Genomic DNA, 56,057 nt, shown 5'->3' with positions numbered 1-56,057 from the left:
AGACCTGCCTGCACTACCTGCTGCTCGACGAGGACGACCTGGTGCGGATCGGCAATGTCGCGCGCTGCGGCCCGCCGCTGCGACCGGCGCCGATACTGGCGGCGCTGTGGGAGCATGTGCTGGCCGGCGGGATCGACATGGTCGCCTCGGATCACTGCCCCTATCCGCCGGAGGACAAGGCCGCCGGCCTGCCGGTCTGGCAGGCGGGGATGGGTCTCACGGGCATCGAGACCAATGTGCCGCTGCTGATGAGCGAAGGGGTGCTAGGCCGCGGGATGCCGCTGGAGCAGTTCGCGCGGATGACCGCGGAGGCGCCTGCGCGGCGCTTCGGGCTCTGGCCGCGGAAGGGCGCGATCCGGGCGGGCGCCGACGCCGATCTCACGCTCTGGGATCCGTCGGGCGAGACGGTGGTTGCCGGCGCAGCGTTCCGCGGACGGGCAAAGTTCTCGGCCTTCGAGGGGCGGAAGATGCGCGGCCGGCTTGTCGCCACGCTGTCACGCGGCGACCAGGTGTTCCGCGAGGGGCGCGACCTCGGCGCGCCTGGCCGCGGACGGTTCCAGCGGCGCGCCGGGGCCTGAGCCCCGGCGAGGTCAGTCCCGGAGCAGCTGTCCGGGATCGAGCGCGGCGGGATGCGCCGCGCCCATCCAGGCGGTCATCGCGTAGAGATTGTCGAGAAGCCCGTTCAGCCAGGCCTCGACCGCCGCCTCTCCGCCCGCTGCCAGCGCGCAGAGCACGGGCCGGGTCGCGACGCAGGCGGCAGCGCCGAGGAGGCTGGCAGCGATCACGTCGGCGCCGTGGCGAACCCCGCCATCGAGTAGCAGGGGAAGGCCAGCGGGCCGGGCCGCAGCCAGCGCCGGAAGCTGGTCGAGCGCCAGCGCCCAGCGGCTGCTCTGGCGCAGCCCGACATTCGAGGCGACCGCCCCTGCGACTCCGCAATCCGCGAGCGGCGCCAGGTCGGCCGGATTCAGCACGCCCTTGACCATCAGCGGCAGGCCGAGGCTGCGGGCCAGCGCCGCGATCCGGCCGAGCCGGGCCGCGTCCCAGCGCGGGAAGGCCTCGAGCGGCGCGACGCCCGGACGGTGCGATCCGTCGAGCTGGGTGCCGATGGTGCTCCAGCCGCGGGAGACGAGTTCGGCGCCGATGTCGAAGCCGCCGGGACGCTGGCCGGGGCGGGGATGCGACGGCGCCATCAGCGTCAGCACGATGCCGGCTGCACCTGCCCCGGCGGCGGCGGAGACGATGCGGGCGATGCGGTCCTCGCTGCCTGCGGCGCGCAGCTGCAGCCAGGTGCCGGGATGCGCCGCCGTCACCTCGGCCAGCGGCGTCACGGTTTCCTCCGACAGCACGAGGTCCAGCCCCAGCCGCGCGGCCACCCGCGCGACCGGCAGGATGCCCTCGGCGTGGAACACCCGGTCGCCGGCGAAGGCGCCGATCATCACCGGTGCGGCCATCCGGCGGCCTGCCAGCTCCGTCGCTAGGTCCGGCGGCCCGGCCTCGGAGAAAAGCCGGGGGATGAGGCGGAGCCGGGCGAAAGCCGCGGCATTGGCATCTTCGCCGGGGGCCGCGTGGCTGTCGCCCGCGCGGCCTTGCATGTAGTCGAAAAGCGCTGGCCCGAGCGCGGCGCGTGCCTCGGCGGCAAAGGGAAGGGACATGCTCAGCGCTCCGTTGCGGGCAGGGGCAGGGGATCGGGCAGGCGCTGCGGCAGGGGCGGCTCATGCGCCTCTTCCGCTTCCTGCCGCAGATAGGCGGCAAAGGTCTCGGTCTTCGGATTGTCGAGGATCGCGGGCGGGCCCTCTTCGACCAGCACTCCGTCCTTGAGGAACACGATGCGGTCGGCGACGGTCCGCGCGAAACCGACATCATGGGTTGAGATCACCATGGTTAACCCGGTCTGGGCCAAGTCGCGGATCGTACCGTTGACCTCGCGCACCAGTTCCGGGTCGAGCGCCGAGGTCGGCTCGTCGAACAGCAGGAGCTGCGGCCGGCAGGCCAGCGCCCGGGCGATGGCGACGCGCTGCTGCTGGCCGCCCGACATCTCGTGCGGCAGGCGGTTGAGATAGGGACCGAGCCCGACCTGCGCCAGAGCGGCGCGGGCGGCGGCGCGGGCTTCCGTCTTCGGGCGGCGCTGGACCACGGTCTGGACCGCCATGACGTTTTCCTCCGCCGTGAGATGGTCGAAGAGCGCGAAGTTCTGGAACACTATGCCGATCCGTGCGGCAATGCGGTTGGCGGGCAGCGCGCGGGGCAGCAGCGGGCGACCGGTCGGCCCCTGTCCCATCACCACGCCGCCGACGCGGATGTTCCCGGCGCTCGACGGGATCAGCGCCAGGATCGCCTTGAGCAGCGTCGACTTGCCCGAGCCGGAACGGCCGAGCAGCACGACGACCTCGGAGCGCTTCACCACCAGCGTCAGCTTCTTCAGCACTGGCGTGCCGTTGTAGCCGACCTTCAGATCGCGGATCTCCAGCATCCGGTCGGATTGCGGCGAGGGCGGATCGGCCGCCACGAGCGGCGTTCCGGCGGGGATCTCGGGGATCTTGCGGCGGCCCGCGCGGGCGGCGCGCGGCTCGAGATTCACCCGGTTCTCCAGCCACCACTGGCCCGCGGCCAGCACGGTGGACATGATCACGTAGATGCCGCCCGAGGCCAGCAGCACCGGCAGGAACTGGAAGTTCTGCGACACGATCGTCTGGCCGCGCATGGTCAGCTCGGCGACGCCGACGACCGAGGCCAGCGAGGTGGATTTCAGCAGGCCCACGCTTTCATTGCCCAGGGTGGGCAGGATCGCGCGCAGCGCCTGCGGGATGACGACGAAGCGCATCTCCTGGGAGCGGGTATAGCCGAAGGCCTGCGCCGCGGTGCGCTGGTCGCGGCTGGCGGAGATGATGCCGCCGCGGATGATCTCGGCGCAATAGGCGGTCTCGTTGATGGTCAGAGCCAGCAGCGCCGAGACGAAGGGGCTGAGCACCAGGCCGAATTGCGGCAGCACGTTGTAGAGGATGATCAGCTGCAAGAGGACCGGCGTGCCGCGCAGGAGGTAGATATAGGTCTTGACCGGCAGGCGCACGTACCAGGCCTTCGACAGGCTGGCGAGCGACAGGAAGAAGCCGATGACGATGCCGCCGGTCAGCGCGCCGATCAGAAGCTGCACGGCGATGACGGCGCCTTCCCAGAGATAGGGGAAGGTCAGGTAGTGGAGAAACGTGTCCATGGGGGCCCCGGGCAGGAGGACCGGCGCCGCGCGGGGGCGGCGCCGGAAGGGTCAGGGGATCAGTCGAACAGCTCGACCGGACGCTGGGCTTCGCCGCCCTGGCCCCACTTGTCCATGATCAGCTTCTGCACGCCGGTCTCCTGGATCACCTTGATGCCGTCGAGCACCGCGTTCTGCAGCATCGTGTTGTCCTTGGCGATCGGATAGCCGCTGCGGATCGGCAGGTCGACATAGAAGGCCTGCTCCAGCCGGTCGTCGGCATTGGCGAGCCCCGCCGCGACCGCGCCCGAGGTCAGGTGGATGTCTGCGCGGCCCGACTGCACGGCCATGATGGCGTTGTCGGTGTTCTGCACCAGCAGCACGTCGACCGCGGGCTTGCCGGCGGCCAGGCATTTCTCGGTCTGTTCGGGAGCGATGGTCGTCGCCTCGTAGGTGCCGGCCGCGGCCGAGATGGTCATGCCGCAGAGATCGTCGACCGATTGCAGGTTCTTCGGGTTGCCATTCGGCACGACCGAGCCGTCGACCACCTGGTAGGAGGAGACGAAGGCGACCTGCTCGGAGCGGGCCGGGGTGACGTAGATCGACGGGCCGATGTCGAGACGGCCGGACATGACCGAGGTCACCAGGACGTTGAAAGCGCCGAGCTGGAATTCGTAGTCGAAGCCGAGACAGGCGCCGAGACGGTCGAGCATGTCGGGGTCAAGCCCTTCGAGGTCGTCGGGATTGCCGTCCACCGGCTGCTGGAAGCCCATGTTGTAGCCGCCGAGCCCGACATTGAGCGTCTTGCCCGCGAGATCGGGATATTTGGCGCGGAGGCCTTGGCAGGCTTCCATCTCGGCGAAATCCGCCGGGGCGGGCTTTAGTTCCTCGGAGGCGCGGGCGGAGGCGATGCCGGGCGCCATGACGGCGGCCAGAGCGGCGGCGCAGGCGATCATGGGGGTCGGAGAGGTCATTTTTGTCATCCTTGCGTTTCCCTGTCGGGCAGAAGGCGGGCATCGGGGAGGGGCCCGCGATTTGCGATTGTAGCATTGTATAACAATAATACTCTTGGCAAGGGGCTTGTTTGCCGCTACTCCATTTACCGTGAGGCGGCAGTGCCTCTCCCCGCGGCTTCCGCGGGCGGCCAGATCGAGGACAGGACATGTGCGCCATCTCCACCCGCAAGGAAGACTGGCAGGCTCCGCGGCCGCGTACGCTGGTGGACCATGCCATCGACGCGATCATCGCGGCGGCGGCCCGCGGCGTGATCCTTCCTGGCGAGCGGCTGACCGAGAAGGATCTGGGCGAGATGCTCGGGCTTTCCCGGGTGCCGATCCGCGAGGCGCTGCGCGCGCTGGAAAGCCTCGGCGTGGTGGATTCCGCGCCCTACAAGGGCACGCGGCTGATGGATGTCTCGAAGGACCGGCTGGAGCAGATCCTCGATGTCCGCGTGGCGCTGGAGACTCTGGCCGTCACCCGTGCGCATGAGGCGGGAGCGCTGACGCCGGAGCGGCTGGCGCCGCTCGGGGCGGAAATCCGCGAGATGCAGCTGATGTGCGACCGCCGCGATGCCTATGGGCTCGCCGAGGCGGACACGCGCTTCCACCAGCATCTGGTCCAGCTTTCGGGCAACCAGCCGCTGCTCGCCCTGTGGCAGACGCTGGCGCGGCAGCTGACCGTGATCATCGGCCTGACCGCGCTGGAAAAGGCGATGGACGACATCGTCGAGGAGCATGTCCGCCTGCTGGCGCTGCTTTCGGGCGGCGACCTCGCGGCGATGCGCAGCGAGCTCGAGGAACATATCCGCACCCAGATCCACGTGATCGACTTCGATCTGCTGATCGAGAAGCACCGGGCGCGGCGCGGCCGCTAGGCCCCCGCCCATCCCCGACCCCACCTGAAGATCCACGACCAGAAGACCGGCCCCGGCCGAAGGATGCCCCATGAAGATCACCGATGTCGAAACCTTCTACCTGAGCCTTCCCAAGGTGGAGGCCCGCACCGACAGCTCGCAGGACACGCTGCTGATCCGGATCTCGACCGATGCCGGGATCACCGGCTGGGGCGAGGTCGACTCTGCGCCGACCGTGGTGCAGGCGATCATCGAAGCGCCCTATTCGCACACCATGGTCAGCGGGCTGAAGCGGCTCCTGATCGGCGAGAACCCGCTGGAAACCGGGCGGCTCTGGCAGAAGATGTATGACGCCACGATCTTCTATGGCCGCGCCGGCGCGGTGCTGCAGGCGATGGCGGGGATCGACATCGCGCTCTGGGACATCAAGGGCAAGGCCCTCGGCCAGCCGATCGTCACGCTGCTGGGCGGCGCGCTGCGCGACCGGATGCGCGTCTATTCGTCGAACATGTTCCAGTTCTCGGTCGAGGACACGGTGGCGCGCGCGAAGGCGGCCGTGGATGAGGGCCATACCGGCGTGAAATTCGGCTGGGAGCCCTTCGGCCGCGACGAGAAGACCGACATCGCCTATGTCGAGGCGATCCGCAGCGCCATCGGCGACAAGGTCGACTTCATGCTGGATGCGGGCCATGCCTGGGACGCGCGGACGGCGATGCGGCGGGCGGAGCTTCTGGAGCCCTACAACCTGTTCTGGATCGAGGAACCGCTGCATCCGGAGGACATCGGCGGCTATGGCCGCCTGTCGCGGTCCATGTCCCAGCCGCTGGCGGCGGGCGAGCAGGACAGTTCCGTGGCGCAGTTCGAGCGGCTGATCGACGAGGGCGGGGTGGACATCGTGCAGATCGACCTGACGCGGGTCGGTTTCACCCAGGCGATCCGGGTCGCGGACTATGCCGCCTCGCGCGGCCGCAAAGTGTGCAACCACAACTTCACCACCGACATCAACACCGCCGCCTCGCTGCATTTCCTCTGCGCGATCCGCAATGCGCTGGTGATGGAATACTGCGTGGAGCCCAACGAGATCGCGCGCAAGCTGGCGCGGAACCCGGTGACCTTCGAGGACGGCCATGCGCTTCTGCCGTCGGAGCCGGGGCTGGGCGTCGAGCCCGATCCGGCGATCATCGAGAAATACCTGGTGCGCTGAGCCGCGATGGCGCGGGGGCTGCAGCCCCCCGCGCGAAGTTCAGTAGCCCGCCGCCGGATCGACCCGGGTCGGCATCGGCCGACCCGCGCGCCGGGCCTCAAGGTTCTGCAGGAAGATGTCGGTGCAGCGGTCGAGATAGCCCTTGTTATCGTCGACGCTGCAATGCGGCGTCACCACCACGCCCGGCACGTCCCAGGTCGGATCGTCGGCGGGCATCGGCTCCTGCGGGAAGACATCGAGCACCGCGCCGCCCAGATGGCCGGAGCGCAGCGCCTCGCAGAGCGCGCCATGGTCGAAGACCGCCGCGCGGCCGACGCTGACCACGCCCGCGCCCTGCGGCAGGAGCCCGAGCCGCCGCGGATCGACCATGCCGACGGTTTCTGGGGTCGCGGGCAGGGCGGAGACCAGCACCGAGGCACCGGGCAGCCATTTGTCGAAGCCGCCGAGCGTCACCGTGGCGGCTGCGCCTTCGGCCGGGCGGCCGGAGCGGTTGACCGCGATCACCTCCATGCCGCGCCCGGCCAGCAGGCGGATCGCCTCGCCGCCGATGGCACCCGATCCCAGCACCAGCGCGCGCTTGCCCCGCAGCGGGCGGACGAAATCCGGCGCCCAGTCATGGCGGCGCTGCTTCTCCTGGAATGCGGGGATGCGATAGTTCAGCAGCAGCACCGAGGCGAGGACGAATTCCGCCCCCTTCTCGGCATGGACGCCGGACGCATTGGTCAGATCCAGCCCTTCGGGCAGCGTCGGCAGCAGCGTCTCGACCCCCGCCGAGATGATCTGCACCCATTCCAGATGCGGCGCTGCCGCCGAAAGTGCGCCGAGATCGGTCTTGGTGTTGGTGTAGAGGATTCGGGCATCGCCGATGTCGTCCGCCAACGTGGCGAGATCGCGCGACACGGTGACCTCCAGCCCGCCTGCGGCCGCCAGCCGGTCCAGAAGGGCGGGCTCGTCGAAGGTCAGCGTGCCGGGGGCGTTCAGGACATGCAGCCGGGTCATGCGCCGCTTCCCGGTTGGTAGGCCGTGGCCTCGGCTTCGATCAGCAGGCTCGCGGGCTGGAGCGCCACGATCAGGGTGGAGCGGCAGGGATAGGGCTCGGAGAAATAGCTGCGGTAGATGTCGTTCAGCTCGGCGAAATCCTCGGCGCGGGTGAGGAAGACCGTGACCTTCATCACGTCCGACATCTCCATCCCGGCATTGGCCAGCAGCGCCCGGATGTTGCCGAAGGCCTGGTGCGCCTGCTCGGCGAAGCCCGGGCCCGCGATCTGCGCGGTGTCGGGATCGATGCCGACCTGGCCCGAAGTCATGACCCAGTCGCCGCGGCGCAGCGCCGGGGTCAGGGGGGCCGGTCCGAGCGGCCGGGAGTCCGGCGGGTGGCCGGGATAGTTGACGATCTGCACGGGGAACTCCAAGAATGTATACGATCATACAATATGGCATGGGTCCGCGAGCGCAACCGCCGATATGGGGGTCTTCGTGCCGGGATGCCCCGATCCGCCGACGGCCCTGCGCTGCCTGTCCGGACCCGCGTCGGCCGGACTGCGGCGCGGTGCCCGAGCAGGGCAAGGTTCGTGCCGTCTGAGCATTCCGTAGCTTGGGCGGGGCCTCGCCCAGGCTGTCCGAGGTGGCTTGGGAGCCCGCGGACAGAAGCGGCGCGGGGGCGGCAGAGGTGGAGCGCTTCATGCGGATGCCGGCGCCGCGGCCGGGACGTGCTCCGGCAGCGCCGGGCCCGGACGCCGGGTCCGGTGGCCTCCTGCCGATGGGGACGCCCAGCCGCGGGGAGTCCGCAGGGCGGAAGGCACGGGATCTGCAGGGCAGGGACAACCCGTTCGCCTTGGCTTGATCGGCGCCGGATGCCGAAACCCGCGAGATCCGCCTTGGGCAGCGGCGAACCTCATTGGCCGTCCTGCGCCCGGGGGCGTCACGGCCACGCGCAGCTTGCCGTGCCGCGCAGTGTCCGGCGCCGATGGTGCATCGAACGGCCCGGCGGTGCGGGTCCTCCCGGCCGGTGGTGCCTTGCGCCAGGCGCGGAGAAGGCACCGGAGGACGGGTCTGCATTCGCGTCGGACGCAGGGCGGGACCTGCCGGGGCCATTGGCGGCGGACAACTTCGGGGGAGGGCGCGACCACGAGGAAAGCCGCCCCCCCTGCTTCGCGCGGCGCAGGCGATGGCTCCGGCTCGAGGTCTACCCGCTTCCTCCGCCGTAGGACGGAGCGGGGGTGCCGCGAGAGCCGCGGGCTAGCGCAGCGCCGCCCCGGTGTCCGGATCGAAGAGCATCACCAGATGCGGCGCGATCTCCGCGGCGAGCGTGCCGCCCGGGACGACGGGACTGCGCCCGGCAAGGCAGATGGTCAGGGCCGGATCGGTGTCGGAGACGAGGAAGGACTGGCTTCCCGTGGCTTCGACCACGGCAATCGGCAGCTGCAGCGCGCCCGGCCGGTCCGGATCGCAGGGCTGGAGATGTTCGGGCCTGAGCCCGGCGATGACCGGCCTGTCAGGGGCCGCCCCGGCAACCGGCACGCAGGGCGTGCCGGGCAGGTCGAGCTGGACGGCGCTCCCATCCGCGGTAGTCCGGCCGGGCACGAAATTGGTCGCGGGCGAGCCGATGAACCCGGCCACGAAGCGGTTGGCGGGGCGGTCGTAGAGCTCCATCGGCGCGCCCTGCTGCTCGATCCGGCCCGCGCGCAGCACCACGACATGGTCGGCCATGGTCATTGCCTCGACCTGGTCATGGGTGACATAGACCGAGGTCGCCCCCAGCCGGTCATGCAGCCGCCGCACCTCGGCGCGCATCTGCACGCGCAGCGCTGCGTCGAGATTGGAGAGCGGCTCGTCGAAGAGAAAGGCCTTGGGGTTCCTGACGATGGCGCGGCCCATGGCGACGCGCTGGCGCTGCCCGCCCGAGAGCTCGCGCGGATAGCGCTCCAGAAGCTGCTCGAGCCCGGTGATCCGCGCGACCTCCTCCGCCTTGCGGTCCGCCTCGGCGCGGGACATGCGCTTCAGCCGCAGCGAATAGGTCAGGTTCTGGCGCACGGTCTTGTGCGGGTAGAGCGCATAGGACTGGAACACCATCGCCAGGTCGCGCTTCCTGGGCGGGGTGCCGGTCATGTTGGCGCCGGCGATGCGCATCTCGCCGCCGGTGATCTTCTCCAGCCCGGCGATGGTGCGCAGGAGCGTGGATTTCCCGCAGCCTGACGGTCCGACCAGCGCGACGAAGGTACCCTTCGGGATGGCGAGGTCGATCGCCTTCAGCGCATGATAGGCGCCGTAATGCTTGTCCACGCCGTCGAGTTCGATCTGAAGCTGGGTCATTTCAGGGCTCCGGAAGTCAGGCCGCTGACGATGCGGCGTTGCAGCAGGACGAAGATGGCGAGGACCGGCGTGACGTAGATGGCGGCATAGCTCATCACCCCCGACCAGTCCGACGAGTTCGGCCCCATGAAGGATTGCAGGCCGACGGTGGCGGGCTGCAGCTCGCGCGCGCCGATCATCGAGCGGGCATAGACGTATTCGCCGAAGGACTGCAGGAAGACGAGCACGCCGGTCACCAGGATGCCGTTGCGCGCCAGCGGCACCATGATCGACAGGAAGGCGCCGACGCGGGAATTGCCGTCGACCAGCGCGGCCTCCTCCAGCTCGGCGGGGACCTGCAGGAAGGCAGCCCGCACCAGCACGATGTACAGAGGCAGCATCTTCGCCGCCTGCGCCAGGATCACCGCGCCGCGCGGCCAGTCCATCAGGCCGATCTGGTTGAAGAAGACGAAGATCGGCGTGACCATCAGCGACGAGGGCAGCACCTGCATCATCAGAACGGCAAAGAGCGCGATGTCGATCCAGACCGATTTGACCCGCGACATGGCATAGGCGCAGCCGGTGCCGAAGAGCACGACCAGAGCCGTGGTGCCGCCGGCGATCAGCACCGAGTTCTTCAGGTAGCTCGCCATCTGCAGCCGCCCCCAGACCTCGCCGAAGATCGGCGTCGGATCCGCGGGCCAGAAGCTCGGCGGATAGGCCATGATCTCGGTGCCGCTCTTCAGCGCGGTGACGTACATCCAGTAGAGCGGAAAGAGGTAGATGGCGGCGAGGAGCGCCCCCGCCAGCATCAGTGCGTTTCCCTTGAGCCTGTCCATCAGTACACCTGTTCGTGGCGGGTGGAGCGGACATAGATCGCGGCGAGTCCGACGACGACGCCGATCATCAGCACCGAGATCACGCTGCCCAGCCCGATCTGGTATTCCTGGAAGCTGAGCTGCCACGACCAGTACTGCATCACGTTCGAGCTGTTCGAGGGCCCGCCCTGGGTAAGGCCGGCGAAAAGGTCGAACTGCTGCAGCGTGAAGATGGTGCCCAGCGAGATCACCGCGCCCAGCTGGGCGCGCATGAGCGGCAAAGTGATGGTGAAGAAGCGCTGCACCCGCGTGGCCCCGTCCATCTCGGCCGCCTCGTAGAGGTCCTCGGGGATGCCCGCCAGCCCGACCGAGAGCAGGATCAGGTTGAAGGGCACGCCGAGCCAGATGTTCGCGATGATCACCGACCACAGCGAGCGCGCCGGATCGGAGAGCCAGAAGATGTTCTCGTCGATGATCCCGAGGCTCTTCAGCGCGTAGTTCAGCACGCCGAAATCGCCCGCGAGGATCCAGGACCAGATCGCGCCGACGACCAGCGGCGGCATGATCCAGCCCGCCAGGAACAGCCCGCGCAGGAAGCTCGCGCCGGGAAAGCGCAGCTCGAAGAACAGGGCCAGCGCGAAGCCGATCGCAAGCTGCAGCGAAACCGAGGCGGCGACGAACACCGCCGTGTTGCGGAAGATCTGCGGCATCTCGGGGGCGCCCAGCACGTCGCGGTAGTTGCCGAGCCCGACGAAGGGCCGGTCGAAGGAGGCCAGCGAGAAGAGGTCGACCTCCTGCAGCGACATGATCAGGTTGTACACCAGCGGCCAAGCCGAGAAGACCGCGAGATAGCCGAGCGCGGTCATCACCAGGAGCGTGTCGAAGCCGCGCCCGTCTATGAGCCCGCCCAGGGTCAACCCCGGGCGGAAGCTGCGGGGCAGGGACAGGGCCGGCATGTCAGTCGAGGACACGGTCGATCTTCCCCTGCGCGGTGGCCAGCGCCTCTTCGGGCGTCGCCTGTCCAGTCAGCGCGGATTGCATCGCGCCCTGGATCGCCTTCGAGACCTGCGGCCACTCGGGCGAGGGGCCGCGGTTGCGGGCGTATTTCATCGACTCCTCGAAGACCCGGTAGATCGCCTCGTTCTCGGGGTTCTCCACCGCGACCTCTGCGGCGGGCAGGTAACCGAACTCGTTCCAGACCCGCGGCATCTGGGCATAGAGGAATTCGAGGAAGCGGAAGGCCTCCGCGGGATGGTTCGTCGAGGCGAGGATCACGTTGTCGCCCTCGCCTAGCGCCGAGGCACGGGTGGCCCCGGCCTCGGGCACGGGCAGCATCGCGGCGCGGTAGTCGAACGTCGCCTCCTTCGCCATCCGCGGCAGTTCCCACGGGCCCGAGATCGCCATGGCGGCATTGCCGGCATTGAAGGTCGCGGTGCTGTCCCACTGGCTGCGGATCAGCGTGTCGGGCGAGGCGAGCTTTGCATCGAGCAGCGATTTCCAGAAGGCCAGCGCCTCGGCGCCGCCTTCGGTGTCGACGTGGTCGTAGTCGCCCCCCGCCATCTGCAGCCAGGGCAGGAACTGGAAGGTCCCTTCCTCGGTGGCGATGGCCGAGAAGGCCAGGCCGTAGACATTGTCGTCGGGATCGCTCAGCGCCTCGGCCGCCGCCTTCAGCTCGGCCCAGGTCGCGGGCGGCGCGTCGGGATCGAGACCGGCGGCGCGGAACATGTCGGCATTGTAGTAGAGCGCGATGGTATTCGCCCCGCGCGGCAGGCCATAGATGCCGTCCTTCCAGGTCACCGACGAGAGCGGCCCGGGAAAGATGTCGTCGCGGTTCACGATGTCCGAGTCCTCGATCATCGGCGCGATGTCCAGAAGCAGCCCGCGCGCGGCCAGCAGCGCCACTTCGGGATTGTCGACATAGGTCACGTCCGGTGCGTCGCCCGCGGCGATGGCCCGGGCGAGGTCGTTGATCATGTCGCCGAACTGCACGGTGCGGACATTGATCTTGATGCCGGGGTTCGCCTCCTCGAACTCCTTTGCCAGCACATAGTGGTATTCGCCCGGATCGTCGATCGTCCAGAGATCGAGTACCGTCTGTTCGGCCGCTGCGGCCAGGGGCAGGAGCCCCGCCGACGTGGCCAGGAGCGCTGCCTTGGCAGTCTTGTTGAGTCCCATCCTGTCCTCCCTCAGGTGATGGCGGTCCGCGCCCCTCCCGGGCGCGGGGTCCGGAAGCGGGTTCAGGCCGTGGCGCGCAGCAGCGACGGGTCGCCGCCCTCATAGGCCACGCTTTCCTCGACGAAGCGCCCGCCGCGGGCCGTCTTCAGGTGTTCCAGCGCATGCAGCTGTCCGGTCATTTCCAGCGCGTCGCGATAGACCGGATCGTGCCAGCCCTCGATGTCGATGGACCCGGCATAGCCCGCCAGCCGCAGCTCGGTGACGATGTCGGTCCAGTTCGAGTCGCCGAAGCCCGGCGTGCGCATGAACACGTGCGGCAGCTTTCCGAAGATGCCGTGCTCGCGGATCACGTCCCAGCGGATCGTCGCGTCCTTGCCGTGGACATGGAAGATTTTCGGCCCCCATTTGCGGATCTGCGGCAGCGGGTCGATCAGATAGACCATCTGGTGGCAGGGTTCCCATTCGAGGCCGAAATGGTCCTCCGGCGTTTCGTTGAAGATCAGCTCCCAGGCGTCGGGGTTGTGCGCGATGTTCCAGTCGCCGGTCTGCCAGTTGCCGTCCATGGCGCAGTTCTCGAAGGCGATCTTCACCCCCTTGTCGGCCGCGCGCTTGCCGAGTTCCGACCAGATCTCGCGGTAGCGCGGCAGGCTCTCGGGCAGGGGCCGCCCGCGCAGCCGCCCGGTGAAGCCCGCCACGCAGGTCGCGCCGAAATGATGCGCGTTGTCGATGCAGTCCTTCCAGCCCTGCAGCGTGTCGAGGTCGAGCGGCTGCTCCTCAAGCGGGTTGCCGAACATGCCCAGCGTCGACATGGTGATGTCCCGCTCGCCGATCGCGTCGCGGCAGCGCTTGCCCAGCTCGGCCAGATCCTGGCCGTTGGTGGTCTGCCAGAAGAAGGGCTCGAAGCTCTCGAAGCCCATGTCGGCGATCTGGCCGATCCGCGCGGCGGCGGCGCCGCCCGAGGCCGAGATCATGGTGCCGATGCGCAATGCGTCCTTGCTCATGTGATGTCTCCTACACGTCGATGGTGACACGGGCGCGGCGTTCCGCGCTGTCGATGGCGGCCAGAACCATGGCGAGGCTCCGGATATTGTCCTCGGCGGCCGTCTCCGGGGCGCGCCCGGTCTCGATGGCCGACAGGAATTCGTCGATGACGCTGGCATGGCCGAGCGTGCGGCCGGGATCGGGCGGTTCGGGCACCTCGGCGGCCGAGACCGCGCGCAGGAGCCCCTCGGTGCCGGTGACCCGGCCGAGCCGCAGATCCTCGGCCCCGTCCCAGGTCGCGGTGCCCTCGGTGCCGGTCACCCGCCAGGCGCCCTCCCAGGAGGTGTTGGCGCCTTCCGCGCACCACGAGCCGCGATAGGTGAAGGTGACGTTCTCGGGGAATTCGAAGATCGCGCTGGCCGCCGCGCCATGGGAATACCAGGAGCCGGTCGGATTGGTTTCGTGGCAATAGACCGCCTGCGGTGCGGCGCCGATCAGGTAGCGCGCGGCGTCCAGCGTGTGGATCGACATGTCGAGCAGCAGCACATGGTCCATCTGCTCGCGGAAGCCGCCGAAATGCGCGCCGACGAAGAAGTCGCAATGCACCCCGGTCAGCCGGCCGATGCGGCGCTCCTCGATCAGCCGCCGCAGGCGGCGGATGCCGGGGACGAAGCGGCGGTTCTGAACCACGGCATGGATGCGCCCGGCCCGCCGCGCCGCCTCGATCAGCGCCGCTGCATCGGCCAGGCTCTCGGCCATCGGCTTCTCCGACAGCACGTGGCAGCCGCGGGCCAGCGCGGTTTCCGCCACGGTCCGCCGCGCGCCGGGGATCACGACGTCGAACACGATGTCCGGCCGCACGGCCTCCAGCATCGCGGCAAGATCGGTGCCGGTGGCGGCCCCCGGCGCGCCTGCCGCCTGCGCAAGTTGTCGGGCGCGGCCCGGGTCTAGATCGACGAAGCCCGCAAGCTCCAGCCGCTCCGCGGCGCGCGGAACCTGCGACAGCGCGCGCAGCCAGCCCTCGGACATGGCTCCGCACCCCGCCATGACGGCGCTCAGCATTCTGGATTTCCTCCCTGCGCTCCGGCCGACTCGTGCGGCCGTAAACGATTACGACCCTAGTCTTGCCGCTCCGAACGTGTCAACAAGGAACCGTAAACGTTTTTGGAGCGCAGCGGGCGGATGATCGGAATCAAGGATCTGGCACGGCATCTCGACATCTCGATCGGCACGGTGTCCCGGGCGCTGAACGGCCGTCCCGACGTCAATCCCGAGACGCGGGCCCGCGTCATGCAGGCCGCGCAGGAGCTGGGCTATGTTCCGAACCAGTCGGGGCGGTCGCTGAAGGCAGGCGCCACGAACACGGTCGGCTTCATGGTGATGACCAGCCAGGGCGGGACGACCGGCGCGTCGAGCTTCTTCATGGAGGTGGCGGCGGGCATCCAGGAGGAGCTGCGCGAGGAGGGGATGGATCTGGTCATCCTGCCCTGCAGCCGCGAGGAGGAGCCGGCCGCCTATCTGCAGAGGATGGTGGCGCGGCGCCTCGTGGACGGCATGATCATCACGGCCACGACGCGCGGCGATCCGCGGGTGGGCCTGCTGTCGCGGCTGCGGATTCCCTTCGTGACGCTCGGGCGCAGCGGCCCCGCAGATAGCCATGCCTATGTCGATCTGGATTTCGACCATGCTGCCCGGGACAGCGTTGCGCGCCTCTCGGCGGCCGGGCACCGCAGGATCGCCGCCTTCCTTCCGGCCGGAGAGGCCAATCTGGCCCATGTCTACCACGACGGCTACCGCGCGGCGCTGGAAACGGCCGGGATCGCCTATGACCCAGACTTGGTGCTGCGCGTGCCGCGGGACCCGGAGGGGGCGGTCACCGCGCTGGCGCAGTGGCAGTCCATGGCGGACAGGCCGGGCGCTACCGTCATGACCGACAGCCTTTGGGCCATCGGCTTCTACCATGCCCTCCGCGGGGCGGGGCTGGAACCGGGGCGCGACCTGGCGCTGATCGGATTCCTCGAAAGCCGGCAGACCCGGTTCCTTTCCCCGGCCCTTGCCTGCTACCGTTTCGACCATGCCGCCATCGGCCGGGCGCTGGCGCGGCGCCTGCTGGGCGAGCTGCCGCGCAGGGATCAGGCGGAGGCCCGGACGGTGCCCCAGCTGTTCCGCGGCAGCTTCGTCGCCGGAGCGAGCTCCGGCGGGGCGTGACGCCCGCCCGGCAACGCGGTCTTGGTGCCGGTACATGTTTTGATGTACGATACTCAAAATATTGACAAGGACAGGCATGGTGCGAAGCGACAGGGAAGACCGGGGGCGGGCAGCGGACGGGGTGCCGGGCCGCCCCACCGTGCGCGACGTGGCGCGAGAGGCGGGCGTCAGCCTCGCCACAGTGGACCGCGTCCTGAACGACCGCCCCGGCGTCCGCAAGGTCACGGCCCGGCGCGTGGCGGAGGCAATGGAGCGGCTGGGCTACCAGCGCGACATGGCCGCCGCCAACCTGTCGAAGCGCCGCCACTACCGGCTGGTTTTCCTGCTCGCCGATGGCACCAACAGCTTCATGCACATGCTGCGCGATGCGGTCCGCAACACGGCCTCCTTCACCAGCATGGACCGGATCGAACTGCAGACCGTGCTGGTGCCGCCCTTCGACGGCCCGGCCCTGGCGGCGGCGCTCGACGCGCTCGACCCAGAGGAAACGGATGGCGTCGCCGTGGTCGCGACGGACTCGCCGGAGGTGCGCGACGCCATTGCCCGGCTGGCCGCGCGCGGCGTCCGCGTCCTGACCCTGGTTTCCGATGCGCCGACCTCCGTCCGTGCAAGATTCGTAGGCATTGACAACGTTGTAGCGGGCCGCACGGCCGCCGGGCTGCTCGGCAGGTTCTGCGCGGCGCCGGGGCAGATCTGCATCGTCATGGGCTCGGCGCTCCTGCGCGACCATGTGGAGCGGCGCCTGGGATTCGAGACCGTGATCGCCCGCGAATATCCCCATTTGCGATGCCTGCCGCCGATCGAGGGCCGGGACGACGCGGATACGGTCGAGCAGCTCCTGTCCGCCCGGCTGGCAGCCGAGCCGGGGATCGTGGGTATCTACAGCCTCGGCGCCGGCAACCGTGGCATCGTGCGCGCCCTGGACCGGAGGAGGGGCGATCCGCGCATCCAGGTCGTCGTCCACGAGCTGACGCCCTATGCCCGCGGCGCGCTGATCTCGGGCGTGTTCGATGCCGTGATCAACCAGGACGCCGGGCACGAAATCCGCAGTGCGGTCCGGATCCTGAAGGCCCTCATTGACGGCCGCCCCACATTCGATGCGCAGGAAAGCATAAGCATCGACATCTTCATGCGCGACAACCTTCCCTGAGCCATCGGCAACAATCTGCGCAGCCTGCATTGATGGTTGCCAATTCTCGAATCTGATGTACGTTAGTCAAAAATAAGCAAGCCGGGGCATCCGGCGGTACATGGGAGGAGAGAATGAAGTCCATTGCAGGGGCGGCGGCGCTATGCGCTTTTGCCGCCGTGAGTGCGCATGCCGAAACTTCGGTCAAGGTGCTGCGCCCGGAATCCAACAGCCCCGCGCTGCAGCAGTTTTGGCAGGACGTGATCGCGGAATACGAGGCGGCGCATCCCGATGTGGATGTCGAGATCGAATATTTCGCTTCCGAGGCCTACAAGACCAAGCTGCCGACCATGCTGCAATCCGATGCGCGGCCGGATCTGATCTATAGCTGGGCCGGACTCACGCTCGTCGACCAGGTCAAGGCCGGGCTGGTGCAGGACATTTCCGGCGAGCTGGACCAGAACTATCTCGACAGTTTCTCGCCAGGCGCGCTTGCGGCCTTCAGCGACGGCGGCAAGGTCTACGGCCTGCCGATGACCGAGCGGCTCGTGGTGTTCTTCGCCAATACCGAACTGACGGACAAGGCGGGGATCGACCTGTCCGGGATCAAGACCTGGGACGATCTTCTCGGCGCCGTCGCCACGCTGAAGGAGGCCGGGATCACGCCGCTGGTCTCGGGCGGCAAGGACAAGTGGCCGCTGCATTTCTACTACAGCTATCTCGTGCTCCGCGAGGGCGGTGCCGAAGCGATCCGGGCCGCGATGGAAGGCGATGACGAAGGCTTCGAGTCGCCTGCCTTCATCGCCGCGGGACAGAAGATGGCGCAGCTCGCCGCGCTCGACCCGTTCCAGCCCGGCGTTCTCTCGGCCTCGGCCGAGCAGGGCAACACGATGTTCGGCGAAGGCAAGGCGGCCTTCCTGCTGATGGGCGACTGGGCCTACACCCAGACCATCGGCGTGTCCCAGGGCAGCCTGCTGGAAGGCAACCTGGAGATCCTGCCTTTCCCCTCGGTCGTGGGCGGCGCGGGCGATCCGGCGGCGACGCTTGGCGGCATCAACGGCTATGCGGTGACCACCGGCGCTCCGCCGGAGGCCATCGACTTCCTGAAGTTCCTGGTCAATGCCGAGCATCAGCGCGACGGCGCCCGCCGCGGGCTCTTCGTGCCGGTGATCCAGGGCACCGGCGACGCCATAGAAACGCCGTTCTCGCAGCAGATCAACGCAATGATCGAGGCCGCGCCCGAGCACCAGATCTTCCTCGACCAGTTCCTCGGAGCCTCGGTCGGCGGCACGATCAACGACATCTCCGCCGAACTCGTCTCCGGCGACGTGACGCCCGAGGACGCGGCCGCGCGCATCCAGGAGGCCTGGGACTTCCGCTAGGGCGCTCCTCCGTCCCGCGGAAGCGGGCTGCGCCGCTCTCCCGGCGGCGCAGCCGCAATGCGACATTCCCAAGGAAAGGCAAGCAGCATGGCTGCCGTCGAGATGACTGCGGAGAGCCCCTCCGCGACCGAGAAGCTGCGCCGCAGGATCACCAGCGGGCGGATGACGGCGGCCATCGTGCTGCTGCCGCCGGCGCTGATCCTCTTCACGCTCTTCGTGATCTATCCGCTGGCCGGGTCGGGGGTCTATGCCTTCTATGACTGGAATGGCTACAATACGCCCACCGATTTCGTGGGCTTCGGCAATTTCGAGCGCATGGCCGGGCATTCGGTGTTCCAGCAATCGGTGATGAACTCGCTGAAGGTCATCGCCGTGTCGCTGATCGTGCAGCTGCCGATGGCGCTGCTGCTGGCGCTGCTGATCTACCGCCGCACGCCCGAGAACACCGCCTTCCGGCTGATCTTCTTCCTGCCCTACATCCTCGCCGAGATCGCCGCAGGGCTGATCTGGAGCTTTATCGTCGACGGCAATTACGGGGTGGTCGGCGACCTGACCCGCGCGCTGGGGATGGAGCCCTATTTCATCACCTCCGACCGCAGCTGGGCCTTCACCGCCGTGATGGTCGTGATCGTCTGGAAATATTTCGGCTTCCACATGATGATCTACATCGCCGCGCTGCAGGGCGTGCCGAAGGACATGATCGAGGCCGCGCGGATCGAGGGGGCCAGCCGCTTCGGCGTCATCCGCCACGTCCAGATCCCGATGATCAGGCCCGCGATCATCGTCTCGGTGTTCTTCTCGGTGATCGGCGCGCTGCAGGTCTTCGACGTGGTCATCCCGCTGACCAATGGCGGCCCGTCGAACTCGTCCCACACCATCGTCACCTATCTCTACACCTTCGGCCTGGCGCGGCTGAAGATCGGCTACGGCTCGGCCATCGGGGTGACGCTGTTCATTGCCGCCGTGCTGGTCGCGGTCTTCTACCAGCGCCTGTTCATGAGGAAGCCCGCATGACCCGCGCCAACCTGATCCGCCAGATCCTCCGCATAGGCTTCCTGTGCATCGTCGCGAGCTTCGTTCTGGGGCCCTTGCTGGCCACCGTGCTGGGCGGGTTCAAGTCGAACGAGGAGATCCAGACCAGCGCGCTGAGCCTGCCGGCCGTCTGGCGCACCGACATCTATGCCGACATCCTCGCCGATCCGGGCTTCTGGCGCTACCTGGGCAACTCTCTGGTGATCTCCGTCGCCACCGTGGCGCTGACGCTGCTGATCGGCGCGGCCGCGGCCTATGTCTTCGCCCAGATCCGGTTCTTCGGCTCGCGGATGCTGTTCTCCTACCTGTCGCTGGGGCTGATGTTCCCCTTCGCCACCGCGATCCTGCCGCTCTTCGTGCAGGTCCGCGACCTCGGGCTCCTCGACACCTACTGGGCGGTGATCCTGCCGCAGACCGCTTTCGGGCTGTCGCTGGCGATCCTTCTCTTCCGCACCTTCTTCGGCGAGCTGCCGAAGGAGCTTTTCGAGGCCGCCTATGTCGAGGGTTGCGGCTATGTCCGGTTCTTCTGGCAGTTCACCCTGCCGCTCTCGACGCCGATCCTGGCCACGGTGGGGGTCTTCGTCTTCGTGCAGAGCTGGAACAATTTCCTGCTGCCGCTCGTCGTGCTGAACTCGCGCGAGGCCTTCACCTGGCCGCTCGGCATGATGCAGTACCGCGGCGAATATGCGGTGGAATGGAACCGCACCCTCGCCTTCGTCACCCTCACCATCCTGCCCGCCGTCGTCTTCTTCGTCGCCGCGCAGAAATACATCGTCGCCGGGCTGACCGGTGGCGCCGTCAAAGGCTGACCCATGACCGCAACCGCCACCATCCAGAACCCGATCCTGCGGGGCTTCAACCCCGACCCCTCGATCATCCGCGTGGGCGACGACTACTATATCGCCACCTCCACCTTCGAATGGTTCCCGGGGGTCCAGATCCACCATTCGCGCGACCTTGCGAACTGGCGGCTCGTCACCCGTCCGCTCGACCGCGCCAGCCAGCTCGACATGCGCGGCGCCGAGGAATCGGGCGGCGTCTGGGCGCCCTGCCTGACCCATGCCGACGGGAAATTCTGGCTGATCTACTCGGACCTGAAGCGTCGCACCGGCGCCTTCAAGGACAGCCGCAACTATCTCGTGACCGCCGAGACTATCGAAGGCCCGTGGTCCGATCCGGTCTATCTGAATTCCTCGGGCTTCGACCCCTCGCTCTTTCATGACGAGGACGGGCGGAAATACCTCTTGAACATGGTCTGGAACCACCGCAGCCAGGAAAAGGGCGGCAAGTTCGGCGGCATCCTGATCCAGGAATACTCGGTGGAAGAAAGGCGGCTGGTCGGCCCGGTCACCAATATCTACCGCGGCACCGACCTGAAGCTGACCGAGGGCCCGCATCTCTACCGCCGCGACGGCTGGTACTGGATGCTGACCGCGGAGGGCGGCACGGAATACAGCCACGCCGTCACCATGGCGCGCTCGCGGACCCTCCTCGGCCCTTACGAGACCGACCCGGCGAAGCACATGCTGACCTCGAAGGACGCGCCCGACGCCGCGCTCCAGCGCGCGGGCCATGCCGATATCGTCGAGACCCAGGCGGGCGAGCATTACATGGTGCATCTCTGTTCGCGGCCGCTGCCGGGGCTGCGCCGTTCGGTCTGCGGGCGCGAGACCGCGATCCAGAAGATCATCTGGGAGCCCGGCGAATTCCCGCGCCTCGCCCATGGCGGGGTGGTGCCCGCCGTCGAGGTCGCGGCGCCCGACCTTCCCGCGCAGCCCTGGAACGAGCCGCAGCGCGACTTCGGTTTCGCCCCCGGCCCGCTGCCCCAGCCGCTGCAGTGGCTGCGCACGCCGGAGGCGGACCGGATCTTCTCGCTCGATGCGCGCCCGGGCTGGCTCAGGATCTATGGCCGCGAGTCCCCCGGCAACCGCTTCGAGCATGCAGTCGTCATGCACCGCCAGACCGAATGGGCCTATGACGCGGAGACCGAGCTCGACTTCGCCCCCGCGGGCTATCTGCAGATGGCTGGGCTTCTCTGCTACTACAACGCCTATCTCTTCCACTATCTCGCCGTCACTGCGACCGAGGAGGGGGCGCGCGAGCTGATCGTCATGTCGGTCAAGGGCGACTACCCGACCGGCACGCTCGACTATCCGCTCGACCCGGTGCCGCTGCCCGCCGAAGGCACCATCCGGCTCGGCGTCTCGGTGGACCGCGAGAGCCTGCGCTTCCGCTACGCGCTGCCCGGCGGCGACTGGCAGGAGCTCCCCGTCACGCTCGACGCCTCGCTTCTGGCCGACGAGGCCGCGGGCAATGCCTGCGGCAGCCATACCGGCGCCTTCGTCGGCATGGCCGCCCATGACATCGCGGGCACCGCCACCCCCGCAGATTTTTCCCGTTTCACCTACGCGCCCCGCCCGGCGTGAACAGGAGGCCATCATGGCAGAGGTCCGGCTGGACGACATCACCAAGAGCTTCGGGGCGCTGACCGTCATCCCCGAGCTGAACCTGCTGGTCCCGGACGGGTCCTTCACCGTGCTGGTGGGGCCTTCGGGCTGCGGCAAGTCCACGCTCCTGCGCATCATCTCGGGGCTCGAAACGCCGAGCGCGGGCCGCGTCGTGATCGGCGGGCGCAACGTGACGGACGAGGAACCCTCGCGCCGCGAGATCTCGATGGTCTTCCAGTCCTACGCGCTCTTCCCGCATATGACGGTGGCGCAGAACATCGATTTCGGGCTGCGCCTGCAGAAGATGCCCAAGGCCGAGCGCGAGGAGCGCGTCGCCCGTGCCGCGAAGATCCTGGCGCTGGAAAGCTATCTCGACCGCAAGCCCTCGCAGCTCTCGGGCGGGCAGCGCCAGCGGGTCGCCATCGGCCGCTCGATTGTCCGCAATCCCAAGGTCTTCCTGCTCGACGAGCCGCTGTCGAACCTCGACGCGGCGCTCAGGGGCCAGATGCGGGTGGAGCTGGCGCAGCTCCACCTCTCGCTCGGCTCGACGATGATCTACGTCACCCATGACCAGGTCGAGGCGATGACACTGGCCGACCAGATCGTGGTGATGAACGCCGGGAAGATCGAGCAGGTCGGCGCGCCGATGGAGCTTTACGACCGGCCCGCCACCGAATTCGTCGCCGCCTTCATCGGCTCGCCGAAGATGAACCTGCTGCCGGGCCGCAGCATCGGGCGGCAGGACGTGGCGACCGCGGGCATCCGCCCCGAGCATATCCAGGTCGATGGCAGCGCGGGCACCTGGGCGGCCCGCGCCGAGGTGGTCGAGACGCTGGGCGCCGACACCATCGCCTACATGTCCGCCGAGGGCATCGACAGCATCACCGTCCGGCTGCCCGGACATATGCGGCTCAGGGCGGGGGACCGGCTGTTCCTGACGCCCGATGCCGCGAACCTGCATCTCTACGACCGGAAAGGACAGCGCATGGAGGCCCTCGCATGACCCCTCTGGGCATTGGCGTGATCGGCTGCGGCGTGATCAGCGATATCTACATGAAGAACTGCGCGGTCTTCCCGCAGATCCGGCTGGCCGCGGTCGCCGACCTGAACATCGAGGCCGCCGCCGCGAAGGGCGCGGAATACGGCGTCCCGGCGGTCACTGTCGCGGAGCTGCTTGCGCGCGAGGACGTCGATATCGTGTTGAACCTCACCATCCCGAAGGCGCATGTCGAGGTCGGGCTGATGGCGCTCGAGGTCGGCAAGCACGTCTATGCCGAGAAGCCGCTGGCAGGCTCGGTCGCCGATGGCCGCCGCCTGGTCGAGGCTGCCGCGGCGCGCGGTCTGCGCCTGGGCTCGGCGCCCGACACCTTCCTCGGCGGCGCGCACCAGACCGCGCGGGCGCTGGTCGATACCGGGCGCATCGGCCGTCCCACCGCAGGAACGGCCACCATGATGGTCGCCGGCCACGAGCGCTGGCATCCCAATCCGGATTTCTACTATGCGGGCGAGGGCGCCGGGCCGCTGATGGATATGGGCCCCTATTACGTGACCGCGATGGTCAACCTGCTTGGCCCGGTCTCGCGCGTGACCGGCATGGCCGCGAAGGGCCGCGACCGCCGCATCATCGCCACCGGGCCGCGCGCCGGGCAGGAGATCCCGGTCGCGACGCCCACCCATGTCACAGGCGTGATGGAATTCGCCTCCGGCGCGCTCGTCCAGATCGTCACCAGCTTCGACGTCAAGGCGCACCGGCACACTCCGCTGGAGCTTTACGGCACCGAAGGCGCGATGCTGATCCCCGACCCGAACCGCTTCGACGGCGAGGTGATGCTGTATGGCGAGGACTGGCAGGCCCAGCCGATGCGCCACGCCCATGGCGACGGCAACTACCGCGGGCTCGGGCTCGCCGACATGGCCGGCGCCATCGCCGCGGGCCGGGACCACCGCGCCTCGGGGCAGCTCGCGCTGCATGTGCTCGACGTGATGGAGTCGCTCCTGCGCTCGGCGGCTTCCGACCGGGCGGAGACCCTGTCCACAACCTGCGACCGTCCCGCGCCGCTGCCCGCGGGCACCGGGACGGGCCGCATCGAAGAACCGGAGATGGCCCAATGACCCGCAAGGCGCTGGTATTCTATGGCGGCTGGGACGGGCACGAACCCGGCCCGGCTTCGGAAATCGCGGCCGGCCTGCTCGCCGCCGAGGGCTTCGAGGTCACCCGCGAGGAAGGCACCGCCATTCTCGCCACGGCAGATCTGGCCGGCTTCGACCTGATCGTCCCGGTGATGACCATGGCCGAACCGGAAAAGGAAGAGGTCGCGGCGCTGACCGCGGCGGTCGAGGCCGGGACCGGGCTCGGCGGCTTCCATGGCGGCATGGGCGACACCTTCCGGAAGAACACCGACTACCAGTTCATGGTCGGCGGCCAGTTCGTCGCCCATCCGGGCAATGTCATCGACTACCGCGTCGAGATGGCGGCGCCGGGCGACCCTCTGCTCGCCGGGATCGGCGATTTCGACTACCGCTCGGAACAGTACTACATGCATGTCGATCCGCGCATCGAGGTGCTGGCCGCGACCGTTTTCTCGGGCGAGCACGCGCCCTGGGTCGCGGGCACGCGCATGCCAGTGGTGTGGAAGCACCGCCATGGCGAGGGCCGGGTGTTCTACTCGGCGCTCGGCCACAAGGCCGCGGAATTCGAGCATCCGCAAATGAAGGAAATCCTCCGCCGCGGCCTGCTCTGGGCCGCGCGCGACGCAGCATGAGGGAGGCCCCCAGATGGACGGCACCAGAGTTTCGCGCTTTTTCGAGGGCATCCCGCAGATCGCCTATGAAGGCCCCGGAGCGGAGGGCGAATTCGCCTACCGCCACTACAATCCCGACGAGGTCGTGCTGGGCAGGCGGCTGGAGGACCACCTGCGCCTGGCCGTCGCCTACTGGCACAGCCTCGCCTGGACCGGCACTGACCCGTTCGGCGGCCCGACGCTGGAGCGGCCCTGGTCGGGGGCGGGGATGGAGGCTGCACGGCTGAAGGCGGAAAGCGCCTTCGAGCTCTTCCGCATCCTCGGCACCCCCTATTTCTGCTTCCACGATGCCGATGTCCGCCCCGAGACCGGCAGCCTGCGGGAGAACATCGCCGGGCTCGACGAGATCGGCGACCTCTTCGCGCAGAAGATGGAGGAAACCGGGGTGAAGCTCCTCTGGGGCACGGCCAACCTGTTCACCGATCCGCGCTTCATGGCGGGCGCGGCGACCAACCCGGATCCGGAGGTCTTTGCCTGGTCGGCGGCCACGATCCGCTCCTGCATGGACGTCACCCACCGGCTCGGCGGCGAGAACTACGTGATGTGGGGCGGGCGCGAGGGCTACGAGACGCTCCTGAACACCGATCTGGGGCGCGAGGCCGACCAGGCGGCACGGATGCTCGGGCTCGTGATCGACTACAAGCACAAGATCGGCTTCAAGGGCACGCTGCTGATCGAGCCGAAGCCGCAGGAGCCGACCAAGCACCAGTACGACTACGATGTCGCCACGGTCCATGGCTTCCTGAAGCGCTACGGCTTCGAGGACGAGGTGAAGCTGAACATCGAGCAGGGCCATGCCATCCTCGCCGGGCACAGCTTCGAGCACGAGCTGGCGCTGGCGGGGTCGCTGGGGATGCTGGGCTCGATCGACATGAACCGCAACGACTACCAGTCGGGCTGGGATACCGACCAGTTCCCGAACAACGTGCCCGAGGTCGCGCTGGCCTATTACGAGGTGCTGAAGGCCGGCGGGCTCGGCACCGGCGGCACGAATTTCGACGCGCGGGTGCGCCGCCAGTCGATCGACGCGGCCGACCTGGTGCTTGGCCATGTCGGCGCCATCGATGTCTGCGCCAAGGGGCTGAAGATCGCGGCGGCGATGCTGGAAGACGGGCGGCTCGAGGCGCTCCGGACGGAGCGCTATGCCGGCTGGGACGCCCCGGAGGCGGACGGCCTGCTGGCCGGAGGGCTGGCCGATATCGGTGACCGCGCGGTGGCCGCCGACCTGCGCCCGGAGCCGCGCTCCGGTCGGCAGGAACGGCTGGAAAACCTTGTGAACCGCTACATGAGCTGAACCGCCCCCGGTGGCCGCGCAGGCGGCCGCCACGGGCACGGGAGGACAAGATGAAGACTTTGAAGGGCCCGGCGCTGTTCCTGGCGCAATTCGCCGGGGACGAGGCGCCGTTCAATTCCTGGCCGGCCATCACCCGCTGGGCGGCGGATTGCGGCTACCGGGGCGTGCAGGTGCCGAGCTGGGACACCCGGCTGATCGACCTCGCGAAAGCGGCGGACTCGAAGGACTACTGCGACGAGTTCAAGGGAATTGCGGCCGAGAGCGGCGTCGAGGTGACCGAGCTTTCCACGCATCTGCAGGGCCAGCTCGTCGCCGTGCATCCCGCCTATGACGAGATGTTCGACGGCTTCACCGTGCCCGAGATGCGCGGCAATCCGGCGGCGCGGCAGCACTGGGCGGTGGAGCAGGTGAATCTCTGCCTGACCGCCTCGCGCAACATGGGTCTGACGGCGATGCCGAGCTTTTCCGGCGCGCTGGCCTGGCCCTATGTCTATCCCTGGCCGCAGCGGCCGCCGGGACTGATCGAGCAGGCCTTCGACGAGCTCGCCGCGCGCTGGCGGCCGATCCTCGACCATGCGGACGAGATGGGGGTCGATGTCTGCTATGAAATCCATCCCGGCGAGGATCTGCATGACGGCGACAGCTACGAGATGTTCCTCGACCGCGTCGGCGGCCATGCCCGCGCGATGATGCTCTACGATCCCAGCCACTACGTGCTGCAGGCGCTCGATTATCTCGACAATCTCGACATCTACATGGAGCGGATCGGCGCCTTCCACGTGAAGGATGCCGAGCTGAACCCCACCGGACGCAAGGGCGTCTATGGCGGCTTCCAGAGCTGGAAGGACCGCGCCGGGCGGTTCCGCAGCCCCGGCGACGGCCAGGTCGATTTCGGCGCGGTCTTCTCCAAGCTTTCGGCGGCGGGCTTCGACGGATGGGCCGTCGTCGAATGGGAATGCGCGCTGAAGCATCCCGAGGACGGCGCGCGCGAGGGCGCGGCCTTCGTGAAGGACCACATCATCCGCGTCACCGAGCGCGCTTTCGACGATTTCGCGGACGGGGGCAGCGACGCAGCCGCCAACCGCCGCATCCTGGGGCTGGACCGATGACGCGATTTCAGGGACGGACGGGGCCGATCCGGCTGGGCATGGTCGGCGGCGGGCAGGGGGCCTTCATCGGCGCGGTGCACCGCATCGCGGCGCGGCTCGACGGCGCGTACGAGCTGGTCGCCGGCGCGCTCTCCTCGACCCCGGAAAAGGCGCAGGCATCCGGGCGCGAGCTGGGACTGGAGCCGGACCGCATCTATGACGATTTCGCCGCCATGGCCGCAGCGGAGGCCGCGCGGGACGACGGGATCGAGGCGGTGGCCATCGTCACCCCGAACCACATGCATGCCCCTGCGGCCCGGGCCTTCCTCGAGGCCGGCATCCACGTGATCTGCGACAAGCCGCTGACCGCGACGCTGGCAGATGCCGAGGCGCTGGCCGCGGCCGCGGCGGCCTCTGACATGCTCTTCATCCTGACCCACAACTATACCGGCTATCCGATGATCCGCCAGGCGCAGGCCATGGTCGCAGCGGGCGAGCTCGGCCGGATCCGCGTCGTGCAGGTCGAGTATCCGCAGGACTGGCTGGCCGAGGCGGCGGGGCCCGAGAACAAGCAGGCCGACTGGCGTACCGATCCGGCGCGCTCGGGCGCGGGCGGGGCGACCGGCGACATCGGCACCCATGCCGTGCATCTGGCGGGCTTCGTCACCGGGCTGAAGATCGAGAAGCTCGCCGCCGATCTCGACGCTTTCGTGCCGGGCCGGCAGGTGGACGACAACGGCCATGTGCTGCTGCGCTACGAGGGCGGCGCCAAGGGCATGCTCTGGTGCAGCCAGGTCGCTGTCGGCAACGAGAATGCGCTGCGGCTCCGGGTCTATGGCGAGACCGGCGGGATCGAGTGGTCGCAGGAGGAGCCGAACAGGCTCTGGTTCACGCCTTTCGGCGAACCGTCGCGGCTGCTGACCCGGAACGGAGCGGGGGCCACGGCGGCTTCGCAGCGGCTGTCGCGCACGCCGGGCGGCCATCCCGAGGGCTATCTGGAAGGCTTCGCCAATATCTATTCCGAGGCGGCCGCGGCGATCCGGGCGCATCGCGACGGCCGCGCGCCGGAGCCGGAGGTCAGCTTTCCGGGCATTGCCGACGGGCTGATGGGCGTGCGCTTCGTCGCCGCCTGCGTGCGCTCGTCGCGGGCCGATGCCGCCTGGACCGCGCTGGAATGATCGCCCCGGTCCTGTCCCTGCAGGCGGTGCGCCGCAGCTTCGGCGGGATCGAGGTGCTGCACGGGGCGGACCTGGAGCTGCGCGCCGGCGAGGTCCATGCCCTGATCGGCGAGAACGGGGCAGGCAAGTCCACCACAATGAAGATCCTCGGCGGCTACCTGCCGCCGAGTTCCGGCCAGGTGAAGCTGGACGGCGCGCCGGTCCGCTTCGCAGGGCACCGCGGCGCCGAGGCGGCGGGCGTCGTGATGATCCACCAGGAATTCAATCTCGCCGAGCCGCTCAGCGTCGAGGAAAACATCTTCCTCGGGCGCGAGCTGCGCCGCGGTCCCTTTCTCGACAAGCGCGCGATGCGCGCCGAGGCGCGGCGGCTGCTGGCCGAACTCGACTGCCCGCTCGACCCTTGCCGCCGCGTCGCGGATCTGTCGGTCTCCGACAAGCAGATGGTCGAGATTGCCAAGGCGCTCGGCCGCGAGGCGCGGGTGCTGATCATGGACGAGCCGACCGCGGTGCTGACCCGGCGCGAAACCGCCGTGCTGCTGGGGCTGGTCGCGCGGCTGCGCGACCGCGGCACGGCGATCCTCTTCACCTCGCACAAGCTCGACGAGGTGGCGCAGGTTGCCGACCGGGTCACCGTGCTGCGCGACGGGGCGGTCGTCGCAGCGGGACCCGCCGCCGACATGACCGAGGACGAGATGGCCCGCGCCATGGTGGGCCGCGAACTCAGCGACCTCTTCCCGCCGAAGCCGCCCGCGCCGGGCGCGGAAACCGTCCTGTCGGTCGAGGGGCTCGACGTGGAGGGGCTGGCCGGGCCCGCCTCCTTCTCGCTCTGCCGCGGCGAGGTTCTGGCGCTGGCCGGTCTGGTCGGGGCGGGCCGCACCGAGCTGATGGAGGGCATGATGGGGCTGCGCGCCGCAACCGGCCGCATCGAGGTCGCGGGACAGGCGCTGCCGCGGCTCTCGCCGGGCGCGGCGCGGGCGGCGGGGATCGCCTATCTGACCGAAGACCGCAAGGGGCGGGGACTGCTGCTGGAGAAGCCGCTGGCCGAGAACCTGACACTGCTGGCGCTCGGCCGCTTCGGCCGGCCCTTCCTCGACAAGGCAGCGGAGGCGCGGGCGCTGGACGAGGCCATCGGCCTCTACGACATCCGCCTGCGCGACCGCCGGATGGCGGCGGGCCAGCTATCGGGCGGCAACCAGCAGAAGCTCTTGCTCGCCAAGGTGATGCTGGCCGAGCCGCAGGTGGTGGTCATCGACGAGCCGACCCGCGGGATCGACATCGGCACCAAGCAGCAGATCTACGGGCTCATCGCGGTTCTGGCCGCCTCGGGCCGCTCGGTCATCGTGGTGTCTTCGGAACTGCCCGAGGTGATCGGCCTTGCGCACCGCGTCCTGGTGATGCGCCGCGGCGCCATCGCGGGCGCGCTGGAAGGCGGGGAAATCGGCGAGGAGGCGATCCTGCGCCTCGCCATGGGACTGGACGAGGGAGGCCGCGCCGCATGAGCGCAACTGCAGAAGGGCCGGCCCGTTCCGCGCCGCGCCGCAAGATCGATTTCCACGTGCTGGGCCCGATCCTGGCGCTTGCCGCGCTGATCGTGCTCGGCGCGCTGATCAACGGCAATTTCCTCAGCTACGGAAATCTCTCGAACGTGCTGTCGCGCTCGGCCTTCATCGGCATCATCGCGGTCGGCATGACCTTCGTGATCACCGCGGGCGGTCTTGACCTGTCGGTGGGTTCGATGGCCGCCTTCATTGCCGGGCTGATGATCCTCGTCATGAATGCCGCGATGCCCGCGACCGGGACGGGGCTGGCCACCGTGCTGATCGGCATGGCAGCGGCACTCGCCGCCGGGCTGGCGGCGGGGCTGCTCAACGGCTTGCTGGTCACCCGCGCCGGGATCGAGCCTTTCATCGTCACGCTGGGCACGATGGGCGTCTATCGCAGCCTCGTCACCTGGATGGCCGATGGCGGCACGCTGTCGCTCGATTTCGACCTGCGCAGCTTCTACGGGCCTGTCTATTACGGCACGGTGGCGGGGATCAGCTGGCCGATCCTGGTCTTCGCCGCCGTGGCCGTGGCCGGCGAGATCGCGATGCGGCGGATGCCCTTCGGCCGCCACTGCGCCGCCATCGGTGCCAGCGAGAAGGTCGCGCGCTATTCCGCGGTCGAGGTCGACCGCGTGCGGCTGGCCACCTATGCCGCGCTCGGTCTGCTCGTGGGCGTTGCGACGATCATGTACGTGCCGCGGCTGGGCTCGGCCTCGGCCTCGACCGGGCTTCTGTGGGAGCTCGAGGCGATCGCCGCGGTGATCATCGGCGGCACGGTGCTGAAGGGCGGGTCGGGGCGGATCTGGGGCACGGTTGTCGGCGTGCTGATCCTCAGCCTGATCGGCAACATCCTGAACCTGACCGATGTGGTCAGCCCCTATCTGAATGGCGCCATCCAGGGCGGGATCATCATCCTGGCGGTGCTGATGCAGCGCGGGTCAACCGCGCGCGAGTGAACCACAAAGGGAGGAAGACACGTGAACAAGCTGGCATATCTTGGACTGGCCGCGGCTCTGGCCGCCGGTCCGGTCCTGGCGCAGGACGACGACACGCAGGTGATCGGCGTCTCGATCCCCGCCGCGACCCACGGCTGGGCGGGCGGGCTCAATTTCCACGCGCAGCAGACCGTGGAACGGCTGGAGGAGACCTATCCGCAGCTCGATTTCGTGCTGGCCACGGCCTCGGGACCGGCGCAGCAGGTCAACGACATCGAGGACATGGTGGCGACCCGCAACATCGACGCGCTGGTGGTGCTGCCCTTCGAATCCGAGCCGCTGACCGGGCCGGTCGCCGCCGTGGCGGAGCGCGGCACCTGGGTCACCGTCGTCGACCGCGGCCTGTCGCAGGAGGGGATCGAGGATCTCTACGTGGCGGGCGACAATGCCGGCTTCGGCCGCGTTTCGGGGCAGTTTTTTGCCGGCCGCCTGCCCGAGGGCGGCAAGATCGTCGTGCTGCGCGGCATCCCGACCACGATCGACAACGAGCGGGTGGAGAATTTCCAGGCCGCCATCGAGGGCACCGGCATCGAGATCATCGGCATGGAGCACGGCAACTGGAACCGCGACGATGCCTTCACGGTGATGCAGGACTTCCTGTCGCGCCATCCGCAGATCGATGCTGTCTGGGCCTCGGATGACGACATGGCGGTCGGCGTGCTGGCAGCGATCCGGCAATCCGGCCGCGAGGACATCGGCTTCGTGCTGGGCGGGGCCGGGATGAAGGAGATGGTCAAGCGCGTGGCCGACGGCGACGCGATGGTTCCGGCCGACGTCACCTATCCGCCGGGAATGATCGCGACGGCCATCGAGATGACGGCGGTGGGGCTGGTTTCGGACGCGCCGGTCTCCGGCAGGTTCACGATCGGCTCGGTCCTGGTGACGCCGGAGAACGCCGCGCAGTTCTACTATCCCGACAGCCCGTTCTAGGGGGTCCGGTCCCGGGGCTGCGGTTCCGGGACAGCCCCGGCCTGCGGCCCATCGCGGTGCCATCGACATGGACCGGGCCGCAGCCTAGTGTCGCCTCCGGTACCGGGAGGAGGGCATCGTGAAGTTATCCGTCATCGGAGCGGGCGCAATCGGCGGCTGGCTGACAGCCGGTTTCGTCAGGGCCGGCGCAGAGGCAACCGTGCTGGCCCGCGGCGCGACATTGCAGGCCCTGCAGCGGAACGGCCTGGTGTTCGAGGCCGAGGGCAGGCGCGAGACGCTTCCCGTCGCGGCGACCGGCGATCCCGGAGCCCTGGCAGGCGCCGACGTGCTGCTCCTGGGGGTGAAGGCCCATGACCTGCCTGCGCTGGCGCCCGTGATCCGTGCCGCTGCCGGACCCGGCACGCTGGTGATGCCCGCGGTCAACGGCCTGCCCTTCTGGTTCTTCGAGGGGTTCGGCGGTCCGGCCGAGGGGATGACGCTGGAGGCCGTGGACCCGTCCGGCCAGCTGGCGCAGATCATGCCCGCGCGCAACATCCTGGCCAACGTCGTCCACGCGGCCAGCCTGGCCGCAGCGCCCGGCCACATCCGGCTGGTCAAGGCCGACCGGGTCCTGATCGGCGGGCAGCCGGACCAGGCGCAGGATATCGCCGATCACCTTCAGCGCGGCGGCATTCCCGCGCAGGTCAGCGCGGACATCCACCGCGAGGTCTGGGGCAAGCTCTGGGGGAATTCGAACATGAATCCTCTCTCCGCCCTGTCCCGCGCCACTGCATCGCAGCTGCTGGACAATCCGGGCACGGCCTCCCTGATCGCCGCCATGATGGAGGAGATGTCCGCCCTTGGCGACCGCATCGGCCTTTCCGGGTTCGGCGGCATCGCGGGCCGCATGGCCACGACCCGCAAGCTCGGCGCATTCCGCACGTCGATGCTGCAGGATGTCGAAGCGGGCAGGCCGATCGAACTGGAGCCCATCCTGGGCGCGCTGGTCGAGCTGGCCGAACGTCTGGACCAGCCAATGCCGGTGACCAAGGGGATCCATGGCCTGACATCGCTGCTCGACCGGAACCTGCGCGGCGCGTGACCGGCAACGGCCGGAGCGGGGCACGCGCCTCGCTCCGGGCCGCCGATGCTCAGGCATCCAGCACGAGGCGGCCCATCGGATAGGCCTGGCACAGCAGGCAGCGGTCTGCAGAGGGGTCTTCGGGTTCGGCGAAATGTCCCGCCTGTCCCTCCAGCACGTCGACCGCGCAGCTTTCGCATTGCCCGGTCCGGCAGCCGGAGGGCAGGGCGATGCCCCGCGCCGCGGCAAGGTCCAGGATCGCGCCGTCGCCGGGCCGCCAGTCGAGCACGGTCCCCGAGCGCTTCAGCAGGACCTCCGCAGCGCGTGCGGCGGAGGGCGGGTCCGACCGCGGCGCGGAGAAGGCCTCTTGGAAGATCTCGAAGTCCGGCACGCCCCGGGCGCGCAGCCCGCTGCGGAACTCCGCGATCATCGCCTCGGGCCCGCAGAGATAGAACCGCGCCCGGCGCGCGATCAGCCCGGGACCAATCTCCGCAGCGGTCATCCGGCCGGAGCCGCCGCGGCTGTGGACGCTGTGCAGCGTGAGGAAGGGCAGGGCAGCGTCCAGCGATGCGAGGCGGCTTCGGAACGGCTGGTGCGCGGCGTCGCGGGCGATGTGGAACAGGTGCATCTCAGGTCCGGATCGCCCCCCCGAAGCCAGCGTTTCGAGCAGGCCCAGAAAGGGCGTCACGCCGATCCCGGCGGCAACCAGCACCAGCGGGAACCGGTTTTCGACCGGCAGCGTGAAGCGTCCGCCCGGTCGCCCCGTCTCCAGCTCGGTGCCGGGGGGCAGGTCCGCATAGATAGCCGACAGCGTGCCCGGACCGTTGCGCCGGATGGCAATCTCGTAGCGCGCGGGCGCGTCCCCCGCCGCTCCGGTCAGCGAATAGCTGCGGGCCGCAGGCCCCCCCGGCAGGCCGATGGCAACATGCTGGCCGGGCAGGAAGCCGGGAAGCGGCGCGCCATCGGCGCGGGCAAGGGTCAGCGCGACGACCTCTGGCGTTTCCTCGCGGCGGGCCTCGATCCTGAGCCGCTGGCGGCCCGGCGCGGCGGCAGGCTGGTCCGCGGCGCGGCGGATCTCGCAGGTCATCGAGCGCAGCGCGGGCGCGCCGCTGACGGGATCGAGCGGCAGGTCCTGCGCCAGGCTGTTGTAGCTGGCATCCGTCCGGCCGCCGATCCGGTAGCCGGGCAGGCCCAGATCGGGGGCGGCCTCCCACCAGCCATTCTCGGCCATGGCGACGCCCGGATGCAGGCCGGGATCGAGATGCGCGGTCATCGAGATGCGGGCGCCGCCGCGGCGGATCTCGATCCGGTCGCCCTCGGCGATGCCCCGGGATGCCGCCGTATCCGGGTGCAGATCGGCGCGGGGCAGCGGCGACTTGCGGCGCAGCCCGGCAATGCCGCGGTGCTGGGTGTGGCAGAAATGGCCGTTCTTCGCCGTGGTCAGCACCAGCGGATGGGCCGCGTCCGCTTCCGCGGGGCTGCCGAAGCCGGGCAGCGGCGGATAGCCGTGTTCGAGAAAGGTCTCGGAATGTATCTCGATCCGCCGGCTGGGAGTCGCGAAGCCCCGCACGCCGCCGCCGCAAGGATCGGCATATTTCCGGAAGCCGTGGCGGAGCGGCACGGTCAGGCCGCCGGGCGCGGCGCGCAGCTCGGCGATGCAGATCCCGGCGGGCCGCAGCAGCGCGTCCTGCGCTGCCTCCCAGTCGCCGTGGTGGAAGTCCGCGCCGAAGCCCAGTCGGCCGGCAAGACCTGCCACGATGTCGAAATCCGAGCGCGCCTCGCCCTGCGGCGGCACCATGGCGGGGCGAAGCTGGATGCGCTCCTGCGCGGCACGGGAAATCTCGAACCCCTCGCGCAGACCGTCGCGTTCCCAGGCGCTGTTCACCGGCAGGACGACATCGGCGCATTCCGCGCTGGGATTGAGGAACAGGTCGCAATGGACATGGAAATCCAGCGCCTCCAGGGCGGCGCGGCCGCGCTGCGGATCGGGCTGCGAAGCCAGCATGTTGGTGCCGAAGCTGACCAGCGCACGGATGCGGTAGGGGTCTTGCTCGAGGATGCCGCGGTAGAGTTCCCCGCCGGTGACCCAGCCGTTGCGCGCCGGACCCAGCGGGCGGGCGGCAAGGCCGAGCGCGCGGGCCGCCTGTGCCTTCGGCAGCATGGCAAAATCGCTGGCGCGGACCACCGGCAGGGCGGGCCAGATCACGTTGCCGCCCGGCGCATCATGCTGGCCGGTCAGCGCGAAGAGGATGGCGATGGCGCGGTCGGTCTGGCTGGCATCGGCATGCTGGCCGATGCCGTTCCAGCCGTAATAGCTGACCCGGTCCCCTGCCGCCGCGATTGCCGCCGCCAGGGCGCGGATCGCGGCGGGCTCGGTCCAGCACAGCTCCGCGGCGCGCTCGGGCGCGTAGCCATCTGCCGCCTCGCGCAGATGTGCGAAGACCGGTCGGCAGGCCAGGCCGGGTGCCGCCTCGTGCCGCCCCTCCAGGGCGAGCCGCGCCGCCATCTCCGCGCCGATGTCCTGCCGGGTATCGAGCGCCACCGGCCTGCCCGCGCCGGCATCCCAGCCGACAAGGGCCTCCGCCGGGGCGAGGCCGATCTCGCCCGCGCGCAGGAGCCTGCCGGTGTCCTCGCGCACCAGGAAGGGTGCATTGGTCCAGCGCCGCACGAAAGCCGCATCGAAGCCGCCGATGGCAATGAGTTCGCGGATCAGCGCCATCGCCAGCGGCCCGTCGCTGCCCGGACGCGGCTGGAGCCAGTGGTCCGCCCCTGCGGCCAGCCGCGTCCGGCGCGGGTCGATCACGGCCAGGCGGGCACCCGCGGCGCGAGCTTCGGCGATGGCGCCCGCCTGGGCCAGCCAGGTCTTCTCGGGATTGTGGCCCCAGAGCACGATCAGCCGGCTCTGCGCATAGTCGGGCGCGGGCATGCCGGTGCCCAGCGTGTAGCGGTGACAGTGGTCCTTGTGCCAGTTGCACAGCTCGGTCGCGTAGCTGATGTTCGGGCTGCCGTAGCGCCAGACGAAGCGTTCGAGCCAGCCGATGCTGTCCGAGATCGAGGTCGCGCTCGGCGAGGCGAAGGCGAAGGCCGCGGCCTCCGGACCGCTTTCGGCGGCGACTTGCGCGAGCTTCCCTGCGACGAGATCCAGCGCTTCGTCCCAGGACGCCTCGCGGAAGCCGGGATCGGGATCGCCCTTTGGGCGGGTGCGGATCAGCGGCCGTGCGAGCCGCCGCGCGCTGTGGACGATCTCGGGCGCCGCGCGGCCCTTGGGGCAGATGGCGCGGCCGGTCGGATGGTCCGGATCGGGGCGGACCGACACCAGGCAGCCGTTCTCGATGCGGTTGATGGTGCCGCAGCGCGAGCGGCAGAAGGTGCAGTAGCCCCGCACCTCCCGGCCCCCGGCCGCGTCGTCGCGTTGGGTCATGGGGATGTCCTAGATGAGGATCGTGGAGGGTGCGCGCCAGCAGGCGGTCACGGTCTCGCCCGGCTCGAAGCGCTCGGCCGGGTCGTGATCGGCATTCCGGCGGTGCACGGTCAGGGTCCCGCCGCCAAGCGACAGGCGGTATTCGACGAGGCTGCCGCGGTAGACCACCTCCTCGATCCTGGCGGACAGGCTGTGGCCGTCGGCCTCCGCGCCGCGCCCCGGCAGCAGGCGGATGTTCTCTGGCCGGATGGCAAGCGCATGGCCCCCGGCCCGCGCGCCCTCGCAGCCGTAGCCCAGCAGTTCGCCGGTCGCGAGGCGGAAGCGGCCCGGGCCCTCGCGGCGGCCGGGCAGGAAATTCGACATGCCGAGGAATTCGGCGACGAAGCGGTTGGCCGGGGTCGCGTAGATCTCGCCGGGGGTGCCGGTCTGCTCGATCCGGCCCGCCGACATGACGACGATGCGGTCGGCAATGGCCAGCGCCTCGTCCTGGTCATGGGTGACGAAGACCGTCGTCAGGCCCAGCCGACGCTGCAGGCGGCGCAGCTCGCTGCGGACCTCGCCGCGCAGCTTGGCGTCGAGCGCCGAGAGCGGCTCGTCCAGAAGCAGCGCTTCGGGATTGTAGACGACGGCGCGCGCCAGCGCGACGCGCTGCTGCTGGCCGCCCGAGAGCTGCCGGGGCAGGCGGTCGGCAAGATGGCCGAGCTGCACCAGATCGAGCGCGCGCGCGACGCGCTCCGCGGTCTCGGGTTTGCCCACCTTGCGCATCTTCAACCCGAAGGCGACATTTTCGGCGACGGTCATGTTCGGGAAGAGCGCGTAGCCCTGGAAGACCAGGCCCGCATTGCGCTGGTAGGGCGGCAGCCGGGTGACGTCGCGGGCGCCGAAGCGGATATGTCCGCCGTCGGGGATGGCCAGCCCGGCGATCATCCTGAGCGTCGTCGACTTGCCGCAGCCGGACGGGCCGAGGAAGGCGAGGAACTCGGCCTCGCGCACCTTCAGATCCAGCCGGTCGACCGTGGCCTGGCCGCCGTAGATCTTGGTCACCTCCGTGAGGGCGATGCTTGACATTGGGGTCTCCTCAGAAGGCGCGGGTCAGCTTGAAGACGCGGTCGGTGGCGATCATCACCGCCGAAATCGCGGCGATCTGCGCCGTGGCGACGGCGGCGATGGTCGGGTCCACGCTCCATTCGAGATAGTTGATGATGGCGATCGGCAGGGTGGTGGTGCCGGGGCCGACGAGGAACAGCGACTTCTCCAGGTCGACGAAGGAGATCACGAAGGAGAAGAGTCCCCCGGCCACCAGCCCGGAGCGGATCGCGGGCAGGGTGACGAGGAAGAACACTGCCAGCGGACGCGCGCCCATCACGGCGGCTGCCTCCTCGGCCTGCCGGTCCATGCCGACCAGCGCGGCAGTGACCAGACGCACGGTCCAGGGCAGGGCGATCAGGCTGTGGCCCAGCACCAGCCCGCCCATCGTCTGCGCGAACTGCACGCCGGTCAGGATCTCGGCCTCGATCAGGAACATGTAGAGCGCCAGCCCCGCCACGATCCCCGGCACGATCAGCGGGCCGAGCAGCACCGACTGGATCGCTTCGCGGCCGCGGAACTCCGTCCGCGCGAGATAGAGCGCCGCGGGCACGCCGGCGGCAAGGCTGGCGGCCGTGGCGGCGAGCGCGACCCAGAGGCTGGTCGCCAGCCCGCCGCGGAAGCGCGGCATCTCCCAGGCGGCGGCATACCAGGACAGGGTGTAGCCTTCCGGCGGGAAGGCGATGATCTTGCCCTGGAAGAAGCTGACCCAGACGACGGTGGCCAGCGGTCCGGCCAGCAGCAGGAAGGCGAGGACGGCGAGCGTGCCCATGGCCAGGCGGAATCCGGCGCCGGGAGGCAGCAGGCGGGACAGCATCTCAGAGCCTCCCGTAGCGTTTCTGGAGCACGCGGCTCGACAGGACCGTCAGGACCAGCGTGGCGGCCATCAGGACGAAGGCCAGTGCCGAGGCGAAGGGCCAGTTGAAGGCCTCGACCGCCTGCTCGTAGACCATCGGCGCCATCATGTGGAAGGCGGGTCCGCCCAGCAGGACGGGGCTGGCATAGGCGTTCATGCCGAGAATGAAGACGAGGAGGCTGCCCGAAAAGAGGCCGGGCATCGCCAGCGGCAGGAAGACATGGCGGAACGCGGCCCAGGGCGGCGCGCCCATGGTGGCGGCGGCGTCCTCGTAGACCGGGCTGATGCTGTCGAAGACGCTCTGCAGCGTCAGAACCATGAACGGCAGGAGCACGGCGACGAGGCTCAGGGTCACGGCGAGCGGGGTGTACATCAGCCGGACCGGGGCGTCAGCCAGGCCGAGGCCGGTCAGCGCCTGGTTGACGATGCCGCGCTCGGAAAGCAGCACCATCCAGCCCAGCGCGCGCACGGCATTGCCCATCAGGAGCGGCACGATGGCCAGCAGGAGGAGCGCGCTGCGCAGCCGGGCGGAACGCGCCCTGCTGATCGCATAGGCGGCGGGCACGCCGAGCAGCAGGCAGGCGGCGGTGGAACCGGCGGCCACGGCGAGGGTCCGGCCCAGAACCTCGCGGTAGAACGGGTCGCCGAAGAATTTCAGGTAGTTCCCGGCGGTCAGCCCCTGCAGGGCAATGTCGGCGGGGTCGAATTCGGCCAGACTGTAGCGCGCGATCAGTCCCAGCGGCAGGATCAGCCCGATCCCGACCAGGACGAGCGCCGGGACCGGCAGCAGCGCGAAGCCGGGAACGCTGCGCCGGACCCTCGCGGGACCCGGCGGCAGGGTGGCGGCAAGGTCGCTCACGCCTTGAACTCCCGGTTCCACCATTCCAGCCAGTCCGAGTCGTGTTCGGCGGCATAGGGGTAGTCGACGAAGTTCAGCCCGGCGATCTGCGCGCCGGAGAATTCCAGCGCCTGCTTTTCCTCGGGGGCCAGGGCGGCATCGGTGGTCGAGACCGCGTAATGCGTCGACCGCGCGACCCCGGCCATGGCCTCCGGCGCCAGCATGGCGTCGAGATAGGCATAGGCGGCCTCGCGGTTGGCGGCCTTCTTCGGGATGCCCGCGCCGAAGGCGATGGCAATGCCGCCTTCCTCGGGGAAGGCCAGTTCCAGCGGAATGCCGTCGGCCTGCCATTGGCGGCCGCGGGCGCTGTAATTGGCCGAGATCCAGATCTCCTCCGACTGGAAGGCCGCCGCCAGCGCCTGGTGCGACGGATAGATCCGCGGCGCGACCGCCGCCTTCAGTTCCATCAGCTTGGCGAAGGCCGGTTCGACGTCGCTCATCGTGCCGCCCGCGACCAGCGAGGCCGCGTAGATGTAGTTGAAATAGATCTGGTCCATCAGCCCGACCCGGCCCGCAAGGGCCGGGTTCCACAGGTCGGCGAAGCTGGTCGGCGGCGTGGCGATCTTCGCGGGATTGTAGAGCACGCAGACCGCGCCGAAGATTGCCGGGATGTAGTAGGGCGCCTTCAGCTTTTCCTGCAGCGCGGCGGCATTGGGCAGGAGGCTGTAGTCCAGCTCTTCCAGCACGCCCTGCTGGTTCATTTCGAAGGCGTCGCTGTCGCTGAGCCAGCTGACATCGACGGAACTGCGCGGCAGGCGGCGTTCGGCCAGGAGCCGCGTCTTCCGCTCGGCCACCGGGGCGAGGTCATGGACGATCTCGATCGGCCCGCTGCCGAAGGCCGGGCGCTCCATCTCGGCGACGATGTTGTCGTTCCAGTCGCCGCCCCAGTTCGAGACGACGAGCCGGCCGCTCGCGGCCAGGGCACCGCGCGGCAGGGCGCCGATGGAAAGCGCCGCTGCCGCGGCCGTGCCGAGAAAGGCGCGCCGGCCCATGGCCGCGCGGGAGAATTTGTCCGTCATGTCGTGACCTCGCTGTTGTCGGGCCGGGCGTCGCGTCCTGCTGTCCGCCGGGGGCGCCCGTCATTCTTGCCCGCAGTCTTGCCGCAGCGCAGCAGCATTGCTAATTCTAATTTTCGAACAGCGATATTGGAAAATCCGAATGGAGTTCTCCTTCCGGCAAGTCCGCTATTTCGTCGCCACCGCCGAGGCAGGCCAGGTCTCGCGCGCCGCTCTTGCCTGCAATGTCTCGCAATCCTCGATCACGGTGGCGATTGCCGCGCTGGAGACGATGCTGGGACGCCGGCTGTTCCTGCGCCAGGCCCGCGGAATGAGGCTGACCGCGGAGGGCGAGCGGTTCCTGCGGCACTGCCATGCCATCCTGCGCTCGGTGGAGGACGCGACCGAGCTGGCCCCTGCGGCCGCGGATGTCAGCGGCCGGCTGCGGCTCGGGGTCACCGAGACCATCGCAGGCTACGTGCTGCCGCCGATCTGGCGGAAGCTGCGGCGCAGCTTTCCGGGAATCGCGCTGGAGGTCCGGGAAATGGGACATGCCGAAATCGATGCCGGTCTGCGGGCGGGAGAGCTGGACATGGCGATGCTGCTGACCTCGAACATCGAGCGCTCGCCCGCGCTGCATTACGAGGAGCTGATCTCGTCGCCGCGCCGGCTCTGGGTCTCCAGCCGCAGCCCGCTTGCCGAGCGCCGGAGCCTGTCGCTGGCCGAGCTGGAGCAGGACTACATCCTGCCGACGATGGAGGAGCATTCCGGCCTGATCGGCCGCTACTGGCAGCGCAATGGCTTCTCGCCGCGGATCCTGTTCCGCTGCCACACGCTGGAGGCGGTGCGCAGCATGGTGGCGAGCGATCTCGGCGTCACGATCCTGTCCGACCTGGTCTACAGGCCCTGGTCGCTCGAGGGCAGGCGCGTGGTGAAGCTCGATCTGGCGGAACGTCCGCCGACGGCGGATGTCGGCATCGCGCGGGCCATCGGCGCGGAACCGGGCCCGGCCGGCGAGGCCTTCCTGGCACTCGCGCGCGCCGAAACGGCGGAATTGCGCGATCCGGGGAACATCGCCTCATAGGGTGTCCGCTTGTCCGGTCGCGGACGGCCGCCGGAGCGGCGATGCGAGCTTTCGGCAGGGGACGCTCCGTGCCAGCGGAAGGGGCGACAAGTGCCGCAGGGGCCGCCGGCAGGCGCGGGCAGGGGCGCAGAGGCTGGCGGCGGTCCGCACCGCCGCCCGTCCGGACGCGTCAGACCGCGAAGAGCTGGCCCAGGTCGCGGAAGGCCTTCAGCTCGACGGCATTGCCTGCCGGGTCGGCGAAGAACATGGTCGCCTGCTCGCCCGGCTCGCCCTTGAAGCGGACATAGGGGGCGATGATGAACTCGACCCCTGCCGCGGTCAGGCGGTCGGCGGTCTCCTGCCAGGTCTCCATGTCCATCACCAGGCCGAAATGGCGGCAGGGCACGCCATGGCCGTCGACCGCGTTGGTCTTGGCCTCGCCGAGTTCCTCGGGCGCGAGATGGGCGACGATCTGGTGGCCATGGAAGTCGAAATCGACCCATTGGTCGGAGGAGCGGCCCTCGCCGCAGCCGAGCAGGCCCTTGTAGAAGCCGCGCGCCGCTTCGAGGTCGTCGACCGGGAAGGCCAGGTGGAACGGGCGGATGGATTGGTCGGTCATCGGTCTCTCCATGAGGTTTCCCACCGGATACGGATTTCCAGAGCTGATGAAAAACGGTAAATAATCGCGCTGAGCAACGCGGAATCCGATGAATGCTGACCGAGCTGAAGACCTTCCTCGCCGTGGCGCGCCACGGCACGTTCGCGGCGGCAGGCGACCGGGTGGGGCTGACCCAGTCGGCGGTCAGCGGCCAGATGCGGCGGCTGGAGGAGAAGCTGGGCAAGCCGCTTTTCGCCCGCACCGGGCGCAGCGCGGAGCTGAACGCAGATGGCCGCCTGCTGCTGTCCCGGGCCGGTGCGCTCCTGGAGATGGCGGAGGGGCTGCTGGCGCCCGAGGACCCGGGCAGCCGGACCGGCAGCCTGGCGGTCGGGGCGATCGCCTCGGTGCACCTGGCGCTGCTGCGGCAGGTGCTGCCGGACTTCCTGGCGGAGTTCCCTGCGATGCGAACCCGGGTCGTGCCCGGAACGTCGATGGAGCTTCTCGACCGGCTCGACGGCGGCGAGCTGGATCTGGCGCTGGTGATCCAGCCGGGCTTCGGCCTGCCGCCGGGGCTGCGCTGGAGGCCGCTCCTGCGCGAACGCTTCGTGCTGGTCGCGCCGCCCGGCTGGCCGCCGGAAAGCCCGGCCGGAATGCTGGGGACGCGTCCCTTCCTGCGCTACAACCGGATGTCATTCGGCGGGCGGCAGGTGGAGCGCTATCTGGAAGCCGGGCGGATCGCGGTCCGCGACTGGGCGGAGCTTGACGACATCCCGACGATCCTGGCGCTGGTCGCCGACGGCCGCGGCGTGTCGATCGTGCCCGAGGCTGCCGCCTACCGCGCGGAGCTGGCACAGGTGCGGATCATTGGGCTGGACCCGCCCGGGCCCTTCCGCGAGATCGGCATCATCCATCCCGCGGCGCCGCCCGGCGCCGGGACGGACCCGGCCGGGCGCTTCATGGCACTCTGTGCGGGGACGGCGGCGGGGCTGCCGGGCGGCGGGATCAGCAGCGGGTGATGCCGCGCGGCAGGGAGGAAAGCACCTCGATGCCGGTTTCGGTGACGATCACCGTCTCCGAGGCGCCGACGGTGAAGGCGCCGTAGCGGCGCAGAGTGGCGGGCAGGTGGAAGACCATGCCCGGCTCCAGCGCGCGCTCCACCCCGGAGAAGAGCGACAGGATCGCGCCCTCGCCCCAGTCGGGCGCGAAGGCGGCGCCCATGGAATAGCCGATCCGCTTGCGGAAGGCGGCCGTGTGCCCGGCCGCGTCGATCACCGCCTGCGCCGCGTCATGTGCCGCCGAACAGGGCCGCCCCGGTGCCATCGCATCGAGCGCGGCATCGAGCGCACGTTCCGCGCAGTCCTGCATTTCCTGCACCTCGGCGGGCACGCCGCCGATCCATGCGGCGCGCATCAGCGCGGCGTGGTAGCGGTCATGGCTGCCTGCGAGTTCGAGGAAGACGCCGTCGCCCTCATCCAGCACGCGGCGCCGCCAGGTGGCATGCGGGATGCCGCAGCGCGGGCCGGAGGAAACCAGCGGCTCCATCGCCATCGCTTCGGAGCCCGAGCGGATCGCTGCCGCCATCATCGCGGCGGTGATCTCGTTCTCGTCGGTGCCCGCGCGGCAGGTTTCCAGCGCGGCGCGGATCCCGGCCTCGGCATGGGCGGCGGCGCGGCGGATGCGGTCGAGCTCTGCCGGGGATTTCACCGCCCGCAGTCCCTCGGCCAGGCCGGAGCCGTCGGCCAGCGCAACGCCGCCCAGGGCGGCCTCCAGCCGGGCGGACATCTCGGGGCTGACGAACCAGCCCTGCCGCTCGACCGCCAGCGTCGTCAGGCCGAGCCGCTGCACCAGCCCGGCCAGCGCGGCGGCCGGATCCTCGCCGTCCTGGTAGGCATGGATGTCCTGCAGCCAGGTATTCGCGGCTGCCCCGGTGGTCTCGAGCTGCCGCACCAGCAGATGCGGCGCGCCGGAGGCCGGAACCAGCAGCGCCTGGAAGGCGAAATAGCCGGCGGTCTGGCGGCCGGTGGCCCAGAAGATGTTCTCGGGCCCGGTCAGCAGCAGCGCATCGGCGCCGGCGGGCAGTGCGGCCTGCAGCGCAGCGATGCGGACGGCGAATTCCTCCGCCGGGAAAACGGCTTCGGAGCCGCGCAGCGCGGCGGCGGGGGCTTGGTCTTGCATGTTGTCCTTCCGCCCGGGTCTCAGCGCCCGAGCCAGCCCAGGAAACGGGCCCTTACATTGTCGAAATGGGCGGCCATGGCGGCGCTTGCGGCATCGGCATCGCCGGCTCGGATCGCGCCGATCACGGCGAGATGCTCGCGCGCCTGCTCGGCAAAGCGGTCATGGCTGCGGGTGATCGTGCAGCGCCGGGCGATGACGCGCTGCTCGGCGAGAATGCCCGGCAGCAGTTCGAGCCGCGCGGCGCGCGCAACGGCCTTGTGAAAGCGGTCGTCGACCTCCCAGAAGGTGTCGAAGGCAGTGCTCCTTCCTTCCGCGAAGGGCCGGGTCTCGGCCTCGGAGGCGGCAAGCTCGCCGTTCATGCCGAACCCGGCGGCGCGGGCGGCGGCGGCGCTTTCCAGCGCGCGGCGCAGCGCGACGATCTCCAGCAGGTGCTCGACCGTGACCGGCCGCACCACCAGCGCGCCGTTGGCCATCCGTCCGATCACCCCCTCGCGTTCCAGCCGCGAGAGCGCCGAACGCAGCGGCGTGCGCGACACGCCGGTCTGCTCGGCAAGCTGGCGTTCGCTGAGCACGTCCTCGGGCGAGAACCGCGCCTCGAGGATCGCCTGCTTGATCTCGCGATAGGCCCGCTGGGCCAGGGTCTCTCCTCCCGCTGTGCCGCTCATGGGGCCTCTGCCTCCCCGGCCTGCGGCGCCGGGGCGGCGCCCGACAGCACGGCGGCCTTCAGAGTCTCCACCGCGCGGACCAGGTCGGCGGGATCCATGCCCTCTTCGGGGCAGTGGCTGCCATCCCAGTTGCGCACGAAGATCATCACCGACTCCCAGCCCGCCGCGGCGAAGGCCGCCGCGTCATGGCCGCCGCCCGACAGCATCCGCCGCGGGGCGGCGCCGAGGCTGGCGGCGCCGGCCTCCAGCCAGTCGCCCAGCCGCGGCGAAAGCTGCATCGGCTGCGAGCGGCTCTGCGCGCCGAGCTCGAAGCGGATGCCGGGCCGGGCGGCCTCGATCGCCGCGATGCGCGCCTTCAGCACGGCATCCATCCGGTCCAGCACCGCGTTGTCCTCGGAGCGCAGGTCGAGGCAGAATTCCAGCTGCCCGGGCACCTTGGCCATGGCATGGAGCGGCCCGGCGGCATCGACCCGGCCAAAGGTCACGGCCAGATCCTCGCCGCCCTCCAGCACCTCCGCCCAGTCGGCGTCGAGCGCCTGGACCAGATCTGCGAAGGCGAAGACGGCATCGGCGCGGCTGTCGCGCGGGGCGCCGCCGGAATGCGCCCAGACACCGTGGATCTGCGCGTTGCGGTAGCGCAGGCCGCCGCGCACGCCTGACACGATGGCATGGCTCTCGCCCGCCTCGTCGAGCACTGGCCCCTGCTCGATATGGACCTCGACGAACGTGGCGGGCGCGCGCGGCGGCGCCTGGATTGCGGCCTCCGGATCGAGTCCCTGGGCCGCCATGTGCGCGGCCAGCGTCTCGCCCGTGTCGCTGCGGCGGACCTCCAGATCGGCGCGGGCGAGACGCCCGGTCGCGCCGCGCGAGCCCAGATAGGAGGCGGGGAACCAGACGCTTTCCTCGGCGCGGGTGACGGTGACGACGATATCCGCGGGCGGGGTGATGTCTTCGTCCCGCAGCGCGGCGACCAGCGCCAGCCCCGCCGCCACCCCCGCCTGGCCGTCATAGGCGCCGCCCTGGCCGACGGTGTCGAGATGCGAGCCGACATGCAGCGCGGGCGCGCTGCGGTCGGCACCGGCCATGCGCGCGAAGAGGTTGCCGGCCGCGTCTGTCGAGATCTCCAGCCCGAGCGCGGCCGCCTCGTCGCGGATCACGTCATGGGCGCGGCTTTCGAGGTCCGAAAAGGACGGCCGGGTCCAGCCGGGTCCGTCCCGGCCGATGTCATTCACCCGGGCGAGCACCCGCTCGACGGTCTCGCGGATCGCGCTCATGCCCCTGCCGCCTCCGCGCCCAGCCGGCCGGCATTCACGCAGGTCGCGGGCAGCCCGCCCTTCAGCACGGTGACGACGTTGGCGGCCGCGCCGCGGGCGACGCGGATCAGCGCCTCCTCGGTGGTGGCGCCCAGATGCGGGGTGAAGATCACCTGCGGGAAGGCCGCGAGCGGCCCTTCGGGCGCGCCATGCTCGTAGACGTCGAGCCCGGCCGCCGCGACCTGGCCCGAGGCCAGCGCGCCTGCCAGCGCCGCCTCGTCGAGGATGCCCTGGCGGGCGGTGTTGACCAGGATCGCCCCGGGCTTCATCGCGGCGAAGCGGGCGGCGTTCATCATGTGGCGGGTCTCGGGGCGCATCGGCGTGTGCAGCGACACCAGGTCGGCGCGGGCGAGCCCCTCCTCCAGCGTCGCGACGCGTTCGAAGCCGCCGGTCTCGGGCGCGCGCGGCGAATGCACCAGCACGGTCATGCCGAGCGCCAGATCCAGCATCGCGGCGAGCTGCCGTCCGATATTGCCCCAGCCGACGATCAGCGCGGTCTTGCCCTGCAGTTCCATGAAGGAGGCGCTTTCGCGGAAGCCCGTCCGCCCGGCGCGCTCCGCCCGGTCGCCCCCGGCGATGCCGCGCGCCGCCGCCAGGGCGAGCCCCAGCGCCAGTTCCGCCACCGAGCGGGAATTGGCGCCGGGCATGTTGCAGACCGGGATGCCGCGGGCCGAGGCCGCGTCCTTGTCGACCGCGTCATGGCCGCTGCCATGGACCGAGATCGCGCGCAGCCTGCCCGCGGCGGCGATGGCCTTGCCCGAAAGCCCGGCATCGCGGGTGATGACGGCGTCGCAATCGCCGATCAGCCCGGCGACGGTGGCCATGTCGGCGGCCGGGCAGCGCACCGGCTCGATCCCCTCGGCGCGCAGCAGCGCATGGCCTTCCTCGTGGATCGGCTGGATGATGAGACATTTCATGGACGGCGGGCCTTCTGGTCTTCGAGCGCGTCGAGCCGTCCGAGGACGGCGTCGCGGGCATGGGCAAGGTGGTCGGTCATCAGCCGGGCGGCGGCATCGCCGTCGCCCCGGCCGAGGGCGTCGAGGATCGCGAGATGCTCCTCGAAGCCCCTGAGATAGCGTTCGGGCACCTGGGAGCGGTCGAACATGCAGGTGCGGCGGCGCAGCCCGGCGACCACGTCGATCACCGCGCGGTTGTTCTGCGCGTCGAGCATCATCGCGTGGAACGCGTCGTCGAGCTCCCACTGGCCGCCGTTTTCGCTGCCGCCGATGAAGGCGCGGGTGCGCGCGGCCATCTCCTCGATCCGCGCGGGGGCAAGCGCCGTGGCGGCGGCCCGGGTGGCTTCGGGCTCCAGCTGGAGGCGGAGGAAGAAGATCTCCTCGATCTCGGCGCGGGGCAGGCGGCGCACCTTGAGGAAGCGGCCCTCCTGCACGGCGAGCCCCTCGCTCTCGATCCGCTTGATCGCCTCGCGCACCGGCGTGCGCGACATGCCGAGCGCCTCGCCGAGCGGGGCCTCCTGCAGCCGCGCGCCCGCGGCCAGGCTGCCGTCGAGGATCATGCCGATGATGCGGCGGTGCGCTTCGGCGGCAAGCCCGCCGGAGGCGTTCAGCTCTGCCATACGACCTCCTCGGGGGGCCAGATCCCGCCCACCAGGTCGCAGGACAGGAGGTAGTGCGAGCTCAGCGTGCCCTCGGGCTTCGGCCGCAGCGCCTCCAGCCGCGCGCGCAGGCGGCGGCGGCTGTCGATCCAGATCTCCTCGGCCGCGTCGCGGGCGACGGGGACGAAGCGGAACCGGCTGCCGGTCGGCAGCTGCGCCAGCCGGGGCAGGTCGGCGCCGATCACGGTGGCGATCTTGGGATAGCCGCCGGTGGTCTGCGCCTCGGCCATCAGCACCAGCGGCCTGCCGGAGCCCGGCACCTGGACGGAGCCCGGCACGGTGCCGTCGGAGACGATGTCATGGCCGCCCTCGGCTGCGAGGACGGGGCCGCCGAGCACCATCGCCATGCGGTCGCGCTGCGGCGTGACGGTGAACTCCTCCGCGGCGAAGCGGGCGAGGGTCGCGGCGGAGAAGCGGTCGTCCTGCGGGCCGGGCACGACGCGGATCTCGGCGGGGCCCTCCTTGTCGTCCGGCGCGGAGACCGCCGGGGCGAGGCAGGGATCGAACGGGTCGAAGGCCCCGAGCGGCAGCACGTCGCCGGCCTGCAGCGCCCGGCCGTCCAGACCGCCGAGACCGCTGCGCAGATGGGTGGCGCGCGATCCCAGCGCCGGGGCGATGGCGATCCCGCCGGAGACGGCGAGATAGCCCCAGGTCGCGCCGCCGACGGCGCCGATCCGGACCTCTTCGCCCGCGCGCAGCCGGTAGGCCTGGCCCGCGACGCCCTTCTGCCCGGGCAGGGCGAGGTCGATCCGCCCGCCGGTGACGGCGATGCGGCAGTCGGTTTCGGCGCGGAAGCTGCCGCCAAACCCGGCGAATTCGATGGCCGCCGCGGCCGGGTCGTTCCCGGCCAGCGCATTGGCCAGCATGAATGCGGGCGGATCCATCGGGCCGGCGGCCGAGACGCCCTGGTGGCGCAGCCCGCCGCGCCCGGCATCCTGCACGGTGGCAAGGGGGCCGGGGGAAAGAACGGTCAGGCTCATGCGGCCTCCTCCGGCGCGATCAGGGCGGAGCCGGCCTCGGCTTCGGCGGAGAGCCGGGCGAAGGCGGCGGCATCGACGGGCTCGAAGCGGACGCGGTCGCCTGCCTCCAGCAGGAAGGGATCGGCGCGGCGCGGATCGAAGAGCCGGACCGGCGTCGCCCCGAGGAAGCGCCAGCCCGAGGGACCGGCCACCGAATTGATGTTGCCCTGCTTGCCGCCGATGCCGATGGCCCCCGCGGGGACCAGCTGCCGCGGCTGCGGCAGGCGCGGGGCGTGCAGGATCTCGGGCAGCCCGCCGAGATAGGCGAAGCCCGGGGCGAAACCGATCATGTAGACGCGGTATTCGGCCCCCGAATGCAGCGCGATCAGCTCCTCGGGGGTCATGCCCTTCTCTCCGGCGAGGCTCTCGAGGTCGAGCGCCGCTGGGCCGCCGTAATGCACCGGCACGCGCCAGAGCCGTCCGGTCTCCGCTCCGGTCTCCAGCCCGGCATGGAGCACCAGCAGCGCCTCGCCGAGCGCCGCGCCGCGGATCCGCTCGGGGTCGTAGCGCACGAGCAGCGAGCGGTAGGTCGGCACGCGCTCGGTGACGCCCGCGATCTCGCCGTCGGCGATGGCGCGGTCGAGCGCCGCGGCCAGCGCGATGATCCGCCGGTTGGCGCCTTCGTCCACGGCTTCGGAGATCTGGAAGGTCAGCGCCTGCTCGCCCGAGGGCAGCAGGCGCGGGGTGTGGTCCTCGGCCTGCATCAGCGGTTCGCCATCATGTTCGGCACCACGTCGACGATGCCCGGCGCCACGGCGATCAGCACGACGAAGCCCGCGAGGATCAGGAAGAAGGGCATGGTGGCGCGGGTGATCTTGCCGATCGAGTCGCCGGTGATCCGCTGGATCACGGTCAGGTTGAAGCCCACGGGCGGGGAAATCTGCGCCATCTCGATCACGACCACCAGGAAAATGCCGAACCACACCTTTGAATAGCCGGCAGCTTCGATCAGCGGCAGGGTGATCGGCAGCGTCATCACGATGCAGCCCAGACCCTCCATCACCGTGCCGAGGATCACGTAGAAGACCAGCAGCATCAGGATCAGCGCCAGCGGCGAGAGGCCCCAGCCCTCGATCGTGCCGGCGATGTAGCGCGGCAGGCCGAGATAGCCGATGGCGGTGGACAGGAACATCGCGCCGATCATGATCAGCCCGATCATGGCGCAGCTGTCGGCAGCGGCGCGGCAGGAGGCGAGAAGCCCGCGCAGGTCCAGCGTCCGCTGGACGATGCCGATGGCGATGGCACCGAACACGCCCACGGCGGCCGCTTCGGTCGGCGAGGCGAAACCGGCATACATCGAGCCGATCACGATGAAGATCAGCACCATCAGCGGCCCCAGATCCTTCAGCGCGCGCAGCTTTTCGACGAAGCTGGTGGGCTCGGGCGGGCTGCCGACGAGCGACGGGTTCAGCAGCGCGCGGAGGCCGAGATAGCCCATGTAGGCGGCGGCGATCATCAGCCCCGGCAGGATGCCCGCGATGAACAGGCGCAGCACGGATTCCTCGGCCATCACGCCGTAGATGATCATGATCGTCGAGGGCGGGATCAGGAAGCCGAGCGTGCCGGCGCCCGCGAGCGAGCCGGTGACCAGCCCGCGGTCGTAGCCGCGGTCGAGAAGCTGCTTGGCGGTGATCCGGCCGACCGTCGCGGTGGTCGCGGCCGAGGAGCCGCAGACCGAGGCGAACATGGTGCAGCCCAGCACGGTCAGGTGGCTCAGCCGCCCCGGAACGCGGCGCAGCCAGGGCGAGAGCCCGGTGAAGAGCGCCTCGGAGATCTTCGTGCGGAAAAGCAGCTCCGCCATCAGGATGAAGAGCGGCAGCGCCAGAAGCTCGGCCGAGGACAGCACGTTGAACGCCTGCTGCGCGATCAGCTTCTCGACCGGCATGTTGGGTTTGAAGAGGGCGAGCATGCCCGCGCCGCTGCCGATCAGGCCGAGCCCGATCCAGACGCCGGAGCCGAGCAGCAGGGCGAGGAGCCCGAGGAGAGCGAAGGAAATCTTGGCCATGGGATCACTCCAGTCCGGAACCGGCGGGAAGGCCTTCGCCGCGGACCAGCCGCAGGAACTGGGCAGCGAGCTGAAGGCAGAGCAGGGCGGCGCCGAAGGCCAGCACCGATTGCGGCCACACCAGCGGGATGCGCACCACCGAGGCGGAGGTCGAGCCGCGCTCGAAGGACAGCCAGGCCATCTGCCCGATCGCCCAGGCCAGCATCAGGGCCGCTGCGAAACCGGCGAGGCAGGCGAAGAGGTCGAGCGCGCGCGCCGCTTTCGTCGGCAGGATCTCGGCCAGGCCGGTGACGCGGACGTGGCTTCCGGATTTCAGCGCGCTGGCACAGGACAGCATGAAGCACGACCCCATCAGGTAGGCAGCGACATCCCAGGAAAAGGAGATCGAGGTATTGGCGAGGTTGCGCGCCAGCACCTCGGCACCGACAAGCCCGAAGATTGCCAGCAGGCACAGCGCGGCGGCGACATTGGCAATGTCGGCCATCCGGTCGGCAGGCGCGATGAACCAGGCGAAGCGGCCCGCGGCGGGACCGGAGGGATCGTCGGGGGCAGGATGGGTCGGCGGGCTCTGCATGCGGTCTCCGCTGTCGGGAATTCGGGGAAGGCGCTGTCCCCGAAGAGGGAGGAAGGGACAGCGCCGCACGGCCGGGAGGGGCGCCCGGCCGGTAGCGGCCGCCGCGGGGGCGCGCGGCAGCCGCAGGGGTGGGGCAGGGGTCAGTCGCGGGCGGCCAGGTAGGCGTCGACCACCGGCGCGGCCTCGGGCACGCGCTCCTTGAACGCATCCCACAGCGGCAGCGCCTTCTCCAGCAGCTCGGCCTTCAGCTCAGCCGAGGGCGCGGTGACGGACATGCCGTGCTCTTCGAGAATGGCGATCTTCTTGGCATCCTCGGCGCGGGAGTTCAGCCAGAACTGGCCTTCCAGGCCTGCAGCAGCGTCCTCGATCGCCTTCTGGTCCCCGTCCGACAGGTCGTTCCAGGCGTCGAGATTGACGGTCACGATGTTGGAGGAGGCCTGCCAGTTGAAGGTGCTCATGTTGTCCATGAACTCCCAGAACGCACCGTCCACGCCCGAGGAGGAGGAGGTCGTCACGCCCTCGATCGTGCCCGCGGCCAGCGACGGGATCACCTCGCCCCAGGGCATCTGCACCGGCGCGGCGCCGAGCGCCTCGAAGAAGTCATGGCCGTTTGCGTCGACGACGCGGATCTTCAGCCCCGACAGGTCGGCCAGCGTGTTGACCGGCTCCGGCGAGTACACCGCCTGGCCCGGCCAGGGGGTCATGTAGAGCAGCTTCTGGTTCATCTCGCCTGCGATCTTCTCGATCAGCGGACGGTAGAACTTGTGCAGCAGCGCCAGGTCCTGGCTGGTCGGCGCCAGGAAGGGCAGGGTCTCGACGCCGAGCGCCGGGTTCTCGCCGACCTGCTGGCTCATCAGGATGTCGGCGATCGGCACGATGCCGTCGCGGACCGCTGCCATGCCTTCCGGTCCCTTGATCCCGAGCGCGCCGCCGGAATGGACGGTGATGTTCACCTCGCCGTCGGTCACTTCCTTCACCTTCTCGGCGAAGGCCATGGCGTTCTGCGTATGGAAGTTGCCTTCCGGCCAGACTACGGACATGTCCCAGTCGGTCTCGGCAAGCGCCGGGGCAGCGGCAGCGACAGCGAGAAGCGCAGCCAAAGCCACGTTATGTCCCTGTTTCATAAGTATTTTCCTTGCTGGTGGAGGCAGGTTGTCAGCCATTCGAGGCTTGCCATTTCAGTATACCATCAGTATTCCGAGAGGAACGGGCAAGGCTCCATCAGCAGATGTAGCGCTACAAAATGGTCAAAATTTGAGCGCCTGACAAGCTTGGAGCTGACAAAGAGTGCAACAGAGGAATGACATGATCCGGACGATCGACCTGAACTGCGACATGGGCGAGAGCTTCGGCGCTTGGACCATCGGCGATGACGCCGCCATGCTGGACCTTGTTTCCACGGCGAATATCGCCTGCGGCTTCCATGCCGGCGACCCGGTGGTGATGCGCCGAACGATTCGCCTGGCAAAGGAGAAGGGCGTTTCCGTCGGCGCGCATCCCTCCTTCGCCGATCTCTATGGATTCGGCCGCCGCCGCATCTCGGGCGAACGTCCCGAGGATCTGGAGTCGCAGCTGATCTACCAGATCGCGGCGATGCGCGGCATGGCCGAGATCGAGGGCCATCCGATGACCCATGTGAAGACGCATGGCGCGCTCGGCAACATGGCCGCGGTCGATGCCGATCTTGCCGCTCTCTGCGTGCGTGCTGTGAAGACCGTCGATCCCTCGCTCACCTACGTCTCGCTGCCCTATTCCGAGACCTATGCCGCCGCCGAGAAGGCCGGGCTGGACGTCGCCTGCGAGATCTATGCCGACCGAAGCTATACCGACCAGGGCGAGCTGACCCCGCGCAGCCAGCCCGGCGCCGTGATCCATGACCCGCAGGAAAGCCTCGATCAGGTTCTGGAAATGGTCGTGAACGGCCATATCCCGACCACCGGCGGCAAGCGCCTGCCTGTCGAGCCGGCCACGCTCTGCGTCCATGGCGACACGCCCGGCGCGGTCGAGATGGCCCGTACCCTGCGCGCGGCACTTGCCGAGAACGGCGTTGGCATCGCCCCCTTCGCCCGCTCCTGATTTCCCGAAGTACCAGTAACGAGACCTCCCAAATGACCCGCATCGTCTATCTCAACGGCGCCTGGCTGCCCGAAACCGAAGCGAAAGTGTCGATCTTCGACCGCGGCTTCACCATGGCCGACGCCATCTACGAAGTGACCTGCGTGCTCGACGGCATGCTGATCGACTACGCTCCCCACGCCGCGCGGCTGAAGCGCTCGGCCGCCGCGCTCGGCATTCCGGTGCCGCTCTCCGACGAGAACCTGCTCGAGGCGCACCGCCAGATCGTCGCAATGAACAAGCTCGACCAGGGCATGGTCTATCTGCAGCTCACCCGCGGCGAGCAGGACCGCGACTTCGTCTACCCGCCCGAAGACACGCCCCCGACCCTGGTGATGTTCACCCAGGCCAAGAACGCGCTGAAGAACCCGGCCGCCGAGCGCGGCATCAAGGTCGCCACCGTGCCGGACCTGCGCTGGGGCCGCCGCGACATCAAGACGGTGCAGCTGCTCTATCCGTCGATGGCGAAGATGGAGGCCAAGGCTCGCGGCTGCGACGATGCCTGGCTGGTCGAGGACGGCGTCGTGACCGAGGCCTCTTCCGCCACCGCCCATATCGTCGCCGGCGGCAAGCTGGTCACGCGCGAGCTGTCCCACGCGCTGCTGCCCGGCGTCACCCGCGCGGGCGTGCTGGAACTGGCCCGCCGCCACGGGCTGGAGATCGAGGAGCGCGCCTTCTCCGTCGCCGAGGCCCGTGCCGCCGACGAGGCCTTCATCACCTCCGCCACGAATTTCGTGCTGCCGGTGGTCTCGATCGACGGCGCCACGATCGGCAGCGGCCGTCCCGGCCCGGTCGCGCGCGACCTGCGCCAGCTCTATATCGACACCCGCCGCGCCGCCGCGATCTGAGGCTCGCCATGACCCGACTGATCGACCGCCGGACCTCCGGCGTCTACATCATCGCCGCCACCCCCTTCGCCGCGGATGGCAGCGTCGACTATGCCAGCATCGACACGCTGGTCGAATTCTACCGCGGCCACGGCGTCACCGGCATGACCGTGCTCGGCATGATGGGCGAGGCCGACAAGCTGACCCAGGAGGAGCGCCGTGCCGTGCTCGACCGCTTCCTCTACCGCGCGGGCGACCTGCCGGTAGTGGTCGGCGTCTCCGACGCCGGTCTCGGCAATCTCGCCGATCTCGGCCGCTATGCGATGGAGAAGGGCGCCGCGGGCGTCATGGTCGCCCCGAACCGGGGTCCCGCGCGCGAGGACCGGGTGGAAGCCTATTTCCACGCGGTCGCGGCGGCGCTCGGCCCGGATGTCCCGCTCTGCTTCCAGGATTTCCCGCTCTCGACCGGTGTCCCTGTTTCGGCCGCGCTGGTCCGGCGGCTCTCCACCGAGCTGCCGCAGATGGTGATGCTGAAGCACGAGGACTGGCCGGGGCTGACCAAGATCTCGGCGCTGCGCGGCCATGAGTCCGGTGCCGGCGTGCCGCGGCTTTCGATCCTCTGCGGCAATGGCGGGCTCTACCTGCCGCAGGAACTGGCGCGAGGTGCCGACGGCGCGATGACCGGTTTCGCATATCCCGAGGCGCTGGTGCGCTGCGTCGAGCTCTTCCGTGCAGGCAAGCCGGACGAGGCCGAAGACCTGTTCGACGCCTATGTCCCGATCCTGCGCCACGAGCAGCAGCCGGGCTGGGGCCTTGCCCTGCGCAAGCATGTGCTGATGAAACGCGGCGCCATCGCCCATGCCTGCACCCGCGCGCCGGGGCCGGCACTCGCCGCAACCGACATCGCCGAACTGGAACGGCTGATGGCGCGGACGGAACGCAAGCTGGAAGGACTCTGACCCATGGATCTCGGACTGAACGGAAAGCGCGCGCTGGTTCTGGCCTCTTCGCGCGGGCTGGGCCGCGGCGTCGCGGCTGCGCTGGCGGCAGAGGGCGCCTCCGTCCTCCTGACCGGCCGCGACGAGGCCGCGCTCGCCGCGGCAGCGGCGGATATCAATGCCGCAGGGCAGGGGCAGGCACAATGGGTCGCCTCCGACCTCGCCGATCCGGGTTTCGCGGCGAAGCTCGCGGAAGCCGCGGGGGAACGGCTCGGCGGCGTCGACGTCCTCGTCAACAATACGGGCGGACCGCAGCCCGGCGGGGCGCACGCAATGATGGCGGAGTCGGTGATGGCTGCCGCGCAATCCATGGTCGCGCCGGTGATCGGACTGACCACGGCGCTGCTTCCGGCGATGCGCGAAGCAGGCTGGGGGCGTATCCTGACCCTGGCCTCTTCCGGCGTCGAGCAGCCGATCCCGAACCTTGCTCTGTCGAACACGCTGCGCGCGGCCCTGGCCGGCTGGTCCAAGACCCTGGCCGCCGAAGTCGCGGCCGATGGGGTGACCGCGAACCTGCTGCTGCCCGGGCGCATCCATACCGACCGCGTCGACCAGCTCGACGCGGCTGCGGCCGAGCGGCAGGGCAAGGAGCTGGACGCGGTGCGCGCCGCCTCCCGCGCCAGCATCCCGGCCGGCCGCTATGGCCGGGTCGAGGAATTCGCCGCCGTGGCTGCCTTCCTGTGCTCGGCGCCTGCCTCCTATGTCACCGGCAGCATGCTGCGCTGCGACGGCGGCATGATCCGCGGGATCTGAGTCCGCCTGGCCGGGCCCGACTGCGGGCCCGGCGTTCCGCACCTCGGACGCAGGCGCTCCGTGCCGTCTCGCGGCAGCTTGTTCCGGCCGCCAAACCGCCGGGTGCGATCCGGGGGACGGGCGGCTGGACCGCAGGCTCGGGGCGATGCCCGGGGCCCTCGGGGAGCGGCCGGGGAAACCGCTGCCCGCGGCGGTCCGGGACCGGCCGGACGCCGAGGCGCCCGCCGGCTCCTCTCCGGCGGGACTGCCAGCGGAGACGGGATCCCCGGGGGGCATTCCGCGGCGTCCGCCCTGCGCATCCGGGCCGCCGGCGGTCCCGTCCCGATCCGGCAGGACGCCACGGAAGTCAACTTCAGGCGCGGCCCCGGAGAAGACCGGGCTCGCCCATGTCCCGGCCGGGCACAAGCTGGAGGACGGCCGCCGCGGGAAGCGCGCCGTCTGCGGGGTCCGGATGCATGCCGGCCCGGCGGCCGCGCCGGACG

At 69.8% G+C, this 56,057-nt stretch carries 52 protein-coding genes (1 of these 52 running past the window's edge); 25 read left to right on the top strand and 27 right to left on the bottom strand.

All coding sequences use genetic code 11. The annotated features are described in order from the left end of the window. Positions 1-578: the end of a dihydroorotase family protein gene (locus tag HCC78_RS07785; protein ID WP_172328186.1), read on the top strand. The gene continues 802 nt to the left of window position 1, outside the view; only the last 578 of its 1,380 coding nucleotides appear in the window; its start codon lies beyond the left edge, outside the window; it ends in the stop codon at positions 576-578. Between the two features lie 12 nt (positions 579-590). On the opposite strand, the gene HCC78_RS07780 is transcribed toward HCC78_RS07785, so the two are convergent. The 3 genes from HCC78_RS07780 to HCC78_RS07770 are packed head-to-tail and all read right to left on the bottom strand — an operon-like array spanning position 591 to position 4,164. Then, entirely contained in the window at positions 591-1,652 is a 1,062-nt protein-coding gene (locus HCC78_RS07780; protein WP_172328185.1) for an alpha-hydroxy-acid oxidizing protein, read from the bottom strand. A gap of 2 nt (positions 1,653-1,654) precedes the next feature. Next, a complete protein-coding gene (locus tag HCC78_RS07775) occupies positions 1,655-3,211 on the bottom strand; it encodes an amino acid ABC transporter permease/ATP-binding protein (protein WP_172328184.1) in 1,557 nt (518 codons plus the stop codon). 59 nt (positions 3,212-3,270) lie between these two features. Then, on the bottom strand, positions 3,271-4,164 hold the full coding sequence (locus HCC78_RS07770; protein WP_216671069.1) for a transporter substrate-binding domain-containing protein: 894 nt from the start codon (positions 4,162-4,164) through the stop codon (positions 3,271-3,273). A gap of 188 nt (positions 4,165-4,352) precedes the next feature. Between HCC78_RS07770 and HCC78_RS07765 the strand changes: the two genes are divergently transcribed. Then, entirely contained in the window at positions 4,353-5,063 is a 711-nt protein-coding gene (locus HCC78_RS07765; protein WP_172328183.1) for a GntR family transcriptional regulator, read from the top strand. Positions 5,064-5,133: 70 nt separating this feature from the next. Next, positions 5,134-6,246 carry a mandelate racemase/muconate lactonizing enzyme family protein gene (locus tag HCC78_RS07760; RefSeq protein ID WP_172328182.1) on the top strand — a complete coding sequence of 371 codons (1,113 nt, stop codon included), beginning with the start codon at positions 5,134-5,136 and terminating at the stop codon, positions 6,244-6,246. Positions 6,247-6,285: 39 nt separating this feature from the next. Here HCC78_RS07760 and HCC78_RS07755 read toward each other — a convergent pair whose 3' ends face one another. From HCC78_RS07755 to HCC78_RS07720, 8 genes are all read right to left on the bottom strand, one after another. After that, positions 6,286-7,245 (bottom strand): D-2-hydroxyacid dehydrogenase, encoded by a 960-nt coding sequence (locus HCC78_RS07755; RefSeq protein ID WP_172328181.1) that lies wholly within the window; start codon positions 7,243-7,245, stop codon positions 6,286-6,288. Continuing rightward, positions 7,242-7,646 carry a Rid family hydrolase gene (locus tag HCC78_RS07750; RefSeq protein WP_216671068.1) on the bottom strand — a complete coding sequence of 135 codons (405 nt, stop codon included), beginning with the start codon at positions 7,644-7,646 and terminating at the stop codon, positions 7,242-7,244. The genes HCC78_RS07755 and HCC78_RS07750 overlap by 4 nt, the downstream gene beginning before the upstream one ends. 838 nt (positions 7,647-8,484) lie before the next feature. Next, positions 8,485-9,558, bottom strand: coding sequence for an ABC transporter ATP-binding protein (locus HCC78_RS07745; RefSeq protein WP_172328180.1), 1,074 nt, complete (start codon positions 9,556-9,558; stop codon positions 8,485-8,487). Further along, on the bottom strand, positions 9,555-10,376 hold the full coding sequence (locus HCC78_RS07740) for a carbohydrate ABC transporter permease (RefSeq protein WP_172328179.1): 822 nt from the start codon (positions 10,374-10,376) through the stop codon (positions 9,555-9,557). The genes HCC78_RS07745 and HCC78_RS07740 overlap by 4 nt, the downstream gene beginning before the upstream one ends. Then, on the bottom strand, positions 10,376-11,326 hold the full coding sequence (locus tag HCC78_RS07735; protein WP_371743796.1) for a carbohydrate ABC transporter permease: 951 nt from the start codon (positions 11,324-11,326) through the stop codon (positions 10,376-10,378). Before HCC78_RS07735 ends, HCC78_RS07740 begins: the two co-directional genes overlap by 1 nt. Next, a complete protein-coding gene (locus HCC78_RS07730) occupies positions 11,313-12,530 on the bottom strand; it encodes a sugar ABC transporter substrate-binding protein (protein WP_172328178.1) in 1,218 nt (405 codons plus the stop codon). The genes HCC78_RS07735 and HCC78_RS07730 overlap by 14 nt, the downstream gene beginning before the upstream one ends. Before the next feature lie 62 nt (positions 12,531-12,592). Further along, positions 12,593-13,531 carry a sugar phosphate isomerase/epimerase gene (locus tag HCC78_RS07725; protein WP_172328177.1) on the bottom strand — a complete coding sequence of 313 codons (939 nt, stop codon included), beginning with the start codon at positions 13,529-13,531 and terminating at the stop codon, positions 12,593-12,595. 10 nt (positions 13,532-13,541) lie between these two features. Then, a complete protein-coding gene (locus HCC78_RS07720) occupies positions 13,542-14,573 on the bottom strand; it encodes a Gfo/Idh/MocA family protein (protein WP_172328176.1) in 1,032 nt (343 codons plus the stop codon). A gap of 120 nt (positions 14,574-14,693) precedes the next feature. Between HCC78_RS07720 and HCC78_RS07715 the strand changes: the two genes are divergently transcribed. From HCC78_RS07715 to HCC78_RS07640, 16 genes are all read left to right on the top strand, one after another. Further along, on the top strand, positions 14,694-15,719 hold the full coding sequence (locus HCC78_RS07715) for a LacI family DNA-binding transcriptional regulator (RefSeq protein WP_172328175.1): 1,026 nt from the start codon (positions 14,694-14,696) through the stop codon (positions 15,717-15,719). A gap of 79 nt (positions 15,720-15,798) precedes the next feature. Continuing rightward, positions 15,799-16,869 (top strand): LacI family DNA-binding transcriptional regulator, encoded by a 1,071-nt coding sequence (locus HCC78_RS07710; protein WP_371743795.1) that lies wholly within the window; start codon positions 15,799-15,801, stop codon positions 16,867-16,869. Positions 16,870-16,982: 113 nt separating this feature from the next. Beyond that, entirely contained in the window at positions 16,983-18,230 is a 1,248-nt protein-coding gene (locus HCC78_RS07705; RefSeq protein WP_172328173.1) for an ABC transporter substrate-binding protein, read from the top strand. An 87-nt stretch (positions 18,231-18,317) separates the two neighbouring features. Beyond that, on the top strand, positions 18,318-19,244 hold the full coding sequence (locus HCC78_RS07700) for a carbohydrate ABC transporter permease (protein WP_172328172.1): 927 nt from the start codon (positions 18,318-18,320) through the stop codon (positions 19,242-19,244). Continuing rightward, positions 19,241-20,071, top strand: coding sequence for a carbohydrate ABC transporter permease (locus HCC78_RS07695; protein ID WP_172328171.1), 831 nt, complete (start codon positions 19,241-19,243; stop codon positions 20,069-20,071). Before HCC78_RS07700 ends, HCC78_RS07695 begins: the two co-directional genes overlap by 4 nt. Positions 20,072-20,074: 3 nt before the next feature. Further along, positions 20,075-21,688 carry a glycoside hydrolase family 43 protein gene (locus tag HCC78_RS07690; RefSeq protein ID WP_172328170.1) on the top strand — a complete coding sequence of 538 codons (1,614 nt, stop codon included), beginning with the start codon at positions 20,075-20,077 and terminating at the stop codon, positions 21,686-21,688. 13 nt (positions 21,689-21,701) lie between these two features. Beyond that, positions 21,702-22,712 (top strand): ABC transporter ATP-binding protein, encoded by a 1,011-nt coding sequence (locus HCC78_RS07685; protein ID WP_172328169.1) that lies wholly within the window; start codon positions 21,702-21,704, stop codon positions 22,710-22,712. Then, positions 22,709-23,821, top strand: a complete 1,113-nt coding sequence (locus HCC78_RS07680) for a Gfo/Idh/MocA family protein (RefSeq protein ID WP_172328168.1) — start codon at positions 22,709-22,711, stop codon at positions 23,819-23,821. The genes HCC78_RS07685 and HCC78_RS07680 overlap by 4 nt, the downstream gene beginning before the upstream one ends. Then, entirely contained in the window at positions 23,818-24,471 is a 654-nt protein-coding gene (locus HCC78_RS07675; protein WP_172328167.1) for a ThuA domain-containing protein, read from the top strand. Before HCC78_RS07680 ends, HCC78_RS07675 begins: the two co-directional genes overlap by 4 nt. 13 nt (positions 24,472-24,484) lie before the next feature. After that, positions 24,485-25,804 carry a xylose isomerase gene (gene xylA / locus HCC78_RS07670; protein WP_172328166.1) on the top strand — a complete coding sequence of 440 codons (1,320 nt, stop codon included), beginning with the start codon at positions 24,485-24,487 and terminating at the stop codon, positions 25,802-25,804. A gap of 50 nt (positions 25,805-25,854) precedes the next feature. Beyond that, positions 25,855-26,913, top strand: coding sequence for a sugar phosphate isomerase/epimerase (locus tag HCC78_RS07665; protein ID WP_172328165.1), 1,059 nt, complete (start codon positions 25,855-25,857; stop codon positions 26,911-26,913). Continuing rightward, entirely contained in the window at positions 26,910-28,070 is a 1,161-nt protein-coding gene (locus tag HCC78_RS07660) for a Gfo/Idh/MocA family protein (RefSeq protein ID WP_172328164.1), read from the top strand. Before HCC78_RS07665 ends, HCC78_RS07660 begins: the two co-directional genes overlap by 4 nt. Further along, a complete protein-coding gene (locus HCC78_RS07655; RefSeq protein ID WP_172328163.1) occupies positions 28,067-29,569 on the top strand; it encodes a sugar ABC transporter ATP-binding protein in 1,503 nt (500 codons plus the stop codon). The genes HCC78_RS07660 and HCC78_RS07655 overlap by 4 nt, the downstream gene beginning before the upstream one ends. Next, positions 29,566-30,570: an ABC transporter permease gene (locus HCC78_RS07650; protein WP_172328162.1), complete on the top strand. Its 1,005-nt coding sequence runs from the start codon at positions 29,566-29,568 to the stop codon at positions 30,568-30,570. The genes HCC78_RS07655 and HCC78_RS07650 overlap by 4 nt, the downstream gene beginning before the upstream one ends. 21 nt (positions 30,571-30,591) lie before the next feature. Beyond that, the gene (locus HCC78_RS07645; RefSeq protein ID WP_172328161.1) at positions 30,592-31,539 is read left to right on the top strand and encodes a substrate-binding domain-containing protein; all 948 of its coding nucleotides are present in this window, start codon (positions 30,592-30,594) and stop codon (positions 31,537-31,539) included. 118 nt (positions 31,540-31,657) lie between these two features. Then, positions 31,658-32,620, top strand: a complete 963-nt coding sequence (locus HCC78_RS07640) for a 2-dehydropantoate 2-reductase (RefSeq protein WP_172328160.1) — start codon at positions 31,658-31,660, stop codon at positions 32,618-32,620. 49 nt (positions 32,621-32,669) lie between these two features. On the opposite strand, the gene HCC78_RS07635 is transcribed toward HCC78_RS07640, so the two are convergent. The 5 genes from HCC78_RS07635 to HCC78_RS07615 are packed head-to-tail and all read right to left on the bottom strand — an operon-like array spanning position 32,670 to position 39,879. Beyond that, positions 32,670-36,020, bottom strand: coding sequence for a molybdopterin-dependent oxidoreductase (locus HCC78_RS07635; protein ID WP_172328159.1), 3,351 nt, complete (start codon positions 36,018-36,020; stop codon positions 32,670-32,672). Between the two features lie 9 nt (positions 36,021-36,029). Beyond that, positions 36,030-37,088, bottom strand: a complete 1,059-nt coding sequence (locus HCC78_RS07630; RefSeq protein WP_172328158.1) for an ABC transporter ATP-binding protein — start codon at positions 37,086-37,088, stop codon at positions 36,030-36,032. A 10-nt stretch (positions 37,089-37,098) separates the two neighbouring features. Then, complete coding sequence (locus HCC78_RS07625) at positions 37,099-37,923, bottom strand: ABC transporter permease (protein ID WP_172328157.1); 825 nt, start codon at positions 37,921-37,923, stop codon at positions 37,099-37,101. Between the two features lies 1 nt (position 37,924). Further along, positions 37,925-38,821 (bottom strand): ABC transporter permease, encoded by an 897-nt coding sequence (locus HCC78_RS07620; protein ID WP_371743794.1) that lies wholly within the window; start codon positions 38,819-38,821, stop codon positions 37,925-37,927. After that, entirely contained in the window at positions 38,818-39,879 is a 1,062-nt protein-coding gene (locus HCC78_RS07615) for a PotD/PotF family extracellular solute-binding protein (protein ID WP_172328155.1), read from the bottom strand. The genes HCC78_RS07620 and HCC78_RS07615 overlap by 4 nt, the downstream gene beginning before the upstream one ends. A gap of 139 nt (positions 39,880-40,018) precedes the next feature. Between HCC78_RS07615 and HCC78_RS07610 the strand changes: the two genes are divergently transcribed. After that, a complete protein-coding gene (locus tag HCC78_RS07610) occupies positions 40,019-40,939 on the top strand; it encodes a LysR family transcriptional regulator (protein WP_172328154.1) in 921 nt (306 codons plus the stop codon). Between the two features lie 169 nt (positions 40,940-41,108). On the opposite strand, the gene HCC78_RS07605 is transcribed toward HCC78_RS07610, so the two are convergent. Next, positions 41,109-41,537, bottom strand: a complete 429-nt coding sequence (locus HCC78_RS07605; protein WP_172328153.1) for a VOC family protein — start codon at positions 41,535-41,537, stop codon at positions 41,109-41,111. 92 nt (positions 41,538-41,629) lie between these two features. Here HCC78_RS07605 and HCC78_RS07600 point away from each other — a divergent pair, with 92 nt between their 5' ends. Then, positions 41,630-42,532, top strand: a complete 903-nt coding sequence (locus tag HCC78_RS07600; RefSeq protein ID WP_172328152.1) for a LysR family transcriptional regulator — start codon at positions 41,630-41,632, stop codon at positions 42,530-42,532. On the opposite strand, the gene HCC78_RS07595 is transcribed toward HCC78_RS07600, so the two are convergent. The 10 genes from HCC78_RS07595 to HCC78_RS07550 all read right to left on the bottom strand — a co-directional run bounded on the left by HCC78_RS07595 (position 42,519) and on the right by HCC78_RS07550 (position 52,006). After that, a complete protein-coding gene (locus HCC78_RS07595) occupies positions 42,519-43,691 on the bottom strand; it encodes a Xaa-Pro peptidase family protein (protein ID WP_172328151.1) in 1,173 nt (390 codons plus the stop codon). The two genes, HCC78_RS07600 and HCC78_RS07595, sit on opposite strands and share 14 nt — an antisense overlap. 20 nt (positions 43,692-43,711) lie before the next feature. Further along, the gene (locus tag HCC78_RS07590) at positions 43,712-44,356 is read right to left on the bottom strand and encodes a GntR family transcriptional regulator (RefSeq protein ID WP_172328150.1); all 645 of its coding nucleotides are present in this window, start codon (positions 44,354-44,356) and stop codon (positions 43,712-43,714) included. Then, a complete protein-coding gene (locus HCC78_RS07585; RefSeq protein ID WP_172328149.1) occupies positions 44,353-45,630 on the bottom strand; it encodes a hydantoinase/carbamoylase family amidase in 1,278 nt (425 codons plus the stop codon). Before HCC78_RS07585 ends, HCC78_RS07590 begins: the two co-directional genes overlap by 4 nt. Continuing rightward, positions 45,627-46,586 carry an NAD(P)-dependent oxidoreductase gene (locus HCC78_RS07580; RefSeq protein ID WP_172328148.1) on the bottom strand — a complete coding sequence of 320 codons (960 nt, stop codon included), beginning with the start codon at positions 46,584-46,586 and terminating at the stop codon, positions 45,627-45,629. Before HCC78_RS07580 ends, HCC78_RS07585 begins: the two co-directional genes overlap by 4 nt. Further along, a complete protein-coding gene (locus HCC78_RS07575) occupies positions 46,583-47,245 on the bottom strand; it encodes a GntR family transcriptional regulator (protein ID WP_253949094.1) in 663 nt (220 codons plus the stop codon). Before HCC78_RS07575 ends, HCC78_RS07580 begins: the two co-directional genes overlap by 4 nt. Continuing rightward, positions 47,233-48,264 (bottom strand): biotin-dependent carboxyltransferase family protein, encoded by a 1,032-nt coding sequence (locus HCC78_RS07570; RefSeq protein WP_172328147.1) that lies wholly within the window; start codon positions 48,262-48,264, stop codon positions 47,233-47,235. The genes HCC78_RS07575 and HCC78_RS07570 overlap by 13 nt, the downstream gene beginning before the upstream one ends. Then, positions 48,261-49,007 carry a 5-oxoprolinase subunit PxpB gene (pxpB, locus tag HCC78_RS07565; RefSeq protein WP_172328146.1) on the bottom strand — a complete coding sequence of 249 codons (747 nt, stop codon included), beginning with the start codon at positions 49,005-49,007 and terminating at the stop codon, positions 48,261-48,263. The genes HCC78_RS07570 and pxpB overlap by 4 nt, the downstream gene beginning before the upstream one ends. Continuing rightward, complete coding sequence (locus tag HCC78_RS07560) at positions 49,007-50,308, bottom strand: TRAP transporter large permease (RefSeq protein ID WP_172328145.1); 1,302 nt, start codon at positions 50,306-50,308, stop codon at positions 49,007-49,009. The genes pxpB and HCC78_RS07560 overlap by 1 nt, the downstream gene beginning before the upstream one ends. A 4-nt stretch (positions 50,309-50,312) precedes the next feature. Continuing rightward, on the bottom strand, positions 50,313-50,882 hold the full coding sequence (locus HCC78_RS07555; protein ID WP_253949093.1) for a TRAP transporter small permease: 570 nt from the start codon (positions 50,880-50,882) through the stop codon (positions 50,313-50,315). A gap of 140 nt (positions 50,883-51,022) precedes the next feature. Next, a complete protein-coding gene (locus HCC78_RS07550; protein ID WP_172328144.1) occupies positions 51,023-52,006 on the bottom strand; it encodes a TRAP transporter substrate-binding protein in 984 nt (327 codons plus the stop codon). A gap of 181 nt (positions 52,007-52,187) precedes the next feature. On the opposite strand from HCC78_RS07550, the gene HCC78_RS07545 reads away from it, so the two are divergent. The 4 genes from HCC78_RS07545 to HCC78_RS07530 are packed head-to-tail and all read left to right on the top strand — an operon-like array spanning position 52,188 to position 55,575. After that, positions 52,188-52,958, top strand: a complete 771-nt coding sequence (locus HCC78_RS07545) for a LamB/YcsF family protein (RefSeq protein WP_172328143.1) — start codon at positions 52,188-52,190, stop codon at positions 52,956-52,958. A gap of 32 nt (positions 52,959-52,990) precedes the next feature. Continuing rightward, positions 52,991-53,845, top strand: coding sequence for a D-amino-acid transaminase (locus HCC78_RS07540; RefSeq protein ID WP_172328142.1), 855 nt, complete (start codon positions 52,991-52,993; stop codon positions 53,843-53,845). A gap of 8 nt (positions 53,846-53,853) precedes the next feature. Then, positions 53,854-54,783 (top strand): dihydrodipicolinate synthase family protein, encoded by a 930-nt coding sequence (locus tag HCC78_RS07535; protein WP_172328141.1) that lies wholly within the window; start codon positions 53,854-53,856, stop codon positions 54,781-54,783. 3 nt (positions 54,784-54,786) lie between these two features. After that, positions 54,787-55,575, top strand: coding sequence for an SDR family oxidoreductase (locus HCC78_RS07530; protein ID WP_172328140.1), 789 nt, complete (start codon positions 54,787-54,789; stop codon positions 55,573-55,575). Positions 55,576-56,057 lie beyond the last annotated feature (482 nt).

The organism is Mangrovicoccus sp. HB161399, assembly GCF_013184745.1.
Taxonomy (GTDB): Bacteria; Pseudomonadota; Alphaproteobacteria; order Rhodobacterales; family Rhodobacteraceae; genus Mangrovicoccus.
This window is presented reverse-complemented; position numbering and strand designations above follow the sequence as displayed.

Bases quoted from the DNA above. Each gene is read 5' to 3' on its own strand.
- HCC78_RS07780 (WP_172328185.1), bottom strand. From the start codon at position 1,652: ATGTCCCTTCCCTTTGCCGCCGAGGCACGCGCCGCGCTCGGGCCAGCG.
- HCC78_RS07775 (WP_172328184.1), bottom strand. From the start codon at position 3,211: ATGGACACGTTTCTCCACTACCTGACCTTCCCCTATCTCTGGGAAGGC.
- HCC78_RS07770 (WP_216671069.1), bottom strand. From the start codon at position 4,164: ATGACCTCTCCGACCCCCATGATCGCCTGCGCCGCCGCTCTGGCCGCC.
- HCC78_RS07765 (WP_172328183.1), top strand. From the start codon at position 4,353: ATGTGCGCCATCTCCACCCGCAAGGAAGACTGGCAGGCTCCGCGGCCG.
- HCC78_RS07760 (WP_172328182.1), top strand. From the start codon at position 5,134: ATGAAGATCACCGATGTCGAAACCTTCTACCTGAGCCTTCCCAAGGTG.
- HCC78_RS07755 (WP_172328181.1), bottom strand. From the start codon at position 7,245: ATGACCCGGCTGCATGTCCTGAACGCCCCCGGCACGCTGACCTTCGAC.
- HCC78_RS07745 (WP_172328180.1), bottom strand. From the start codon at position 9,558: ATGACCCAGCTTCAGATCGAACTCGACGGCGTGGACAAGCATTACGGC.
- HCC78_RS07740 (WP_172328179.1), bottom strand. From the start codon at position 10,376: ATGGACAGGCTCAAGGGAAACGCACTGATGCTGGCGGGGGCGCTCCTC.
- HCC78_RS07730 (WP_172328178.1), bottom strand. From the start codon at position 12,530: ATGGGACTCAACAAGACTGCCAAGGCAGCGCTCCTGGCCACGTCGGCG.
- HCC78_RS07725 (WP_172328177.1), bottom strand. From the start codon at position 13,531: ATGAGCAAGGACGCATTGCGCATCGGCACCATGATCTCGGCCTCGGGC.
- HCC78_RS07720 (WP_172328176.1), bottom strand. From the start codon at position 14,573: ATGCTGAGCGCCGTCATGGCGGGGTGCGGAGCCATGTCCGAGGGCTGG.
- HCC78_RS07715 (WP_172328175.1), top strand. From the start codon at position 14,694: ATGATCGGAATCAAGGATCTGGCACGGCATCTCGACATCTCGATCGGC.
- HCC78_RS07705 (WP_172328173.1), top strand. From the start codon at position 16,983: ATGAAGTCCATTGCAGGGGCGGCGGCGCTATGCGCTTTTGCCGCCGTG.
- HCC78_RS07700 (WP_172328172.1), top strand. From the start codon at position 18,318: ATGGCTGCCGTCGAGATGACTGCGGAGAGCCCCTCCGCGACCGAGAAG.
- HCC78_RS07695 (WP_172328171.1), top strand. From the start codon at position 19,241: ATGACCCGCGCCAACCTGATCCGCCAGATCCTCCGCATAGGCTTCCTG.
- HCC78_RS07690 (WP_172328170.1), top strand. From the start codon at position 20,075: ATGACCGCAACCGCCACCATCCAGAACCCGATCCTGCGGGGCTTCAAC.
- HCC78_RS07685 (WP_172328169.1), top strand. From the start codon at position 21,702: ATGGCAGAGGTCCGGCTGGACGACATCACCAAGAGCTTCGGGGCGCTG.
- HCC78_RS07680 (WP_172328168.1), top strand. From the start codon at position 22,709: ATGACCCCTCTGGGCATTGGCGTGATCGGCTGCGGCGTGATCAGCGAT.
- HCC78_RS07675 (WP_172328167.1), top strand. From the start codon at position 23,818: ATGACCCGCAAGGCGCTGGTATTCTATGGCGGCTGGGACGGGCACGAA.
- xylA (WP_172328166.1), top strand. From the start codon at position 24,485: ATGGACGGCACCAGAGTTTCGCGCTTTTTCGAGGGCATCCCGCAGATC.
- HCC78_RS07665 (WP_172328165.1), top strand. From the start codon at position 25,855: ATGAAGACTTTGAAGGGCCCGGCGCTGTTCCTGGCGCAATTCGCCGGG.
- HCC78_RS07660 (WP_172328164.1), top strand. From the start codon at position 26,910: ATGACGCGATTTCAGGGACGGACGGGGCCGATCCGGCTGGGCATGGTC.
- HCC78_RS07655 (WP_172328163.1), top strand. From the start codon at position 28,067: ATGATCGCCCCGGTCCTGTCCCTGCAGGCGGTGCGCCGCAGCTTCGGC.
- HCC78_RS07650 (WP_172328162.1), top strand. From the start codon at position 29,566: ATGAGCGCAACTGCAGAAGGGCCGGCCCGTTCCGCGCCGCGCCGCAAG.
- HCC78_RS07635 (WP_172328159.1), bottom strand. From the start codon at position 36,020: ATGACCCAACGCGACGACGCGGCCGGGGGCCGGGAGGTGCGGGGCTAC.
- HCC78_RS07630 (WP_172328158.1), bottom strand. From the start codon at position 37,088: ATGTCAAGCATCGCCCTCACGGAGGTGACCAAGATCTACGGCGGCCAG.
- HCC78_RS07625 (WP_172328157.1), bottom strand. From the start codon at position 37,923: ATGCTGTCCCGCCTGCTGCCTCCCGGCGCCGGATTCCGCCTGGCCATG.
- HCC78_RS07615 (WP_172328155.1), bottom strand. From the start codon at position 39,879: ATGACGGACAAATTCTCCCGCGCGGCCATGGGCCGGCGCGCCTTTCTC.
- HCC78_RS07610 (WP_172328154.1), top strand. From the start codon at position 40,019: ATGGAGTTCTCCTTCCGGCAAGTCCGCTATTTCGTCGCCACCGCCGAG.
- HCC78_RS07605 (WP_172328153.1), bottom strand. From the start codon at position 41,537: ATGACCGACCAATCCATCCGCCCGTTCCACCTGGCCTTCCCGGTCGAC.
- HCC78_RS07600 (WP_172328152.1), top strand. From the start codon at position 41,630: ATGCTGACCGAGCTGAAGACCTTCCTCGCCGTGGCGCGCCACGGCACG.
- HCC78_RS07595 (WP_172328151.1), bottom strand. From the start codon at position 43,691: ATGCAAGACCAAGCCCCCGCCGCCGCGCTGCGCGGCTCCGAAGCCGTT.
- HCC78_RS07590 (WP_172328150.1), bottom strand. From the start codon at position 44,356: ATGAGCGGCACAGCGGGAGGAGAGACCCTGGCCCAGCGGGCCTATCGC.
- HCC78_RS07585 (WP_172328149.1), bottom strand. From the start codon at position 45,630: ATGAGCGCGATCCGCGAGACCGTCGAGCGGGTGCTCGCCCGGGTGAAT.
- HCC78_RS07580 (WP_172328148.1), bottom strand. From the start codon at position 46,586: ATGAAATGTCTCATCATCCAGCCGATCCACGAGGAAGGCCATGCGCTG.
- HCC78_RS07575 (WP_253949094.1), bottom strand. From the start codon at position 47,245: ATGGCAGAGCTGAACGCCTCCGGCGGGCTTGCCGCCGAAGCGCACCGC.
- HCC78_RS07570 (WP_172328147.1), bottom strand. From the start codon at position 48,264: ATGAGCCTGACCGTTCTTTCCCCCGGCCCCCTTGCCACCGTGCAGGAT.
- pxpB (WP_172328146.1), bottom strand. From the start codon at position 49,007: ATGCAGGCCGAGGACCACACCCCGCGCCTGCTGCCCTCGGGCGAGCAG.
- HCC78_RS07560 (WP_172328145.1), bottom strand. From the start codon at position 50,308: ATGGCCAAGATTTCCTTCGCTCTCCTCGGGCTCCTCGCCCTGCTGCTC.
- HCC78_RS07555 (WP_253949093.1), bottom strand. From the start codon at position 50,882: ATGCAGAGCCCGCCGACCCATCCTGCCCCCGACGATCCCTCCGGTCCC.
- HCC78_RS07550 (WP_172328144.1), bottom strand. From the start codon at position 52,006: ATGAAACAGGGACATAACGTGGCTTTGGCTGCGCTTCTCGCTGTCGCT.
- HCC78_RS07545 (WP_172328143.1), top strand. From the start codon at position 52,188: ATGATCCGGACGATCGACCTGAACTGCGACATGGGCGAGAGCTTCGGC.
- HCC78_RS07540 (WP_172328142.1), top strand. From the start codon at position 52,991: ATGACCCGCATCGTCTATCTCAACGGCGCCTGGCTGCCCGAAACCGAA.
- HCC78_RS07535 (WP_172328141.1), top strand. From the start codon at position 53,854: ATGACCCGACTGATCGACCGCCGGACCTCCGGCGTCTACATCATCGCC.
- HCC78_RS07530 (WP_172328140.1), top strand. From the start codon at position 54,787: ATGGATCTCGGACTGAACGGAAAGCGCGCGCTGGTTCTGGCCTCTTCG.